The sequence below is a fragment of the Dyella sp. AtDHG13 genome (assembly GCF_003201105.1).
Taxonomy (GTDB): Bacteria; Pseudomonadota; Gammaproteobacteria; order Xanthomonadales; family Rhodanobacteraceae; genus Dyella; species Dyella jiangningensis_B.
In genome coordinates, this window is record NZ_QICJ01000008.1 from 115,344 (window position 1) to 170,572 (window position 55,229).

Below are 55,229 nucleotides of genomic sequence, written 5' to 3' on the forward strand. Positions count from 1 at the left end.
AGACGTTCTCGCTGGCCGCTTCGGCGAGGAAGCCGTATGGCGCGATCACCCGCACCTTGCCGGCCCGCACGTCGTCTTCGGAGATCACGCCTTTGACGCCGCCGAAGTGATCCCCGTGGCTATGCGTATAGATCACCGCCAGCACCGGTTTCCTCGGCCGGTGCTGGTAGTACAGCGCCATCACCGCCTCCGCGGTTTCCGACGACAGCAGCGGATCGATCAGGATCAACCCCTTGTCGCCTTCCACGATGGTCATGTTGGAAAGGTCGAAGCCGCGTACCTGATAAACGCGATCGACCACCTTGAACAAACCGTTGAACTGGTTGAGCTGCGCCTGCCGCCACAGGCTGGGATTCACCGTGGCCGGTGCGGTGTCTCCCTTGAGAAAGTCGAAGCCCTGCAGCGTCCACACCGCGCGGCCCTGGGCATTCTTCAGCTGAAGATCGGGCGTGGTCGCCACAAAGCCCCGCTGGGCGTCCTCGAAATCCTGCCGGTCGGTGAAATCGAGCTGCTGCAACACGGCGGCGTTGGATGCGCGGGTCGCGTCGGTGGCGTCGCCGGGCGCGTCCTGCGCGACCAGGACGGCGAACGGACTCAGGCTCATCGCGAGGGCGATCATCAGGCGGGGCAACGTCATGGTGCGGCTCCTTTCTCGATTGGCATCGCAGGGATGGCAAGCGAAGGATTCTGAAAGGAGGACGCGACCACCGCCCCCACCCGGAGCAGGTAGGGGCGCAGGCTATGCGATGGTTCGACTAGCTCGCCTGGGCGGCCAGGAAAGCTTCGAGTTCCCCGCTGCGTGGCATGCCGCCCTGCGCACCGAGCCGCGTGACGGAAAGCGCGGCGGCGGCGCATGCCTTGCGCACGGCAGCGGGCAGGCCTTCGTGCAGGAACACGGCGAGCGCGGCGTTGAAGGTATCGCCCGCGCCGGTGGTGTCGACCACATCGACCTTGAAGCCGGCTTGATGCTGCGGTTCGCCACCATCGCGGAACCACGCGCCGTCGCTGCCACGGGTGAGCACCACGGGCGCGGGTGCGCGTTGCATCAGCGCGCGGAAATCCTCGTTGCTGTCGGCGCCCAGCAGGATGGCCAGTTCATGCTGGTTCGGCGTGAGGTAGCGCGCGAGCTTCAGCCATTCCGCCGGCAGTTTCTGCGCGGGCGCGGGGTTGAGGATCACCGGCTTGCCCAGGCGCTGGCCGAGGCGCAGCGTGGCTTCGACCGTTTCCAGCGGGATTTCCATCTGCACGAGGATTGCGTCCGCGCTGGCCAGCGTGGATTGCGCGCGTTCGACCTGTGCGGGTGTCACGCGGGCGTTGGCGGCCGACACGATGATGATGTGGTTGTCGCCTTCGGCGACGGTGATGGAGGCGGTGCCGCTGCCGCAGTAGGCGATGCGGGTGACGTGTTCGAGCGATACGCCTTCGCGCGCGAGGCCTTCGTGCAGTTGCGCGCCGAAGGCGTCGTCGCCCACGGCGCCGACCAGGGCGACGTCGGCGCCGAGCCGCGCGGCGGCCACGGCCTGGTTGGCGCCCTTGCCGCCGTGCACGGTGAGGAAACGCTCGCCGAGGATGGTTTCGCCGGGCGCAGCGAAGCGCGGCGCCAGCGTCACCAGGTCCATGTTGATGCTGCCGACCACGACGACGCGTGCCATACCTGCTCCATCCCTTGCTGCTTGCGTGAAAGAGGGAGGATAAGCGATGGCATCCCCGCGGGATATCTCGCGGGCCTCAACAGATCATCGGTGCGCTGAGGCGGCTCAGCCGCCGTTGCTGCCCGGCGCGGCGGGCACCTGCTGGCCGTGTTTCTCCTGCGCGTGCTCCAACGCCTTCTCGCGCATGGCCTTCCACTTGTCGCTCTGTTCCTGCGTCAGCACGGCGCCGATCTGGTTCTGGCTGTCCTGCATGATCGACATGGCCTTGGCGCGGCGGTCGGCGGGCTTGAGGCTGGTGTCGCCCTGCAGCGCCTGCAGCTGCTGATCGCGTTGCTGCAGCATCGGGCCGATCTTGGCCTGCTGGTCCGGCGTCAGCTGAAGCTGCTTGGTCAGGTGCTGCAGCTGCGTCTGCGCGTCGAACTTGTGCATGTGCTGATGGCCGGCCGGCGCGGTCGCCGGGGCGTCCTGCTGGGCGAAGGCCGGGCCCGACAGGGCGGCAACCAGCGCAAAGGCGGCGAATGCGGGAAGGCGGTTCATGGCGGCACTCCTGGGATGTTCCCGCCGAAAACGCGGGGACGCAGCGGCGGTTGACGGTGGCTGCGGGCAGGCCTGGCTTGATTCCCAGCCTATCGCCCCGACCATCAACAAACCGTCCGCGCCAAGGCAATGTCATGATCGAACTGCATTACTGGCCCACGCCCAATGGGCACAAAATCACGCTGTTTCTCGAAGAAGCCGGCATCCCGTACGCCATCAAGCCAGTGAACATCGGCAAGGGCGAGCAGTTCCAGCCCTCGTTCCTGGCCATTTCGCCGAACAACCGCATGCCGGCGATTGTGGATACCTCGCCGGCGGGCGGCGGCGATCCGATCAGCGTGTTCGAGTCCGGCGCGATCCTGCAGTACCTTGCGGAGAAAACCGGCCGCTTCCTGCCCACCGACGTGCGCGGCAAATACACGGTGCTGGAATGGCTGTACTGGCAGGTGGGCGGGCTGGGGCCGATGCTCGGGCAGAACCACCACTTCAACCGCTACGCGCCGGAGAAGATCCCCTACGCCATCGACCGCTACGTCAACGAGACGCGGCGCCTGTACGGCGTGTTGAACAAACGCCTGGAAGGCCGGGCCTTCATTGCCGGCAAGGACTACACCATCGCCGACATGGCCGCGTATCCATGGATCGTGCCCCATGAAAACCAGGGCATGGCGCTGGAGGATTTCCCGCACCTGAAGGCCTGGTTCGATGCCATCCGCGAGCGGCCGGCGACCCAGCGGGCCTATGCGTTGGGTGATGAAATCAAGGGGAAATTCGACCTGACCACCGATGAAGAGGCCCGAAAAGTGCTGTTCGGCCAAGGGGCGAAAAGCCAGCAGTGAGAGGAAATGAGGTGAGTAGCGAGAGAACAACAGGCCGCCTGCTCGTCTCTCGCTACTCACTCCTCTTCACTCACTCCTGAAAAAATCCCTGGTTTCCCCGCGCGCAACGCGTTCTAATCGCCGCTTGTTCTTACGTTCGACGCGTCGCCCAAGGAAGTATTCATGCGCGCCCTCCTCTTTGCCGCCCTGACGATGGTGGCCCTGCCGACCATGGCCGAAAAACTCACGATCGAACGCATCTTCGACGGTGGCAACCTTGCCGGTGCCGCGCCGCGTGGCCTGCAGATATCGCCCGATGGCAGCCGCGTCACCTTCCTGCGCGCCAAGCCGGACGACCAGAACCAGCTGGACCTGTGGGAATACGAGCTCAAGGGCGGCAAGACCCGCCTGCTGGTGGATTCCAAGAAGCTCGAGCCCAACGGCGAGCAGCTGTCCGATGCGGAAAAGGCGCGCCGAGAGCGCGAACGCACCGCCGGCCTGCATGGCATCGTGAGCTACCAGTGGTCGCCGGACGGCAAGCAGCTGCTGATCCCGATCAACGGCAAGCTCTATGTGTACACGCTGGCCGCGCCCGATGCGGCGCCCAGGCAGCTGGACACCGGCGACAACGTGATCGATCCGCGCATCTCGCCCAAGGGCCATTACGTGTCCTACGTGCGTGACCAGAACCTGTGGGTCATCGACCTCACCAATGGCGAGGCGAAGCAGCTCACCCACGATGGCGGCGGCACCGTGCACAACGGCGAGGCCGAATTCGTCGCGCAGGAGGAAATGGACCGCAGCAGCGGCTACTGGTGGGCCCCCGACGATTCGGCCATCGCCTTCGAGCGCTACGACGAAGCCCGGGTGCCGGTGATCAAGCGCACCGAGCTCTACGCCGACCACACCGACGTGATCGACCAGCGCTATCCCGCCGCCGGCACGCCGAACGTGGCGGTGAAGCTGGGCCTGGTGTCCCCCGCCGGCGGCCAGCCGCGCTGGATCGACCTGGGCAAGGACCCGGACATCTACCTCGTCCGCGTGAACTGGCTGCCGGACGGCAAGCACGTCAGCTACCAGCGCATGCCGCGCAGCCAGCAGAAGCTGGACCTGCGCCTGGTCGACGCCAAGACGCTGGCGCAGCGCACCCTGCTTACCGAAACCAGCAACACCTGGATCAACCTCAACGACGACCTCACCTTCCTCAAGGACGGCAAGAGCTTCCTGTGGGGCAGCGAACGCAGCGGCTTCCACCACCTGTACCTGTATGGCCTGGACGGCACGCTCAAGCACGCGGTGAGCGAAGGCGAGTGGCAAATCGACGGCCTGCTGGCGGTGAACGAACACGCCGGCACGGTGTACGTCGCCTCCAACAAGGACGCCGTGCCCGAAAAGCAGGTCTACGCACTCAAGCTCGACGGCAGCAACGCCAGCGCACCGGTGCGCGTGAGCCAGGGCGCGGGCATGCATGCGGCCACCTTCGCGCCGGACGGCAGCTTCTACCTGGACAACTTCTCCAGCGTGGACACGCCGCCGCAGGTCAGCCTGCACAAGGCGGACGGCAGCCTGGTCACCTGGATCGAGCCCAACAAGCTCGACGAGAAGCACCCGTTCTGGCCCTACCGCGACAGCCTGATCAAGCCGGAATTCGGCACGCTCAAGGCGGCCGACGGGCAGACCCTGTACTACCGCCTGTACAAGCCGGCCGGCTTCGACCCCGCGAAGAAATACCCCGTCTTCGACATGTACTACGGCGGCCCGCACGCGCAGATGGTCGCCAACCAGTGGGGCGATTACTTCAACCAGTACATGGCCAATCAGGGTTTCGTGGTGTTCACCCTGGACAATCGGGGCATGGCGCGCCGCGGCCGCCAGTTCGACAGCGTGATCTACCAGCAGCTGGGCGCGGCCGAAGTGGACGACCAGCTGGTCGGCATCCACTGGCTGAAATCCCAACCCTGGGTCGACGGCAAGCGCATCGGCGTGTTCGGCTGGAGCTACGGCGGCTACATGACCACCATGATGCTGGCCAAGGCCTCCGACGAGCTGGCCGGCGGCGTGGCGGTGGCCCCGGTGACCAACTGGCGCCTGTACGACACCTTCTACACCGAGCGTTACCTCGGCCGCCCGCAGGACAACGACGCCGGCTACACCCGCAGCTCGCCGCTGGCCTGGCTGGATGGCCTGACCTCGAAGCTGTACCTCGTGCATGGCATGGCGGACGACAACGTGCTGTTCCTCAATTCCACCGAGCTGATGGCGGAGTTGCAGAAACGCGGCACGCAGTTCCAGTTCATGGCGTATCCGGGCGCCAAGCACGGCCTGAACCTGCCGGGACAGCGCAGCCACGTGTATCACCTGATCGAGAATTTCTTCCAGCAGCAGGTGAAGGGTGCGGCGGTGCCGGCGGCGTCGAAGCCGGTGGTGCAGCCGGCGGCGGCAGCCACGACGCGGTGATCTTTGCTCGTCATTCCGGCGTAGGCCGGAATCCAGCTACCGTGAGTCGGGTTTTAGCGAGGAAGCGACGGGTCTTGTCCATTGACGCGATAACCTTCCGTTTCCGCCACTGGATTCCGGCCTGCGTCGGAATGACGGGTAGGAAGGGTGGCTGGTGCTGGGAGCTGCCGGACCGGTAGCGTGAAAAAAGGCCGCCCATGGGCGGCCTTTTCAGTCGTTCGATCAATCCGTAGTTACTGCGCATGCCCCACGCCCGAATCCCCCTGTTCCAGCGGCGGCGGGTTGCCGGCCACGGCGAGCAGGGACATGGCGTAGCCGTCCTCGATGCTGACGGTGGAGACCTCGTCCCAGGAGAAGAACGACGCCTCGCGTAGCCATTCGGCGTCGGGCGAGATCTCCTGCATGTTGAAGCCGTCCTCTTCGACGTTGATCAGGCGGCCGATGTAGCAGACCTCCGACTCGTCCTCGCTGTCCACGTGCACGCCGATCACCGGCGCCTGGGCGGCAGCGGCCTGGATGACGCTGCGGATGTCGTCCAGCGGGAAGCCCCGCGGCGGGCGCGGCATCAGGTGCTTGATCGCCAGCGCCTTTTCCATGAACACGGCGTGCTTGTCCGGCGCTTCCAGTTCGGACACGTCGCGGTGACGCATCACGTACATGCCGTCATAGGTGATGCCGTCGCCGACGACCCACAGTAGAAAGAATTCGCGGCCCACACCGCCCACGTAACCGCAGAAGCTGCCGTGTTCGAGTTCGCCGCGCCACAACCGGACCAGCTGGTGCTTCTGCTGCGCCTCGCGCAGCTGCGCACGCTGGCCGGTGGTCTTCAGTTCAATCACATTTCCCATGGACAAAATTTTACCAGCCCGGGGCTTTCCCCTTGTTTACAGGATGTAACGGGATAGATCCTCGTCCTGGACGAGCGTTCCCAGGTTTTTATCGACATATTCGGCGTCGATCAGGTAGTTTTCGCCGGATTTGTCAGCAGCTTCGTAGGAAATCTTCTCCAGCAGCCGCTCCATCACCGTGTGAAGGCGGCGTGCACCGATGTTCTCGGTCCGCTCGTTCACGTGGAAGGCCACCTCGGCCAGCCGGTCGATGCCCGAATCGGTGAATTCGACCGTCACGCCCTCCGTGCCCAGCAGGGCGATGTACTGCTTGGTCAAGGCGTTATGCGGCTCGCGCAGGATGCGCTTGAAGTCCTCGACCGACAGCGCCGACAGCTCCACGCGGATCGGCAGGCGGCCCTGGAGTTCCGGAATCAGGTCCGAAGGCTTGGCCAGCGAGAACGCGCCGGAGGCGATGAACAGCATGTGGTCGGTCTTCATCGGGCCGTACTTGGTCGACACCGTGGAGCCTTCCACCAGCGGCAGCAGGTCGCGCTGCACGCCTTCGCGGCTCACGCCGGCGCCGCCGAACTCGGAGCGCTGGGCCACCTTGTCGATTTCGTCGATGAAGACGATGCCGTTCTGCTCGGCGGCCTGCATGGCCTGGGCGCGCACCTCTTCCTCGTTGAGCAGCTTGGCGGCCTCTTCCTCCACCAGCATCGGGCGGGCCGCCTTGATGGCGACCTTGCGCTGCTGGGTCTTGGCGCCGCCGATGTTCTGGAACATCGGGCGCAGCTGCTGGCCCATTTCCTCCATGCCCGGCGGCGACATGATCTCCACGCCGACGTTCATGGCGAAATCCAGCTCGATCTCGCGGTCGTCCAGCGCGCCTTCGCGCAGCTGCTTGCGCAGCTTCTGGCGGGTGTCGTTCTGCTCGGCGCTGGGCGCGGCGTCGTGGGTCCAGTCGGTGGGCGTCTGGCGGCGCGGCAGCAGGGCGTCGAGGATGCGGTCCTCGGCGCGGTCCTCGGCCTGGGTGCGCACGCGCTTCATGGCCTGCTCGCGTGTGAGCTTGTAGGCCACGTCGGCCAGGTCGCGGACGATGGATTCGACGTCCTTGCCCACGTAGCCCACCTCGGTGAACTTGGTGGCTTCCACCTTCACGAACGGCGCGTTGGCCAGCGTGGCGAGGCGACGGGCGATCTCGGTCTTGCCCACGCCGGTGGGGCCGATCATCAGGATGTTCTTGGGCGTGACTTCGTCACGCAGGGTCGGCTCCAGCTGCATGCGGCGCCAGCGGTTGCGCAGCGCGATGGCCACGGCGCGCTTGGCGTCGTGCTGGCCGATGATGTAGCGGTCGAGTTCGTTGACGATCTCGCGGGGTGTCAGTTCGCTCATGTCTTTGCCGGGAATAGGGTGTCGGGAATAGGAACGCGGGCTGCGGTGTCGTGAAAGGGAGCGGGCTGTGCCCTATTCCCCCTGCCCTATGTCCAGCTCCTCAATCGACGTGTTGTGGTTGGTGTAGATGCAGATGTCGCCGGCGATCTTCAGCGCGCGCTCCACGATGGCGCGCGAATCGAGCTCTGTGTTCTCCAGCAGCGCCAGCGCGGCCGATTGCGCGTACGGGCCACCGGAGCCGATGGCGATCAGGCCGTGTTCGGGCTCCAGCACGTCGCCGTTGCCGGAAATCAGCAGCGAGGCGTCCTTGTCGGCCACGGCGAGCATGGCTTCCAGGCGGCCCAGGCGGCGGTCGGTACGCCATTCCTTGGCCAGTTCCACGGCCGAACGGGTGAGGTTGCCGCCGTGCTTGTCCAGCTTCTGCTCGAACAGCTCGAACAGGGTGAAGGCGTCCGCGGTGGCGCCGGCGAAGCCGGCCAGCACGTTGCCCTTGCCGAGGCGGCGGATCTTGCGGGCATTGGCCTTCATCACCGTGTTGCCGAGGGTGACCTGGCCGTCGCCACCGATCACGACGCGCCCGTGGCGGCGCACCGAGACGATGGTCGTGGCGTGAAAGGATTCCATGAGGGACTCCGTAAAGAGTGAATTCGCCTGAGGTGGGGCCGGGCTGGCGGAAACCAAGGAGCGAGGAGCCAGGAGTGAGTCAAGAGGAGTGAGTAGTGAGAGAAAACCGCCTCAGTCTCGCAGCGCTCGCTCTCACTCCTCACTACTCTTCACTCACTTCTCGCTCTACTTCCGCTTGGCGCGTGGGTGCGCGGCGTCGTACACGCGCGCGAGATGCTGGAAATCCAGATGCGTGTAGATCTGCGTGGTGGCGATGTCGGCGTGGCCGAGCAGCTCCTGCACCGCACGCAGGTCGCCAGAGGATTCCAGCATGTGACTGGCGAAGGTATGGCGTAGCAGATGCGGATGGATGCGCTTGGCGATGCCTTGCTGCAGCGCCAGCGTCTTCATGCGCAATTGCACGGTGCGCGGGCTGATGGGCGCGCCGCCGCGGCCCTTGAACACGGGTTGCTCCGGCACCATGCCTTCCGCCTCGCCCAGCGCGCGCAGCGCGGCGATGGCGTGACGGCCCACCGGCACGATGCGCGTCTTGCTGCCCTTGCCCAGCACACGCACCTCGCCCTGCTGCAGATCCAGGTCGATCCAGCGCAGGCCGGTGAGTTCGGACAGGCGCAGGCCGGAGGAATAGAACAGCTCCAGCATCGCGCGGTCGCGCAGGTTCAGCGCGCCCTCGGTCTGCGTTTCCACCAGCGAGGTGGCTTCGTCCACGTCGAGCACCTGCGGCAGCTTGCGGTGCACCTTGGGCCCGCGCACGCCGGCGAGCGGATCGTGGTCCAGCAGCCCTTCGCGGGTGAGCTGGCGGAACAGGCTGCGGCAGGACGACAGCAGCCGTTGCAGGCTTTTCGGCGACAGGCCGGCGCGATGCTCCGCGGCCACGAAGCCGCGCATGCGGTTGGGCTCCAGCGCGTTGAAACCGGCGACGCCCTGCGCCTCCATCCAGCGCAGCAGCTTGGCCAGGTCGCGGCGGTAGCCGTCGACCGTATGCACCGACGCCTTCTTCTCTCCCGCAAGGCGGGCGAGCCAGGCGTCGACGTGCTCCCGCGGCGTGGTCATGGAAAGCGTCTAGAGCACTTCCTGCGAACGGAGCAGCGCGGCGGTGACGGTGCCGGCGATCATCTTGAGGAACACCGTGCCCATGCCGGGCTGGAAATGGTCCGCGTCGCCGCTGCCGATGGCGAGGATGCCGAACTCGCCCAGCGGCATGATCGCGGCCGAGCGGATCTCCGGCGCATGGTCGCCGAACAGGCGATACAGGCGCTCGGCCGAGAGGCGGCCCGCGATGGGTTCGTGGTGGGCGAGGAAATCGGCGAACTCCGGCACCTGAGAGCGGCCGCCCGGAACGTGCACCAGCCAGTCGGCCGGCGGCAGGCCGGCGGGCCCGAACAGCATCAGGCGCACCTGGTCGGTCTGGAAATCCTCCGACAGCCGCGCCACCACGCTGCGCGCCGCGACGGCCGGCGTGCCGGCGCGCAGCACGGCCAGGTTGAGCTCATGCACGCGCTGCATCAGGCGCTCGTTTTCGGCGGCGATGGCGATGAGCGAAGCGAGCTGCTTTTCCAGCTCCGCGTTCTTCTCGCGCAGGCTTTGCAACTGGTAGACCGCCAGCGAGGCGACCCGCCCCTGCTCGCGCGGCAGCGTGAGCTGCGCGGCAATGTCGGGGTAATCGCTGAGAAATTCGGGATGACGGCGCAGGTAGTCCGCGACGTCGCTGGCGGAATGCGTGTCGGCGGTGGCGGTGTCGGACATGTCTACCTCGAAGGAGTCGATGCGTCGCGGGCCCGAGTGTGCGATGCCCGGCTACCGGCTTTCAACCGATACGGACAGGAGAAGGCGTCAACCCAGCCATTCGCCTTCGAAAACGAAGGTCGCCGGCCCCGTCATCCACAAGGTCTGCCCTGGCCCGGCCCAGTCGATGGTCAGCGTGCCGCCCGGCAGGCTGACGCGAACCTGATCGTCCACCTCGTGGCGCAGGCGCAGCACCGCCATCGCCGCGCAGGCGCCGGTACCGCAGGCGCGCGTCCAGCCGCTGCCGCGCTCGTGCACGCGCAGGTTCAGCTTGCCGCGGTCGATCTTCTGCACGAAGCCCGTGTTGACCCCCTCGGGGAAGCGCTCGTGCGCGGTCAGCAGCGGGCCGAGGCGATCCAGCGCGGACGCCTGAAGGTCCGGCACCACCACCACCGCATGCGGATTGCCCATCGACAGCGCGCCGATTTCCAGCGTCTCGCCGTCCACCTCGATGGGGTAGCGGTCCGCTGCGGCGTCGGCCTGGAACGGAATGCGCGGCGGCTCCAGCACGGGCACGCCCATGTCCACCGTGACGGCGTTCGGGCCGCTCAGGCGCACCGTCACCGGGCCGGACGGGCTTTCCAGCCGCACCGTGTCGCCCACGGCGAGTTCGCCCGCGCGATGCAGCCAGGCCGCCACGCAGCGCACGCCATTGCCGCACTGGCCCGACGGCGAGCCGTCGGCGTTCCAGATGCCGTAATAGAACGCGCACGAGGCATCACGCGGCGGCTCGATGCTGATCAGCTGGTCGAAGCCCACGCCGGTGTGGCGGTCGGCGATGGCGCGAATCTGCGCGGCGTCCAGCACAAACGGACGCTGGCGGCAATCGACCATCACGAAGTCGTTGCCTATGCCGTGCATCTTGGAAAACGAAAGCTGCATTACATGAACTTGCCGCCGGTGATGCGGCCGTTGGCGTCCACATCGGCAAAGTAGCGGCTGTTGTTGCTGCGCAGCTCGCGCGTGGCGACGGTGCCGGGCAGCACCAGCAACACGTCCGGATAGGCCGCGCGGAACTGCTCCGGCGTCGGGTGCGTATCGATGAAGGCGTCGAACGCCTGCATGTCGGTCACGAAGCCATGCACCGGCACGGGCGCGGCAGCCGCCGGCGCGGTCGGTGCCGCAGGCTTGGCGACAGGCGCCGCAGGTGCGACCGGATGCACGGTGGCGGCGGGCGTCGCCTTGGGCATGTACAGCGGTCCCTTGTTGCCGCACCCGGCGAGCAGGGCAAGAGCGGAGCACAGCGGGAGCAGCAGGAGGGATCGGCGCATGTCGGGGTATCCGGCGGGAACCGCCGCAGTATAGGCAAGCCAATAAAACGTGGCGAGCGAGCCGACTCGCGCGGTTCATCCCGGCGTGCGGGACCCGTCAGCCGCTATGATGCCGCCGTCGCCGCCCTGCGCGGTTTGAATGCCCAAAGACGTACGACGATGGATTGGACCGCGCTGCTGCGCCTCCCCTCGACGATCCTGCTGATCCTGGCAGTGGTCGCGCTGATGTTCACCCTCTTCCAGCTGGTGGCGCTGCGCCATCGGCTCGACTACGGGCAGCGGCTGGCGGCGACGGGCCGCGCCGTGCTGCTGCTCGTGGCCTTCGCGATCACCCTGGCGCTGGCCGGCATGGGCCTGGCCTTGCGCGGCTACCGCCTGCTCACCGAAGAAGCCCCGGTGGTCGACATCGACGCGCGCATCCTTTCGCCGCAGCGCTGGTTGCTCGTGCTGCACTGGCCCGACGGCACCATCCGCAGCGTGCCGGTATCCGGCGATGCGTGGCGCGTGGAAGCGGTGGTGCTGAAATGGAAGACGCCCCTGCTGCCGCCGCTCTACCGCCTCGACCGCCTGTCGGGCCGCTACGACGACCCCAACGACGAAATGCATGCACCGCGCACGGCGGTCGATTTCCGCGAAGCTGGCGACGTCGACCTGCTCGACCTGCACAAGCAGTACCCGCGCTGGATTCCGGACGTCGACGTGCTGTTCGGCAGCGGCGTGTTCCTGCCGCTGGTCGACCAGGGGCATTACACGGTGAGCCTGATGCGCTCGGGCGCGCTGGTCGCGCGGCCGGACGAGGCGACGGAGCAGCGGATCGCGCAGCCGTTCTGATGGCGCATGCAGCCTACGCGCGGCTCCTGCCTTGAACAGAGGCGGGAGCCGTCAGTCCAGGACTTTCTCGTACCGCCAGGCATCCGCTCCGTCGCCGTAGTAGCGCGCATACCGCCCCATGCGGACATAGCCCAGGCGCTCGTACAGCCGGATCGCATCGGCATTGTCGGTGCGCACTTCCAGGCGCAGGGAGGTGCAGCGGCGGCGCTTCGCCAGCTTTTCCGCAGCCTCCAGCAGGGCCGAGCCCACGCCCTTGCCGCGCGCTTCCGCCTTGGTGGCGATGGAATACAGCCGCGCCACCTGCGTGCCCTTGCGGAAGAACACCACGGCGGTGCCCAGGAAATGGCGGTGATTGGCGCTGGCGACGAGCACCTGCGCGCTTTCGCTGTCCAGGTGGCGCCGGTACTGGGCACGGCTCAGGCGATCGGTGGCGAAGCTGCTCTCTTCCAGGGCAACGAGGTCGTCGAGATCGGAAAGTTCGGCACGCCGCACGCGTACGGCGGCGGTCGCGGGCATGGGGGTCATCAGGGGCGGTCCCGCTGGCGCGCAATGAAACAAGGCGCGCACTGTAGTCCCCCCAACCCACTGGGGCAACGATGACGTGTGGCGCATGTCAGAGCGTGTTCAAGCTCGGAAAGCCGCGCGTCGCAGGATGTAACGAAAAGGTGCATGGCGCGAACACGCGGGGTGACGGCGCCTGCCAACTTGAACCGCCTATGAGCCCGCCCGATGCGCCGACTTGTGCCGCGCCACGCATGTGCGCACACTGCGCCACTTGCGCCGTGCCGCCCCGTTTCCCCGCGTGACGACACTCCTCGGTTCCATCTGACAGAGGTGTCATGACCCGTCTCGTCCTTGTTGTCGAGAAGGCCTCCGACTGGAGCGTCTACTACCCGTCCGCGGACGTGGTCACGGCGATGGATTACCTGCGCGAACCGGTCGGTGTCGACGATGAGCGCACCCACGTCATCAACCTGTGCCGCAGCTACAAGTACCTGGGCACGGGCTATTACGTCTCGCTGCTGGCCGAGGCGCGCGGGCATCGCGTGATGCCGTCGGTGCGCACGGTGAACGACCTGCGCCGCCGCTCGCTGTACGGCCTGGAGATCGAGGACCTCAGCTCCAAGCTCACCCACTTCCTGCCGGCCGGCGGGCGCGACACCACCGACTTCGGCATCCTGGTCTACTTCGGCCAGACGGCACACCCGGCGCTGCAGGACCTGGCGCGCCAGGTGTTCGAAATGTTCCCCTGCCCGCTGCTGCGCATCGAGTTCGAGCGCGACCGCGTGTGGCAGATCAGCGCCATCAAGCCGGTGGGCCTGCACTCGCTGGACGATGCGCAGGAAGACGCTTTCGCCGAGGAGCTGGACCGCTTCAGCAAGAAGCTCTGGCGCAAGCCGAAGGCGCGCAGGCAGTTCCGCTACGACATCGCCATGCTGGTCGACCCGCACGAGGCGATGCCGCCGTCGAACAAGAAGGCGCAGAAGCTGTTCATCGCGGCGGGCAAGGAACTGGGCATCGAAGTCGATCCCATCGGCAAGAACGACTACCAGCGCCTGGCCGAATACGACGGCCTGTTCATCCGCGAGACCACCGCCAGCGACAACCACACCTATCGCTTCGCGCACCGCGCGGAGAAGGAAGGCATGGTGGTGATCGACGATCCCGCCTCGATCCTGCGCTGCACGAACAAGATCTTCCTCAACGACCTGATGGTGTCGCGCAAACTCGCCGTGCCGCGCACCGAGATCCTCTACCGCGATGACGCCAAGGGCTTGAAGGAGCTATCGGAGAAGCTCGGCTATCCGCTGGTGCTGAAGATTCCGGACGGCTCGTTCTCGCGTGGCGTGGTGAAGGTGGAGAACGAGGCGGCGCTGGCCAAGGCCACGGCGGAACTGTTCCAGCACAGCGCCCTGTTGCTGGCGCAGGAATTCGTCTACACCGAATTCGACTGGCGCATCGGCGTGCTCAACAACGAGCCGCTTTACGCGTGCAAATACTTCATGTCGCGCGGCCACTGGCAGATCTACAACCATGGCGCCAAGGGCGCATCCAAGTCCGGCGAATCGGAAACGCTGCCCATCGAGAAGGCGCCGGCCGACGTGGTGAAGCTGGCGCTCAAGGCCACGCAGGCCGTGGGCAATGGCCTCTACGGCGTGGACATCAAGCGCGTCGGCGACAAGCCGGTGGTGATCGAGGTGAACGACAACCCGTCCATCGATGCGGGCGTCGAAGACGAGTATCTCGGCGACGAGCTCTACAAGCGCATCATGCGGGAGTTCCTGCGGCGCATGGAGCTCAAGCGGGCGGGCGACACGGAATAATCCGCGCACGCCGCGGGGGGATTCCGGCAGTCCGTCCCTGGACTGCCGTCACGCGGGCGCGATCCATCGCGCCGCTCCGGCGAGGTGCCCACCATCGCACGGAGCCCCACGCCGCGGCGGTCCTGCCGCGGCATCCACTGCCAAGTGAATTCAGTTCCAGATGAGCCGGGCCGCCGTGCGGCGGCGCGGGCGCGCCAGCAGGCCGAGCAGCTGGCGCGGCAGCGACGGCTCCAGTGCCAGCAGCACCACCAGCGGCGCGCCCACCAGCCAGAACGCGGGCGTCCAGCCGACGGTGTCCGTGTGGGCGGGCACCAGGGTGGTCAGCAACAGCGCGGCACCGCCCAGCAGCCACAACAGGGCGGCACCAAGCAGGCGTTCGTGATGGGCGAGGCGGGTGGTCGGGCGCATGGATGTGGTCCGTCGTCGTGTTGAGGCAAAGCGTGCCCGGCGCCGATCTCAAAACCTGCGATGCCACACGCGGCGTGGCTTGCGAGGCTAAAATGGGCGGTCCGGTTCATCCGGAATCCGCCTTAGGGCGGCACCGACTTTCATCAGGAGCGCGCATGAGTGCAGGACAGTTCGCGGTATTCGGCCACCCCATCAGCCATTCGCTGTCGCCGCGCATCCACCAGGCGTTCGCGCGCCAGTTCGGGATCGAGCTGGAGTACCGCACCATCGACGCGGCGCCGGCCGATTTCGAAGCGGCGGTGCGCGATTTCTTCGCCAGCGGCGGCGGCGGCGCCAACGTGACGCTGCCGCACAAGGCGAGCGCCTTCGCCCTGGCCGACGAACGCAGCCAGGCCGCCAGCCGCGCCGGCACCGCCAACGTGCTCACTCCGCTGGCGGGCGGCCGACTCGCCGCGCACAACACCGATGGCGACGGCATGGTGCGCGACATCACCGAACGACACAGCGTGGACTTGCGCGGCCACACCGCCCTGCTGCTGGGCGCGGGCGGCGCGGCGCACGGCGTGGCGTGGTCGCTGCTGGATGCCGGCGTGGACACGCTGACCATCGTCAACCGCACGCCCGAGGCCGCCGACGTATTGGCTGACGCCATCGGCGAACCGGCGCGCGCGCATACGCGCTACTGGGAAGACCTGGCCGACCTGGGCGCGTTCGACCTGATCATCAACGCGACCTCGGCCGGCGTGCTGGGCAAGTCGCTCGACCTGCCATTCGCCATCGTCGGCAACCGCGCGCTTTGCTATGACCTGTCCTACGGCGCGGCGGCCACGGGCTTCCTCGCATGGGCACGCACGGCCGGCGCGCGCTACGCGTTCGACGGCCTGGGCATGCTCATCGAAACCGCGGCCGATACCTTCGAGCTGTGGCATGGCAAGCGGCCGGACACCGATCCGGTGTATGCCGCACTGCGCGGTGAGTTCGGTTGAGCGCTCACAGATGCAGCGTGGCCGATAGCAGCATGGGTTGATCGGTGTGGCCGTTGGGCGCGCGGAACTCGTGGATCCAGCGGTATTGCACGTCCACGCCGCTGCCCATCCAGCGCGTGCTCCAGTTCAATTGCGGCCCCACGCCCAGCGCATAGCCACCGCCATTCGTGCTGTTGGGCAGCCGGCCGGCTATGGGTGTGGTTATCGTGTTGTACGGCTGGATGGCGGCGGCGACGCCACCGAAGCCCCAGCCGTCCGCGTTGCGCCGCATGACCAGCGCTTCGATGCGGCCCACCGCGCCGTTCTGGTAGTTCGCCACGGCCTGGCGCGAGAACGTGCCTACCGCCACGATGGTGGACGAGTCGACGCTTTCCGCTGACAACTCCCGCGTGTAAGCCACGCGGGGTTTCATGCTCCACACGCCCGCTGCACGGCCGTCCGCATGGAGCGAATGCGAGACGATGCCCCAGGAAAGGGCGATGCGGTACGACGAGCCCAGTCGATAACTCGCCACCACCGGAACGATGGTTGTTTCCGTGATCGGGGACGGCACCGGAGCGGCCCAGTCCGCGGCGTACGACTGATCGACCAGCGACGCGAAATGCCAGCGTCCCTGCAACGTGCTCCACGGTCGAACAACTTCCGTGGTGGCCAGGCCCGGCCAGCCGACGTGCGCAACGGTGATGGATGGCCAACTGGCTTGCGCGTCTTGTGCCGGTACTGCGGCGAATCCCATGGAAGCGTCGCCGCGCGATACGTCCGTCGGCCAACGGTTGCCTTCCTGCTGCGCGCAGAGCAGGCCCGGCCACGCCAACGTGACCGCCGCCATCGCGGCAACACGCCACCACGCGCACATAACGGTGTCCCCGGGCAAAAGCCGCTGTTCACCCCATGCGTCCGTGCGCAACGCGCATGCATCATCGGCGACGCAAACGAACAGCACGTCGAAGAATGACGCACCACGGTCCGTGACCCGCGATTAGGGCACAGCCCTCGTCAACCCCTTGTGCAATCGGCGGCTTGACGACGTCGATGCCGCCACCCGCCTGTGCGTTTGTGTGCAGGCGCACCCTTGGGCTGACGATTCCTTCACGTCAGGAACTTGCGGTCGCGCCGTGCGGACGTATGGACGTCCACGCGGCCCTTGGATCGTGTTAGCTTGCGCGGCGCAGGGGGCACATCGCGGGGAGAGAACGTCATGTTGCCTGGGGCTTTCATCCGTCATTCGGCGGCAGCCGTGTTGTTGGCGTCGCTGGCCGGTGGCTTTGTCACGCAAGCGGTGGCCGATCCGGTCGTCGGTTCCACCAATGTCGCGACGGCCGACCCGACCGTACCGCGTCCGCCGGGCCAGCCCTGCGTGGTGACCTTGTTCACCGACGTGACCTTCGACGACTTCAACACCCGGCCGTACAGCTACACGCCGCCCACCGCATGCAAGGGCGCGTGGGCCAAGGTGGTGCTGGAAGCCGATTTCTCGGTGACGGCCGGCCGCCAGTACGACCGCACCGCCACCTTGTGGTTGGGCGGCGTCAACCTGTATTTCGGCACCACGCAGGAGCCTTCGGCGGCGGTCTCGCCGGCCTGGCATGTCGAGCGCGACCTCACGGACTACTCGGCCCTGCTGCGCAACGCGGGCCAAGGCCAGGCCATCATCGGCAACGTGGTCAACAGCACCTACACCGGCGTGATCCATGGCACTGCACGCCTGTTGTTCTATCCGGCCTCGGTGGGCGCCCGCGCGGCGGCCGTGCCCGATGCGGTGTATCCGCTCGGCAGCGATGCGGTGGGCAGCACGGTGTCGCTCAACACCTCCGCCGACAAGCTGGCCCGCACGCTGACCTTGCCCACCAACGTGGAGCGCGCCTATCTGGACGTGTTCACCCAGAGCCAGAGCAGCGATGAGTTCTGGTACACCTGCGTGCCCGACGCGTATGCCTCGCAAACCAACGAGTGCGGCGGCGGCAATTTCCGCGAGGCGGAAATCAGCATCGACGGCACGCCGGCCGGCGTCGCGCCGGTGTATCCGTGGGTCTATACCGGCGGCATCGACCCCTACATGTGGCGGCCGACGCCGGGCGTGCAGACGCTGAACTTCCTGCCCTACCGCGTGGACTTGACGCCATTCGCTGGGCAGCTCAGCGATGGCAACCCGCATGAAGTCGCCGTGCAGGTGGCGGGCGCCAACAGCTATTTCTCCGCGACCGCCGCGTTGCTGGTGTATCGCGATGCGCATGCCAAGCAGGTGACCGGCAAGATCACGCGCAACACGCTGGTGGGCCAGGCGCCGACGCCGACCATCGGCAGCACGCTGGCGACGGCGAGCAACGGCGACGTGTCGGGCGCCGTCACCACCAAGCTCGATCGCCGCTTCGTCATCGAGGGCTACGCCAATACCTCGCACGGCCGCATCACCAGCACGGTGACGCAGAACACCGGCTTCGACGACAAGCAGACCTTCACCATCAACAGCAGCACCTATCGCCAGCAGACCTGGCAGCGCACGTGGTCGGAGAGCACCAGCCAGAGCCGCCTGGGCAACTTCCTGACGGCGGAGCGGCATGAGCATTTCAACTATCCGTTCTCGCTCGACTACAACCAGCAGGTGGCGAGCGACGGCAGTTCCACCGCTGCGTCCACCGTGCACCAGGGCTATCGCCAGCGCGACGAGCTGCGTCTGCTGGGCCTGACCGTGTACGGCGCCGATGTCGACAACACGGTCGACACGCAGGACACCCTGGCCTTCGACGCCAGCGGCAACCTCACGGGCCATAGCGGGCAGCAGAGCGCGCAGGCGTTCGCCTTCCACGACACGCTGGGCAGCTGCTACCGCGCCTCGCTCACCACGCAGAGCGGCGCGGTGACCGGCTACGTGGCGGGCAAGGGCTGCCCGGATGGAGTGAACCGCGTGTCCTGGTTCGCTCATCCCGATGGATCGCCGGACAGCAGCCTGCTGCCGGGACGCTGACGGACTATCGCCCGGCCCACGCCAGGCGCGTGGGCCGGGCGGCACGTTGTGACGCGGGGCAACATCTCCGCAATATGCGACCTCTAAGCTTGCGCGCCCTGCCGGCGCGCCGGCTTTCATCGCTTATGTGTGGCCCATGTCCCCCGCTTCGTCGCGCCGTCATGCTCAAGGTGTCATCCGCTACAGCCTGCCCATCCTCATCGCGCTGATCGCCGTCGCCGGCGGCTTGATCTTCTGGCAGATCAGGCACGGCAACGCGGCCGATCAGCCGGCGAATGAAGTCGCTGCGGCGTCCGGCCCGGTCGCGCACACCACGCTGGGCACCGACGAACTGCTGCAGCACGCGCGCGATGCGATGACCGCCCAGCGCCTGCTCGCCCCCGCCGGCAACAATGCGTTCGAGTTCTATCTGGCCGTGTTGCAGCGCCAGCCGGGCAACCGCGTGGCGCAGGACGCCTTGCGCGAGATCTTCCCGTTTGCCGCCAACGCCGCCGAGCAGGTCATCGATGCGGGTGACGACGCAGAAGCGCAGCGCGAGATCGAGCTGTTGGCGCGCGCCGATCCGCACAACTACACGCTGACCCTGTTGCAGTCCAAGTTGCAGGCACAGCGCGCGATGGCGCAGCAGCAGGCGCAACAGGCACAGCAGGCGAGCCGCCATGAGTCGGCAACGGCCCAGGCCAAGGCACCCGCACCGGCCGCCACACCCGCGCCCGTTCCCGCGGCGCCAGCGATGGTGACCGCGCAGGCGAAGCCGGCCAATGTCCCGGCGCCCTCTACGCCATCGGCCTTGCCGCTGCATGTTCCCTCCACGCCCGTGGAAGCTGCGCCCGCGTCCGCGGTGCATGCACGTCCGGTCGCAGCGGCGGACGCCACCGGCGCAGCGGTGCCGGTGCTGACGCATCGCGTGGAACCGGCGTATCCGCCCGAAGCCAAGCGCACGCGTCGCCAGGGCTGGGTGGACGTGACCTTCACCGTGCAGCCCGATGGCAGCGTGTCCGGCGCCAGCGTGGCGGATGCGGAGCCCAAGTATGTGTTCGATCGCGCGGCGCTCGCGGCAGTGTCGCGCTGGCAGTTCTCGCCGGGCATGCAGGACGGCAAACCCGTGGCGGCCCAGGTGCGCCAGCGCATCGAATTCCGCCTGTGATGCCATAATCGACCGTGGCCCATCAAGGAGTCACGCCATGCAGCGCTTCGTTGCCCCCGCCCTTCTCGCCGTCGCCATGGTCCTGGGTGGATGCCAGACCACGACGGCCGCCATGCCCGCGCCCGTGCATGGCTTCGTCACCGACATGAAGGCGTTCGACGCGTTCATCGCGACGCATCCGACGCCGGAGCAGTTCCGCGCCGCGTATCCCGATGTGCAGCTGATGCTGCCGGGCATGGTGAGCACGATGGAATACCGCAGCAACAACAGCCGCTACTACGCAGAGCTGGACGCGAGCGGCCGCATCACCGGCGGGCACTTCAGCTGATCCGCGCGCACGCGCGGCCATGCGTGGGTGAGATGCAAGTCACATCGCTGACATGATGTATCACTAATGTGACAGGCTTCCGCCGGGACGCCTGAGGGGCAGGTTCGCCTGAGCGCGGGTACATCATGCAGCGCCGCCATGTCTCGTTTCGCTTTGCCCGCACGCCAGCGCGTGCTCGTCGTCGTTTCCCTGCTCGTCCTCATCGCCATCGGTGGCGGCGTGTGGTTCTGGTCGACGGGATCGGCATCGGGCGTCGCAAGCAGCGCGGGCGTGGCCAGCGCATCGTCCTCGGGCGGCAAGGACGACAACGGCGTGGGCATCCTGCTGGACCTGGCCTCGACCGCCGTGACCGAGAAGCGCCTCGTCGCGCCGGCCGGCAGCAATGCCTACGAGTTCTACCTCAGCGTGCTGCAGCTGGACCCGCAGAACAAGGTGGCGCAGGACGCCTTGCATGAAACCTTCCCGTCCGCCTCCGCCGACGTGGAACGCGCCATCAACGACAACAACCTGGACGAAGCCCAGCGCGAACTGTCGCTGCTGCGCGAGTTCGACAGCACCAACTACATCCTCTCGCTGCTCGGCGGCAAGCTGGACGCCCAGCGCCAGATCCAGATCCGCCAGGACGAGGCGCGTGCCGCGGCCATGCAGGCGAAGCAGCAGTCGGCTGGCAACGGGTCGATGCTTTGAGCCTTTCGATGCTTTGAATCTGCTTGAACCCCGCGCGAGCGCCCAGCGCCTTCACCGTCATTCCGGCGTAGGCCGGAATCCAGTGACGGAAGTGATCGGTTATCGCGAGACGCAGCAAAGCATTCGACTCTTCGGCGAAAACCACGCCATGACGCCACTGGATTCCGGCCTGCGCCGGAATGACGGTGAGGGATAACCTGCGCTTAGGCGAGCTCGTGAGCAAACGCGATGACGTACAACCGCCTCGCATCATTGCGCCGCGAGGTAATCGTCTTTGATTCGCACGTAGTGATCCGCCGAGTAGTGCAACTGCTCGATCTGCTTGTCGCTGAGCACGCGCACGAGTTTCGCCGGGTTGCCCAGCCACAGCTCGGCCTCGCCCACCACCTTGCCCGGTGGAATCACGCTGCCCGCGCCGACGAAGCCGTGCTTCTTCACCACCGCGCCATCGAGCACGGTGGCGTGCATGCCGATCAGGCAGTAGTCCTCGATGGTGCAGGCGTGGATCACCGCGCCGTGGCCGATGGTGACGCCCTCGCCGACGATGGTCGGCTGGCCGCCGGGCGTGTACGGGCCATCGTGCGTCACATGCACCACCGCGCCGTCCTGCACGTTGGTGCGCGCGCCGATGCGGATGAAGTGCACGTCGCCGCGCAACACCGCGCCCGGCCAGATCGACACATCGTCGAACAGCTCGACCGCGCCGATGACGGTGGACGCAGGGTCGACGTAGACGCGCTGGTGCAGCGTGGGCCAGATGCCCTTGTATTTGCGTAGAGGATCCATGGACCTATGGTACGGCCAAGAGCGAGGAGTGAGGGAAGAGAAGTGAGAAAATAGAGTAAAGCCTGGGCTCGCTGCCCTCTCTCGCTACTTACTCCTCTTCACTCACTTCTCGCCCTTTTCCAGCACGGCTCGGGTGTACAGGTATCCTGCTTCCATCGCCCGTTCCCAGTCTTTCCAGTCGAGCATGCCAATGTGTTCCAGCGGCGGCGTCAGCAGCAGGTCGGCGCGTTCGCGGCGGTGCTCGCTCGGTCCCTCGCTGTTGACCATGGCGGCGCGCACCAGTGTGGAGACGAGGCCGGGGCGCTGGATGTCCTGGCGTCCCATCAGCAGCTGCCACCACGGCGGCGTGGCGAATTCCTCGGCCGTCGTGAGCAGGGAAATTTCCGCGCGGATGTCGATGGCGGTGATGTGCGACAGGCCATCGTCGGCCATCACGTCGGTGGGCAGGTTGTCGACCAGGGCGCCGTCCACGAACACGCGGCCGTGGTGCAGCACCGGCGGCAGTACGCCGGGAATCGCGCTCGACGCACGAAGCCACTGCCATAGCGGACCTTCGCGATGCACGCTCATGCCCTCGCCCGACAGGCAGGTGGACACGCAGAAGAACGGCAGCGTCAGGTCCTCGATGTCGAGCACGCCGAAGGCGCGGCGCAGCATCAGGGCGGCGCGACGGCCGCGCGTCAACGCGACGATGGGCAGCGTCCAGTCCGATAGCGGGCGGCCTTGCACGAAGGCGCGGCGGAACGTCTCCACGGTGGCGTCCAGTTCCCATCCGGCCGCCACGCTGGCGCCGATGATCGCGCCGATGCTGGTGCCGCCCACGGCGTCGAAGGTATGGCCCGCTTCGTACAACGCCCGCAGCGCGCCCAGGTGCGCCACGCCGCGCGCGCCGCCGCCGGCCAGCACCAGCCCGCGCGCGTTGCCGCTGATCACGCGCGCCAGCCGCGCGATATCGGTGCGGCCGCCGATGTGGTGGTGCTGCAGCTCGCCCTTGAACTCGCCGCGCCACCGCTTCGCCGCGCCGAGCGCGGGCTGCCGTCCCGGGTGCAGCAGGATCAGGTGGCGCGGACGATGGCCGGTGCGCGCAGGGTCCATCGGCATCGCCTCCGGCCAGGGGCGCGACGGCTGCGCCGCCAGCGTCGGCAGCAGCAGCACGTCAGCCTGCCGCAGGCAGCGTTCGCGCCACAGGCTGTCGCCCATGCTGTCCAGGTAGATGACGAAGCGGGCCTGCGCTTCGCGTTCGGCGAACCAGTCGCTGCCGCGGCCCGCGCCGTGTTCGGCATCGATCACCACGCAGCTGCCCCAGTGCTCCAGTTCCATCGCCAGCTGCATGGCCAGCGAACGGGCGGGCACGTCGGCGCTGGCGGGCAGCAGGGCGAAGGTGCGCGCGATGCCGGGGCTCTCGTCGCCCCGCATGCGCTCCTGCAGCCGGCCGATGGCCACCCGCGCCACGCCCAGCATGGCCTGCGGATGGCGCTGGATCAGCGCCTCATAGGCGGCCAGGTCCAGCCGTAGCAGTTCGCTGTCGCGCAGCGCCCTTGCCGTGTGGTGGCGGGGCTCGCCGGTGATCAGCCCGATCTCGCCGATGCTGTCGCCCGCAGCCACCAGGCGTACCCATTCGGTGGGCCCGGCAAAGACGCCCAGGCTGCCGCTGACCACGAAGTAAAGCGCGTCCGCCGGATCGCCCTGCTTGAACAGCGTGCGACCCCCGGGCAGGGAAAACCATTGCAGTTCAGGAACCAGTGCGGCCAGCGCCTCGTCCCCGAGGTGCCCGAACACGTCGCTTCGACGCAGCAGGGCGGAAAAATCGGGCTTGGACATGGCGCGGAATGGTAGGGGCGGGTTGTGACAAATCCTGCGGGAGCCGATGTGACGGCGGCTTGATTTCGCCCCATCGGGTCGCCACGCTGGCGGGGCATTCAGGAGACACCATGGAACCGAACAATCCGCTGTTGGCCGACGACGCACTGCCGGCGTTTTCGCAGATCCGCCCCGAGCACGTCACCCCCGCCATCGACGCCCTGCTGGCCGACTACCGCGCCGGCATCGAGGCGCTGACCCGGCCCGGCGCGCCGCGCGATTTCGCCAGCGTCATGCTCACCCAGGAACGCCTGGAGCAACGCCTGGCGCGCGCCTGGGCGCCGGTGGGCCACCTGCACGCGGTGGCGGACAGCGAGGCATTGCGCGAGGTCTACGGCCCCGCCGAGGAAAAGCTCACCGACCACGCCATCGAAGTGGGCCAGAACCGCGAGCTGTATCAGGCCGTGCAGGCGCTGGCCGACGCGCCGGAGTTCGCCAGCCTGCCGCGTCCCGAGCGCGCGCTGGTGGAACATGCGCTGCGCGATTTCCGCCTGTCCGGCGTGGCGCTGGAAGAGCCTGCGCGTTCGCGCTATCGCGAGATCGGCGTGGAGCTGAGCCGCCTGTCCACCGAGTTCTCCAACGCCGTGCTCGACGCCACCGATGCGTGGCACGAGCACATCACCGATGAGCGCGACCTGGTGGGCATTCCCGAATCCGGCCGCGCGGTGCTGCGCCAGTACGCCAAGGAGCAGAACCTGGACGGCTACCTCGTCACGCTCAAGCAACCCAGCGTGCAGGCCGTGCTCACCTACGCCGACAACCGCGGCCTGCGCGAGCGCGTGTACTGGGCCTACCAGACGCGGGCCTCCGACCAGGGTCCGCAGGCCGGCAAGTTCGACAACAGCGAGCGCATCGAACGCATCATGGCCTTGCGCCACGAAGCGGCCCGCCTGCTCGGCTTCAACAATGCGGCGGAAGAATCGCTGGCCACCAAGATGGCCGGTTCGCCCGCCGAAGTGATGGAATTCCTGCGCGACCTCGCCAACCGCGCCAAGCCGGTGGCGCGCAAGGAGCTCAACGAACTGCGCGAGTTCGCCACCACCGTGCTGAAGCTCGACAACCTCGAGTCGTGGGACGTCGGCTACGCGTCCGAAAAACTGCGCCAGCGCGAGTACGACCTCGACGAGGAACAGCTCAAGCCTTATTTCCCGCTGCCGGCCGTGATCGAGGGCCTGTTCGGCCTCACCCAGCGCCTCTACGGCATCACGCTCAGCGTGCGCGACGATGTGGATACCTGGCATCCGGACGTGCGCTACTACGACGTGCGCGATGCCGACGGCCGCGTGTTCGCTGGTGCCTATGTCGATCTCTATGCGCGCACCGGCAAGCGCGGCGGCGCGTGGATGGACGTATGCCGCGCCCGCTTCCGCGATGGCGATCATGAGCAATTGCCGGTCGCTTTCCTCACCTGCAACTTTGCGCCGCCCACCGAAGGCCGCCCCGCGCTGCTCACGCACGACGACGTGCTCACCCTCTTCCACGAATTCGGCCACGGCCTGCATCACCTGCTGACCGAGATCAGGCTGCCTTCCATCGGCGGCATCGACGGCGTGGAATGGGACGCGGTGGAACTGCCCAGCCAGTTCATGGAGAACTTCGGCTGGAACCGCGAAGCACTCGACCTGTTCGCGCGCCACTACGAAACCGGCGAACGCCTGCCCGACGAACTGTTCCAGCGCATGCTCGCCGCGCGTCATTTTCACGCCGGCCTGTTCCTGGTGCGCCAGCTGGAATTCGGCATGTTCGATTTCCTGCTGCACCTGGAATACGACCCGGCCAAGGGCGCGCGCACCATGCAGGTGCTGGAGGAAGTGCGCCACGACGTGGCCGTGCTGCATCCGCCGGCCTGGCAGCGCTTCCCGCATGCGTTCTCGCACATCTTCGCGGGCGGCTACGCGGCCGGCTACTACAGCTACCTATGGGCCGAACTGCTCAGCGCCGACGCCTTCGGCGAGTTCGAGGCACACGGCGTGATCGACCGCGCCACCGGCGACCGCTTCCGCAAGGAAGTCCTCTCCGTCGGCGCCAGCCGCCCCGCCCTCGAAAGCTTCATCGCCTTCCGCGGCCGCGCGCCGGAACCGGAGGCGCTGTTGAAGAGCCACGGCCTGATCTGACTGCCCGCGCCGGCTGTCACGGCCGGCGCGCCCTTTCTCTCGCACAAGGATGTCCGCATGAAAACGGCCGTTGCAGGCGTGTTGTGGCTGGTGTTTGGAATCGTGTTCGCAGCACCCGCGCGTGCTGCCGCTGCGGACTGCGTGGCCATCGACGTGAGCGTGGATGACGCGCATCGCGCCATCGATGTCACTTTCCGGCCACCGGCGTCGGTCACGCGCATTGCATTGCTGCCGCTGGCACCGTACAGCCGCAAGGCGCTTTGGCAGTCGCCCGATGGTTCGGCGCAGATCGAGGACGAGGCGATAGTCGCCGTGCCCGGTCATCGCGTTATGCATGTGCGCATGGACGCCTCGCGCACGCCCGAACGGCAGGATCGGGCGTACGCGCCCTTCCTGCGTTTCGCCGACGGTACCGTGGCCATCGATACGCAGCAGTTCCTGCGGCCCAAGGACAGCACGCAGAAGCTCTGCCAGCGCTACGTACCGGCGCACGGGCAGCAGGTCATCGGGTTTGGCCAAGCAGGCTCGGAGCCGCTCGATCTCGGCGATACGTCGCCGGTGGGGTACGTAGCCTTCGGCACGTCCTACGTGGAGCGGCATGGCGATCTGCTGTTCGCCATCGACAAGGGCACGCCGCCCGCCATCCGCGAAGGCGTGGCGAGAGACGTGCCGCGCCTAGTGGATTTCTACGTCCGTCGCCTGGGCCCGGCAAAGACACCCACGCTATTCCTCTTCATGCAGCCGGACGAACAGGGCGAGCGCAGCTTCCACGGCGATCACCTGCCGTCCTCCATCACCCTCGGATTGATGGGCTCCGGCTGGGACGCGCTGAAGGAGGCGGACTGGCAGCAGCTCACCGGCTTCGTTGCCCACGAGCTTTTCCATACCTGGAACAGCGCGCCTGCGCTTGGCTCGCCCGAAGGCGAGGCCCTGCTGGTGAAGGAGGGCGGTGCGGAGCTCGCACGCGTGATGGCGACGGCGTCGCTGTCGAACCAGGCGCCGTCGCCATGGTTGCCGCGCGTGGGCAGCATGTACAACGCCTGCCTGTTCGATCTTCCGCCGGGACAATCCATCGCCAAGGCGCTGGACCAGCGCGCTCCCGGCGGACTGCCCTACGACTGTGGCGCTCCGCTAATGCTCGCACTGGCACTGGCCGCCAACCCGCATGATCCGGTCGCCGGCTATTTCGGGCTGTGGAAAACGCTCACCGAACAGCGTCGCGGCAAATCCCTGCCCGACTTTGCCTGGACGGACCTGATTCCGCCGGGCACGAAGCCCGCCGTGCGCGACGCGCTCTTGCATGCCATCCAGGCGCCTGATGCCTACGCCGAGGGCATGCAGGCGGCCTTTCGACAGCTGGGCGTGAAGGTCGAGCCGGCCCCGAAGCTCGATGCGGAAACCAGCCGCCGCTACGCGAGCACGCTCATGGCGCATCTCATGCGACTGGATTGCGGTGGCAGCGTCAGCATGTGGACGCTGCCGGACGGCTTCCTGCTCGACAAGTCCCTGTCCACCTGCCATGTGCTGAAGGTCGGCAATACGGTCGACGCATTGCTCGGCCAGCCCTTCGCCACGGCCGACCTGCGTGCGCTTTCCAGCCAAATGGCCGAACGTTGCGCACACGGCGAGCCCATCGAGGTGGGCTACCAGGGAGCCCCGGGCACGGTGCCGCCGGATGGCAGCGTTCCGTGCACGCAGCCGCTTCCCGCACTGCCGCAACCGGTGGTTTTTTTCAGCGGATTGGAAGATACGTCGGCGGCAGCGGAAGCCTCCGGTCCTTCATCGCCTACAATAGCCCGATGAAAATCGCCTCATGGAACGTGAACTCGCTGAAGGTGCGCATCCCGCACCTGACCCAGTGGCTGGCCGATGCAAAGCCGGACGTGGTCGCGCTGCAGGAAACCAAGCTGGAGGACGCCAAGTTTCCGGTGGATGAGCTGGCGGCGGCGGGTTATCGCGCGGTGTTCTCCGGCCAGAAGACGTACAACGGCGTGGCGCTGCTGGCGCGCGCCGACGTGCACGGCGAATTCGAGGATGTGGTCACCGACATTCCGAACCTGGACGATCCGCAGCGGCGCATCCTTGCCGCCACCATCGGCGGCGTGCGCGTGGTGGATCTGTACGTGGTCAACGGCAAGGCCGTGGGCGATGAAAAATACGCCTACAAGCTCGACTGGCTGGCGAAGATGCGCGAGTTCCTGGCGCGCGAGATCGAGCGCCATCCCCACCTGGTGGTGCTGGGCGATTTCAACATCGCGCCGGACGACCGCGACGTCTACGACCCGGTGGCCTGGGGCGAGGACATCCTGTGCTCGCCGCCGGAGCGCGAGGCGCTCAAGCGCATCACGGATCTGGGCCTGCACGACAGCTTCCGCCTGTTCGAACCGGACGGTGAACACTACAGCTGGTGGGACTATCGTCAGGCGGCGTTCCGGCGCAACATGGGTCTGCGCATCGACCTGATCCTGGTCGGCGACGCCCTCAAGTCCGCGGCCACCGCGGCCGCCATCGACCGCACCCCGCGGACCTGGGAACGCCCCTCCGATCACACGCCGGTAACGGTTGATCTGGATATCTAAGAAGACGGCAACACCGCACAACAGGCAGCTGATGAATACACCCAAGACCGAATGGCCCAGTTCGCTAGGCGACGACGAACTCGAGGAACTGGACCAATACCTGCGCGGCCACGTTGGCGAGGGCGATCTGCTGCTCGACGGCGTGCACGGGCTGCTCTCCGCGCTGGCGGTGGGCCCCACGCAGGTGCTGCCGGAAGAGTGGCTGCCTGAAGTGCTGCACGAACCCTTCAGCGACGAAACCGAAGGCAACCGCGTGCTGGCGCTGCTGGCCAAGCTCAACGATTCCATCGGCGCCGAACTCGACGTCGATGCCTACGAGCCGATTCTCGGCGAAGTGGAGACCGAGACCGGCCCGGTGCTTTCGGCGGCCGGCTGGTGCGAAGGCTTCAGCCGCGGCATCGACCTGCGCGCGGGCCTGTGGGAGAAGCGCCTGGCGGACGATCCGCAGCTGATGGAAATGCTGGGGCCGGTGATGGCGCTGGCAGTGGACGAAGGCATCCTCAGCGCGGACGCCGACTTCGAGAAGCTGAGCGACGAGGAATACGACGAGTGCCTGACCCAGGTGCCCGGCGTGCTCAACGCGGTGAACCAGTACTGGCACGAACACCCGGTGACCGACGCGGAGATCGAAGCCGCCGTGCGTCCCGCGGAAGACAAGAACCCGCAGACCGCGCCGCCGCGGCAGCGCAGCGGTCATTGGGTGCATTGAGAGCAGCAGTGAGTGGAGAGAAGTGAGAAAAGTAGAGAAAGCTTTGGCTCGCTGCTCTCTCACTACTCACTCCTCTTCACTCACTTCTCGCTTTAAACGAACAATCCGTTCCGTTGGCGCCTCTTGGGCGCGGCGTGGCGCAGCGCCATCATGATGGGCAGTCCAAACTCTTGGAGACCAACATGACCGAACGCAGCATTGTCCGCCGCATGCGCGGCGTCGATACGTCCGATGGCGCGGGCGTGCGGCTCAAGCGTGTCATCGGCCAGCCTGGCCTGGACATGCTCGATCCGTTCCTGTTGCTGGACGAGTTCCGTTCCGACCAGGCAGGCGATTACATCGCCGGCTTTCCCGAGCATCCGCATCGTGGTTTCGAAACCGTGACCTACATGCTCGCGGGCCACATGAAGCATCGCGACAACCACGGCAACAGCGGCGACCTGGTGCCGGGCAGCGTGCAGTGGATGACCGCCGGCCGCGGCATCCTGCATTCGGAAATGCCCGAGCAGGAAGACGGCCTGATGTGGGGCTTCCAGCTGTGGGTGAACCTGCCGTCCAAGGACAAGATGATCGCGCCGCGCTACCAGGACATCGGTCCGGAGCGCATCCCCGTCGCGCGTCCCGCCGAAGGCGTGGAGGTGAAGGTGATCGCCGGTGAGTTCGGCGGCGTGACCGGCCCGGTGGCCGAGATCGTCACACAGCCGATCTACCTGGATATCGCCGTGCAGCCCGGTGCGTCGGTGACCATTCCGCTGCCCGAAGGGCACGCCGGCTTTGCCTACGTGTTCGACGGCAAGGATGCGGACGTGGCCGGCGAGCCGCTGGCCCGCAGCGAACTGGCGGTGCTGACGCGCAGCGGCGACCTGCGCATCGCCGGTCGCGACACGGCGGCGCGCGTGCTGCTGGTGGCCGGCCATCCGCTCAACGAGCCGGTGACCCGCTACGGACCGTTCGTGATGAATACGCCGGAAGAGATCCATCAGGCGATCGCCGACTTCCGCGCCGGCAAGTTTTAAGTTCAGAAACGAGGGAAGAGGAGCGAGAAACGAGAGGGGCCGGTCGCCCTGGCTCACCGCTCCTCTTCCCGCTTGTCGTTCACCAGCCCATCGCTGTGATGGCGAGGCGGAACGTCGACGAGGCCTGGCCCTGGCTCTCGCTTTTCTCTCACTCCTCACTTCTCTTCACTCACTCCTGCTCTCAAGCCTTCGCCATGGCCGCCGTTAACCCTTCCGTAGAGGGGGAATCCGGCGGTGGCGGCACGGATGGCAAGATCGATGCATCTCCATCCGTGCCTGCCGCCGGGTTCACAAAATCAGCGGCTTAGGCCAGATGACGGGTTGTAAAACCATCTTAGCCTGTCGTTAAATTGGCATTAATCCAAAGGGGTGCAACCGGCTGTATTATCTACTTACAGCTATTTGCGAAGAAAACACCTATAACTCGTTGTATTCATTAATATGAATGCCCTGATTACTCTCGTTGTCCTGGCCCTGATCGCGACGTTCGTCACCGCGATCAAGCGCGTGCCGGCCGACCAGGTGCATAGCCTCTATCGCCGGGGCAAGCCGTTCCGCCTGTTGCAGCCGGGCACCCATATGACTCTCCCGCTGATCGACCGCGTGGAGCACCGCATCAACCTCAGCGGCCAGGTGCTGCGTTTCGAGGAGCTGCTGCCCAATGCCCACGACGTGCGCGGTACCGTGTACTGGCAGGTGCTGGAGCCCGAGCGCGCCGACGCGGTGATCGACCAGGCCGACCAGCTGATCCGTGGCGGCGCCCTGGCCGCGCTGCGCGACGAGCCGGAGGCGTTCCGCGCCGACCGCCGCGACCTCGGCTCGCGCCTCAAGCAGAGCATGAATGGCGCGCTGCGCGAGCGCGGCATGATGGTTACGCGCGTGGAGCTGGAATTCGCCTGATCCGGAGTGCTGCCGGATCAGGTCCGGGCCAAGGTGGCCTAAGAGCACCCGCCCCAGGGGAGACCCTTGAAGCCCGCCTCGGCGGGCTTTTTTCTTTGGTTTTCCGCGGCACGAAGGCCGCTCAACTGGCGTCCGGGGCGGCACACCCGGATACTTGCGGCCCCGTTTGATCAAGGCGTTTCCCTCGATGACCTCCCGCACCGACCTGCAAACCCGGCTGGAACGCGGCATCGCCGCGCTTGGCGTGTCGTTGCCGGCCGGCGCGGCGGATCGGCTGCTGGATTACCAGGCGCTGCTGGCGCGCTGGAATGCCACCTACAACCTCACCGCCATCCGCGACCCGGGCGAGATGGTGAGCCGCCATCTGGTCGATTCGCTGGCCATCCTGCCCTACGTGCAGGGCCAGACGCTGGCGGACCTGGGCACCGGACCGGGCCTGCCGGGCATTCCGCTGGCCATCGCCGCGCCGGAGCGGCAGGTGCTGCTGGTCGACTCCAACGGCAAGAAGGTCCGCTTCCTGCGCGAAGCCATCCGCTCACTCAAGCTTGAGAACGTGCGTGCCGTGCAATCGCGCGTGGAAGAGGTGGAAGGCCAGTTCGACTGCATCACCGCCCGCGCCTTCGCCAGCCTTGAGGACATGCTGGCCTGGGGTGGTCACCTTTTGACCCAGGACGGCATCTGGCTCGCCATGAAGGGCAAGCATCCGGATGACGAGCTGCCCGGCGTGCCGGCCGGATTCGAGGTGCGCGCCATCCACACGCTCGACGTGCCTGACGTGGGTGGCGAGCGCCATCTCGTGGTGTTGGGCCGCACAGCCGGTTGATCAGGCTGCTAATCTAGCCCCCTTTCACTCGTTCACGGTCTCGACGACACATGGCCCGCATCATCGCTGTCGCCAACCAGAAGGGCGGCGTCGGCAAAACCACCACCGCCGTCAATCTCGCCGCCGCGCTGGCCGCCGCCAAGCGCAAGGTGCTGCTGGTCGATCTCGACCCGCAGGGCAATGCGACCATGGCCTCGGGCGTGGACAAGCACGAAGCCAAGCCCAACGGCTGCGAAGTGCTGCTGGACGAGGCGCCCATCGACAAGGCCATCGTCAAGACCGAGGCGAACTACGACCTGCTGCCCGGCAACGGCGACCTCACCGCCGCCGAGCTGAAGCTGATGGACGCGATTGCCCGCGAAGGCCGCCTCAAGGAACAGCTGGCCAAGGTCGCCGACCGCTACGACACCATCCTCATCGACTGTCCGCCTACGCTGCATTTGCTCACGCTCAATGCGTTGACCGCGGCCGATGGCCTGCTGGTGCCGGTGCAGTGCGAATACTTCGCGCTGGAAGGTCTTTCCAGCCTGCTCGACACGGTGAAGGCGGTGCGCCATCGCCTCAATCCGAACCTGGAGATCGAGGGCCTGCTGCGCACCATGTACGACGTGCGCAACAACCTCGGCAACGAAGTGTCGGCGCAGCTCACCGCGCACTTCGGCGACAAGGTGCTGCGCTCGATCATTCCACGCAACGTGCGCCTCGCCGAGGCGCCCAGTCACGGCCAGCCGATTCACCTGTACGACCGCAGTTCGCGCGGCGCCATCGCCTATATCGGGCTGGCCGGCGAGATGATCCGGCGCGAGCGCGGCCTCAACGCCGCCGCGCAGGATCAGGCCCAGGACGTGGTGACGCCGGTGCTGCACGCCGAATCAGACGAGACGCTCGACGACGTCGTCGACATCCATCAGGAGTAAGCATGTCCGCTGCGAAAAAACGGGGCCTGGGACGTGGGCTCGATGTGCTGCTGGGCGGCCACGACGAACCCGGCAAGCCCTCGGTACTGGAGCAGGAAGGCGAACTGCGCACCCTGCCCATCCAGCACATCCAGCCCGGCAAGTACCAGCCGCGACGCCACTGGAACGACGAGGCGCTGGACGAACTGGCCGCCTCCATCCGCGCGCAGGGGCTTATCCAGCCGGTGGTGGTGCGCGAGATCGGCAAGAACCAGTTCGAGCTGATCGCCGGCGAACGCCGCTGGCGCGCCGCGCAGCGCGCGCAGCTGTCCGAACTGCCGGTGCTGGTGAAGGACGTGCCCGAAGTGGCCGTGCCGGCCATGGCGCTGATCGAGAACATCCAGCGCCAGGACCTGACCCCGCTGGAAGAAGCCGATGCGCTCAAGCGCCTGATCGACGATTTCGACCTCACCCACCAGCAGGCCGCCGACGCCGTGGGCCGCTCGCGCGCCGCCGTGTCCAACCTGCTGCGCCTTACCGAACTTCCCGCTTCCATCAAGCGCCTGCTCGACGAAGGCAAGCTGGAGATGGGCCACGCCCGCTGCCTGATCACCCTGCCCGAGAGCATGGCCGAAGGCCTGGCGCTGGAAGCATCCCGCCACGGCTGGAGCGTGCGCGAGCTGGAAGAGCACGCGCGCCGCGCGCAGACCGCGCCCAAGGGCAAGGCCAAGCACGCGCCGGCCCGCGACCCGAACATCGATGCGCTGGAGCGCGAACTGGGCGAGCGCTTCGCCACGCGCGTGGAGCTGGCGCATGGGCGCGGCGGCAAGGGCAAGCTGGTGATCCACTATCACAGCAATGACGAGCTGGATGGGATCCTGGGGAAGATTCGCTGAGGCGCTATGACGTGCCGCGCACCTGCTCCCTCTCCCTTCCGGGGAGAGGGCTGGGGTGAGGGGTCAATCTCGCGAAGCCGCTCCGATGGGGCGGCTTTTTTGTTGCCCGCTAGACGCTTGGTGCTTGCCTGGATGACGGCAAAGTTGAAGCCCTGAGGCGAGCACCCGCCCCTCACCCCAACCCTCTCCCCGGAGGGGGGAGGGAGCTATGGGCACGGTTATCCACAGCGGCCATCCCTTCCGCGACATCCTCGCCACCCCTCTTGCCCCTGACGCCAAGCGCTCCACCCACTAGAATGGCGCCCTGGCGCCCCGCGCCTCCCGTTCAAGACAAGGCCCTCCCCATGCCCCAGCTGTCCGTCGTCGTGCCGGTATTCAACGAGCGCGACAATATCCCGCCGCTGCTCGCCGAGATCGCCGCCGCCCTGCGTGGCAAGGTGGATTTCGAGGTCGTGTACGTGGACGACGATTCCAGCGACGACAGTGTGGCCGTGCTGGCGGCGGAGAAGCCGAAGTATCCGGAGCTGCGCATCGTGCGGCACCTGACGCGCAGCGGGCAGAGCACGGCGGTGTGGAATGGCGTGCGCGCGGCGCGTTCGCCGTGGATCGCCACGCTGGACGGCGATGGCCAGAACGATCCCGCCGACATTCCCAAGCTGCTCGCCCAGCGCGACAAGAGCACGCCGGACGTGCGCCTGTTCGCCGGCTGGCGCACCATGCGCCGCGACAGCTTCAACAAGCGCATTTCCTCCAAGATCGCCAACGCGGTGCGTTCGCGCATGCTCAAGGACTCCACGCCCGATACCGGCTGCGGCCTGAAGCTGTTCGATCGCGAAGTGTTCCTGCGCCTGCCCTACTTCGACCACATGCACCGCTATCTGCCGGCGCTGGTGAAACGCGCGGGCTTCCAGAGCACCAGCGTGCCGGTGGGCCATCGCCCGCGCACGGCGGGCACGTCCAAGTACGGCATGCTCGATCGCCTGTGGGTGGGCATTGCCGATCTGCGCGGCGTGGCGTGGCTCATGCGCCGTGGCAAGGTGACCCAGGTCGAAGAGATCTGAGTCGCCGCGCTTTGCGCTGGCGCGCTTGCGGGTAACCGGGCTTCGACACGCTCTTCATCGGCGTATGCTGATGATCCCTGCTTTGGGAGACCGCCCGCCCATGAGCATTGCCGTCAAGCGCGTCTATGACCCGCCGGCCAAAAGCGATGGCTATCGCGTGCTGGTGGATCGCCTCTGGCCGCGCGGGCTGAAAAAGGACGATGCGGCGCTGGACGCGTGGAGCAAGGAGCTGGCGCCGTCCACCGCGCTGCGCAAATGGTTCGGCCACGATCCCGCGCGCTGGGAAGCGTTCCGGCATCGCTACGCATCGGAGCTCGATGCCGTCGCCGAGTATTGGCGGCCCTTGCTCACGCAGGCCGCGCGCCATCGCGTCACCTTGCTGTTCGGCGCGCACGACGAAGAGCACAACAACGCGGTGGCCTTGAAGTGCTACCTCGACGCCTTGCTGAAGGAACACGCGCGCTGACGCGTCACGGCCGCCCGGTGAACTGCCCTGCATGCGCGGGCTGCCAGTTGGCCAACGCCTCGCGCGCCTGCCGACGTCCCATCTCGATCAGTTCGGTCGCGCGATAGAACTCGTAGACCGTCGCGACGTTGCGCGGCATGCGGATCAACAGGTCCGGTTCGTAGGCCGCCAGGCGCAACCGCGACAGATTCGCCTGCATCAGGTCCATCGATTGCATGAGCAGTTCCAGCATGCCTGGTTCGCGCGGCTTGTCGCTGCCATGCGGCATCAGCTTGCCGATGAATTCGCCGATGCGCGAGCGATAGCTGTCGCTGCCCGCCGTGGGCGTGGCGGAGACTTCGTCTGGAGACCCCGACTCCGGCGGGCCATCCATGCTCACCGCGAACAGGTAATCCGCCGGCTCGCGGATCAGCGGCGTCACCGGCACGGGGTTGAGCAGGCCGCCGTCGATCAGGCGCCGCTCGGACAGTGTCTGTGGCCGGAAAATGGTGGGAATGGCGATGGACGCGCGGATGGCGTCGAACAGCGAGCCGCGCGTGAGCCAGACTTCGCGTTCGCGATCCAGGTCGGTCGCCACGGCGGTATAGGCCAGCGGCAGGTCCTCGATGGCGGCGTCGCCGATCAGGCCGCGCATGGTCTCGATGATGCGCTCGCCCTTGATCAGCCCGCCGCCGGACAGCGTCCAGTCGACCAGTTTGAGCACGTCCATCTTCGCCAGCGAGCAAACCCAGTCGCGATACACGTCCAGCTTGCCCATGGCGTAGATGCCGCCGATGAGCGCGCCCATGGAGGTGCCCGCGATGGCGACGATCTCGTAGCCGTGCGCCTCGATTTCCTCGATGGCGCCGATGTGCGCCAGACCCTTTGCGCCCCCGGAACCAAGCGCGAGCGCGATGGTCGGTTTCCTGGTGGCGGCAGCATCCGCGGGAAGCGTCGAGGGATCGGCGATATCGGTGGCGCTCATGAATACACGGCTGAGAAGTGAAGAGAGAGAAGTGAGAAACCAGAGAAGAGCGCACCGTCACGCGCTTCTCTCGTTTCTCACTCCTCTTTACCCGTTCCTCTCACTTATAGCTACCCAGCGCGAGCTGCAGCTGGATCTTCATCTCCTCGCGCAGCGACAGCGGCGCGACCACTTCCGCATCCGGACCGTACTTGAGCACGTCCATCAGCAGTTCCTTGGAGTTGGAATAGGGCACCTGCAGTTCGTAGCGGCCGTCCGGCAGCCACTCGCCCTTCTGCTGCGAATGCCAGTGCTCGTCGGCCACCCAGCGCGCCGCGTGCTGCGAGAAGCGCAGCGTGGCCCAGGCCTTGGGTTTGCCGGCGAAGATGCCGTAGCTGGATGCCAGCGCGTCGTTGAGCTCCTGCTCGGGCACGTCGCGGGCGGCTTCCTCCAGCGCCTGCGGCTCGGCGATGCGGTCCACCGCAAAGCTGCGCAGCGCCTCGCGGTCGTGGTCCCACACGTCGAGGTACCAGTTGTCGCGATAGTGGGTCAGGCGCTGCGGCGACACGCGGCGGTGGCTGTCGGCATTGGTAGTGCGCGCGCGATAGCGGAAGCGCAGCTGCTTGCGCTCGAGCACGGCGCCGGCCACCACGCGGAACACCTGCTGGTCGAGCTTGCGCTCTCCCCAGGCGATCACGCGGATGCGTTCGATGGGCAGCGTCTTGCCGGTGCCCTGGTCGGACAGCAGGTGTTCGATGCGTGCCTTGAACGGCGCGAGCGCACCGGCCAGGACGCCGGGTCCGCTGCGGCCGATCAGTTCGTTGAGGGCAAGCAGCGCGGCCAGTTCGTCGGAGGTGAGCCACAGCCCCGGCAATTCGAAACGCTCGCCTTCGCCCACCGCGTAGCGGAACGCCGCATGCTCGCCGCCGGCGCTCTCGATCGGCGCGCCCAGCGCATCGCGCAGGAGCGCCACGTCGCGGTACAGCGTCGCTCGCGAGCACTCCAGCTCGTCCATCAGACGAGGCAGAGGCACGGGATAGTGCGCCGACTTGAGCAGTCGGTGCAGGGTCAGAATGCGCTCGTAACGATCCATGAAATGTTTTTCGACGGCTGCCTCCGCGTAGCATGCGCACCGTTGGCGGCAGCCGCAAGTCCAACCGACGGTGAAATTCATCAACACCACGCCGCGGTCACATGCGCGTGATCTACTCTTCACGTACAAAAGACACCACGCTCATGAAGCCGCGCCATTCCGCTCAAAGGACTGACACCACGGGCTACGGACAGGCCCCCGTCCGGGCGCGGCCGCGACCGCTGGCGGCGACGCTGCTGCACGTCGGCGGCTATGCCGGCTTCGGCCTGTGGATGGTGCTGGGGCTCGCGCTGGCGGTGGGGGTCTATCCCGATGGCCGCGGCGACGTGCTGGTGCCGATCGCGCTGGGCGCACTGCTGATCGCTGTGGGCGTGTTCGCGGCGTGCGTGCATTCGCGCTGGATGCCGCACTGGCACGGCTGGGTCATCGGCAAGGGTTCGCGGCCCACGCGCGATGCGCTGATCGCGCTCGGCTGCTGTCTTCCCGTGCTGGCGGTGGCCGGCCTGGCGCGCGGGGACAACACGTTCTGGGCCACGCGCCTCTCCGGCGCGGCCATGGCGCTCTGCAGCCTGTGCAGCCTGATCGTCACCGCCTACGCGGATGCCCGCCGGCAGGCGCCGGGCATCGATCATCACCTCGCCACGCAGTTGCCGCTGAGCCGCGTGGTGTCCGCCACTTATGGCGGCGGCTTGTGGCTGTGGCTGTGCGCGGCCGGCCAGGACAACGATGGTGCCGGTCTGCATGGCTTGGCCTGGATCGTCGGCCTGCTGGCGCTGGCGCTGCTGCGCGGCCTGGTGGAAAGCCTGCGCTGGCAGGCGGCGCTGCAGCGGGCGCAGATGCCACGGGGGCGGCTGGAGCTGCAGCCGGGGCGTTTCCTCGCCGCCCTGCTGGTTTACGCGGTGCCCAGCGTCGCACTGCTGCTGATGAGCTTCGGCACCGGCTGGCTCAGCCTGGCCCTGCTGGCCGCCGTCAGCTGCACCGTGGGTATGGCGACCGAGCTTAGTTTGTATGATGAAGCCCTGGCAGCCTTGCCAGACGGCCCCGAGGGGCCCGTCGCGCGCCAGCGATGAACACCCACGTCCCCGGTTCACAGGCAGTTCAATCCGCCCCGCTAAGGTGGCGTGCTGCCGTTTTAACGAAAAAGGAACAACTGCACATGAACAAGACCCTGATGGCGGGCGCCCTGCTCGCGGCGCTGGTCAGTTTTGGCGCTCAGGCCGACGACACGTCATCCCCCAATCCGGCCAACAACGGCGGGTGGACGGGTTCGGGCGAATTCGGTTTCGCATCCTCCTATGGCAATTCCCGCTCGGAAAACGTCAACGCCAAGCTCGGCCTGAACCAGGAAAACGACCTGTGGAAGAACAACTTCTTCCTCAACGGCCTGCGCTCCAAGGGCGAAGTGCAGGTGCAGGACGCGCAGGGCAACACGGTCGACCGCCTCACCACCACGGCCAACCGCTATGACACCGGCGCCTCGGTGGGCTACAAGCTCGACCCGCGCAGCTACGTGGTGACCGCGCTGCGTTACGAGCACGACGACTTCGGCGCCAACCTGTGGCAGGGCATCGTGTCGGTGGGCTACGGCTATGTGGCGCTCAAGACCGACCGCACCGAGCTGTCGTTCGAAGTCGGTCCCGGTTACAAGCGTTATCGCCCGGCCGACGTCGACCAGTCGGTGACGGTGACCCAGCCCGACGGCACCACCGCCACCCAGACGGTGAAGGTGCGCCAGGACACCGTGAGCGAAGCGGTCGGCCGTGGCCTGATCAACTACAAGTACCGTCTCACCGACAACACGGCCGTGGAAGACACGCTGCTGATCGAAGCGGGCTCGGACAACAAGTACTACCAGAACGACATCGGCCTGTCGGTCAGCATGACGCGCAAGATGGCGCTCAAGCTCGGCTACCAGGTGCGCTACAACAGCGACGTCCAGCCGGGCACGCAGAGCACCGATTCGCTGGTGACGACCAACCTGGTCTACAACTTCTGAGTCACGCGAGTGCGGGGACGAGCGGCCATTGCCGCTCTTCCCGCTGTCTTTTCAGCGGCCCAGCAGCGGGCCGGCGCCCAGATCGAACAAGGCCTGCGCCACGCGCTTGCCCAGCGCGTCGGCCTGGTCGCCCTCCGCTTCGGCCTGGGCCTGCAGCAGGCGGCCGCTGCTGACGTCGCCGACCATGCCCTGCAGATGCAGGCCGCGCTCGGTGACGGTGCACCACGCGCCCACGGGCACGGTGCAGCTGCCGCCCAGGGCCTGGTTCATGGCGCGCTCGGCGGTCACCGCCAGCCGCGTCTGGGCATCGTCCAGCGCGCGCAGCAGGTCCAGCACCTCGGGTTGATCGGAGCGGGCTTCGATGGCGATGGCCGCCTGCCCCGGCGCGGGCAGCCAATCCGGCGCGGAAAGGCGGCCGCGGATGCGGGAGGCAAGCCCGAGCCGCTCGAGCCCCGCGCAGGCGAGCAGGATCGCGTCGTAGTGGCCGGCGTCGAGCTTGGACAGCCGCGTGCCGACATTGCCGCGCAGGTCGAGCAGGGTCAGGTCGGGACGCACGCCGCGCAGCTGCGCCTGCCGCCGTAGCGACGAGGTACCCACGCGCGCGCCCAGCGGCAACGCGGCGAGATCGGCGTAGTCGTTGCTCACGAACGCATCGGCGGCATCGGCGCGGGGAAGGATGGCCGGCAAGCTGAAGCCCGGTTCCAGGTCGGCGGGCACGTCCTTCAGCGAATGCACCGCGAGGTCCGCGCGGCCTTCCAGCATGGCCACTTCCAGTTCCTTGAGGAACAGCCCCTTGCCGCCGATGGTGGCCAGCGGCTTGTCGAGGATCTCGTCACCGCGCGTCGACAGCGGCACCAGCTCCACCACCAGCCCCGGATGCGCGATGCGCAATTCCGCGGCGACGTGTTCGGCCTGCCAAAGGGCGAGCGCGCTCTTGCGGGTGGCGATACGCAGCAGGGTGGGCGTCATGGGGATCTCGTGCGAGGCGTTGCGCGCGGCTTCGTTGGGGACGGCATTGTGGCGTAATTATTGTCGCGGCTGCATTAGGTACGCAGTCGCAGCTAGGACTATGCTGATATCGGGATGGGGACAGCAAGGAGTGTTGTCATGAAGATCCGCAGGATGGTTTGCACCCTGGTTTTCGCCATCGCGGGCGGCGTGGCGCTCGCGGCTCACGCGAGCACGATGCTGCCGGTGCTGATGCCGGACGGCCGCCCCTACACCGACCCGGATGTCACCGCGCGCGGGCTGCCTGAAGCCTCGCCCTTTCACCAGGGAAGCTATCCCGGCGCGTTTCCCGATATCTCGCCCGTGCGCAAGCTCACCGACGAAGGCTGGCTGGCGGCGAGCACGCATCGCGCGAGCGCGGCGCAGATCAACTTCCACCGCGCCCTGCGCATCAAGCCGAACGATCGCCGGCTGCTGTGGGCCTATGGCTGGAGCATGATCAACCTGGGCGATCCGGCCTGCGCGCTGGAAGCCTTCCAGCGCAATCTCTCCCTGCGTCCGGAACAGCGGCCGCAATGGGTGCCGATGGCGATGGCGCTGACCTATACCGCGTCGGGCCAGCGCGACGCGGCGCTGGCCTGGTATCGCGCGGCGGCCAAGAGCGATCCGGTGCGCTTCGGCACCGACAACGCCACCTTGCGCACCACCCTGCACTGGACCCCGAGCGAGCGTGTGCTGATCCGACAGCTGATCGGCTATGCGACGCAGGGCGATGACGCGGCGATGAGGGAGCTGGCTTCGCGCTGAAGGCGCTCTCTTCCCATCAACGCACATGTCCCCTCACCATCATTCCGGCGCAGGCCGGAATCCAGTGGCGTCACGGCACGGCTTTCGCGAAAGAGCCAAACGCTTTGAGGTCACGCGATAACCGACCACTTTCGTGACTGGATTCCGGCCTGCGCCGGAATGACGGTGAGGGGTAGCTCGCTTGCGCGAGATGGTGGACAGGCGTCAGCGTGCGCAAGACGCGGTGACACACCACTGCCGCATCACCCCATGCGCAACAGCTTGCGCAACGCCGGCAGATTGCGCCGGCTCACTTCCGGCATCAGTTCCGTGCCGCCCAGCCGCGCGAGCACGCGGCCGTCGTTGAGCGTCTTCAGGCCGATCAGACGCTGCGCGGGCACCAGGCAGTTGCGGTGCAGGCGGATCAGGGTCTCGGGATAGGCCTCTTCCAGCTGGCGCAGCGAATCCTCCAGCAGCAGCTGGCCGCCGCGATGCTGCACCACCACGTATTTCTCTTCCGCCAGCAGGCAGACGACGTCGTCCAGCGCCACGCGCACCTGCTCGCCACGCAGGCGGCCGTGCAGGTAGCCGCCGGTGTCGCGCGGCGCCTGCTGCAGGCGCAGGCGCGCGCGCTGCAGGGCTTCGTTGAGCCGTTCCAGGCGCACGGGCTTCAGCAGGTAGTCCACCGCGCCCAGTTCGAACGCCTGCAGCGCGTGGCCTTCATAGGCGGTGCAGAACACCACCAGCGGGCGCTTGCGCGCGGCCAGGCGCTGGGCGAGCGCGGTGCCGCTGATGCCGGGCATGTTGATGTCCAGCAGCAATACATCCGGTTGCAGGTCGCCCAGTGCTTCGAGCGCGGCTTCGCCGTCGGCCACGCTGCCCACGACTTCCACGTCGGCGCAGTCGCCGAGCAGCGCGGCCAGGCGGGTTCGTGCGAGGGGTTCGTCGTCAACGATGAGTACGCGCATCGGTTCAGGGTGTAGGCAGTTCAAGCCGCACGACGAAACGGTCGCCGCGCGGACCGGAGATCACGCCGGCGCGTGGGCCGAAACGATAGGCCACGCGACGGCGCACGTTGTCCAGGCCATGGCCGTGGCCGCCGGGGGCGGGCGTGCCGGCCAGCGGGTTGTCGATTTCGATGACGAGGCCGTCGCGCTCGCGCCGGCCGCGCAGGATCACCTCGCCACCTTCGCGCAGCGGCTGGATGCCGTGGCGCACGGCATTCTCCACCAGGGGCTGCAGCAGCAGGCGCGGCAAGGGAAAGTCGTCGGGAACATCGTCCAGCTCGCGCCGCACGCGCAGGCGTTCGCCCAGGCGCAGCTGTTCGATGTCGAGGTAGCGATCGACCAGGCCGAGCTCCTCGCGCAGCGTGCCGTCGCGCGTGCCGTGTTCGCCCAGCGCGGCGCGGAAGAGTTCGGAGAGGTCTTCCACGCAGCGTTCCGCCGCTGCCGGGTCGACCCGCACCAGCGCGGCGACGGTGTTCATGCTGTTGAACAGGAAGTGCGGGCGGATGCGCGCCTGCAACGCGGCGACCTGCGCCTGCGAAACGGCCTCCAGCCGGGTCTGCCACTGCGCGAGCAGGTAGAAGTAGCGCAGCATCGCCGCGCCGAGCAGCGCGGCGATCACCGTGTTGTTGAGGACGAAGTCGCCGGCGGTATCGCGCAGCAGCTCCATCTGCATGGCGCCGTCCATCCAGTACACCACGGCGCTGCCGGCGGCGACGATCAGCACCATCGCCAGCCACACGCCCGCGTACGACGCATGGCCGGGCAGCCGCTCGAACAGCGGTCGCAGCTTGCACAGGGCCACGCCGATCACCACCGCCAGCCAGTCGGCGAACAGCATGCCGATGGAATAGCCGCGCCAGCCGTGGCTGTTGTTGGGCGCCAGCCACATCACGGTCACGGTGATGGACGCCGTGATCAGCAGCGCGAAGATCACCGGCCCGCTGCAGAAATCAGGCAGCGGACGATGATCGCCGCGGGCAGGCGCCGGTGTGGCGGTGGTGGACTCCCTCATGGGCGGAAGTATGCCGCATGCGTATCAGAGCTTTCTTGAGCGTAGTCGCGTCCGCTCAGGCTTCCAGCCGCGTGGTCATCCACTGGCGCAGGTCGGCCACTTCCTCGCCGCATACCGAATGCGGCATGGGATAGGTATGCCAGCTCACCAGGTAACCCAGCGACTGCAGCAGGTCGCGCGAATTCACGCCGCGCGTGAGCGGAACGATGGGGTCGGCCGTGCCGTGGCCCCAGAACACGGGCGTCTGCGCGTTGGCGAGGCTGCGTTCGGTGACGAACGCCTCCTGCAGGGGCAGGTAGGTGGACAGGGCGATCACGCCCGCGAGCTTTTCCGCATGGCGCAGCCCGGCCGACAGCGCGATGGCGCCGCCCTGCGAGAAGCCGGCCAGCAGGATCTGCGCGGTCGGCACGCCGCGTTCGTTCTCGCGCGCGATCAGCGCCTCCACGCTGGCGATGGACGCGCGCATGCCTGTCTCGTCCTGCCGGGAAATCAGGTCCACGCCGACGATGTCGTACCAGGCGCGCATCGGCATGCCGCCGTTCACCGTCACCGGCCGCACCGGCGCATGCGGGAACACGAAGCGCAGCGCGGGCCACGAGGGCGATACCAGCTCCGGCACGATGGGCGCGAAGTCGTTGCCGTCGGCACCCAGGCCGTGCAGCCAGATCACGCTGTGGCTGGGGTTGGGGGCGGTTTCGATCTCGACGGTGGGCAGGGGCATGAGGGTTCGCCGGGCGTGGGGCTGCGGGAAGCATGCCTCGAAGACATGCGCGGGAACCTCACGAAACGCACGTTCCGCCGTCAGGGACGACAGGGCATGGATGCACGGTACGCGGAGTGGGCTCCCAGGGTAACCGCCAAGATTAGCTGCCTAGGCGATCAGTTTGAACCGGGACCATCGGCGCTTGTGCGCTTTCGGAGCTTGGCTATGCTGCCCCGTTTTGACTGTGGAGCCCTCCATGCGCCGAACGCTGTTCGCCGGCCTTGCCGCCCTCGCCGCGCTGCCCGCGGCGGCCCTGTCGCCCCCGTCGTCCGGCGGAGCGCTGGACCTGGAAACCATCATGGCCAGCCCCGACTGGATCGGCGCCGCGGTGGAACAGCCCTACTGGAGCGCGGACGGCCACAGCCTGTACTACGCGCTCAAGCGCGACGGCAGCAAGGTGCGCGACCTGTACCGCGTGGACCCGGTCAGCGGCCAGAGCGTGAAGCTCGACCCCGCCGCCATGGCGCAGGCGGAAGGCCCGTCGGTCTACGACCGCGCGCATCGCCATGCCGCCTACGTGATGCACGGTGACATCTTCATGGTCGACCTTTTCAGCGGCCGCCGCGTGCAGGTCACCCGCTCGACCGAGGCGGAATCCTCGCCGCGCTTCTCCAGCGACGGCCGCAGCCTGCAATACCGCCAGGGCAACAACTGGTTCGTCTACGACCTCGCCTCCGGCGTGAGCGGCCCGGCCGCCGTGCTGCGCTTCGTCGACGATCCGCAGGAAAAGAAGCCCGACCAGCTCAAGGACATGCAGCTGGAACTGTTCAAGTCGCTGCGCGAGAACAAGTCGGACAAGGACGCCGCACGCGCGAACGACGAGGCCATGCTGGCCGCCGACCCGGGCCGCGCGCCCAAGCCCATCTACCTGGGCGAAGGCGGCGAGCCGGCCGACACCGAGCTGTCGCCCGATGGCCGCTGGATGGTGGTGGTGACCAAGCCCAAGGGCGCGAAGGAAGGCAAGCACCCCGAAGTCACCCACTACGTCACCGAGTCCGGCTACGCCGAGCAGCAGGAAACGCGCGTCTACGTGGGGCACGACGATCCCGCGCCGCAGTCGCTGGTGCTGGTGGACCTGAAGTCGGCCAAGTTCTATCCGCTCAAGACCGATGCCCTGCCTGGCATCAAGGACGATCCGCTCAAGGACATCCGCGCCAAGACCATCGCCGCCCTGCAGAAGGACGGCAAGGCCGACGAGGCCAAAGCGCTGAAGGCGCCCGACGTGCGCGCGGTGCGCATCGTCTCCAACGCCGACGACGGCGGCGGTGGCGGCGTCGTGTGGAGCGACGACGGCCAGAACGTCGCCATCCAGCTGCGCGCCATCGACAACAAGGACCGCTGGATCGCCAGCGTCGACTTCGACAAGCATGCGCTGGTCAACCAGCACCGCCTCACCGACAACGCCTGGATCAACTGGAACTTCAACGATTTCGGCTGGCTCAAGGACGGCCGCACGCTGTGGTATCTCAGCGAGGAAACCGGCTACTCGCAGCTCTACACCAAGCCGCTCGGCGGCAAGGCCAAGGCGCTGACCAGCGGCACGTTCGAAGTGAGCCATCCGGCGCTGAGCGAAGACGGCCAATGGTTCTACGTGCGCACCAACCAGGTCGCGCCGTACAGCTACGACGTCTATCGCGTGCCCAGCGCGGGCGGCGAACTCGCGCGCCTCACGCAGTACCAGGGCATGGACGACTTCGCGCTGTCGCCGGACGGCCGCCAGCTGGCGGTGCTGCATTCCTCGCCGTACACGCTGGCGCAGTTGGCGGTGCAGGGCGTCGATGGCGGCACGCCGCGCGAACTCACCAACACCATGAAGCCGGCCTTCACCGCGCACGCGTGGATCCAGCCGAAGATCGTCGGCGTGCCGTCCTCGCACGGCGCGGGCACCATCTGGGCGAAGTACTACGGCCCGGCCGATGAAGCCGCCGCGGCGTCGCGTCCGGCGGTGATCTTCGTGCATGGCGCGGGCTACCTGCAGAACGTCACGCTGTCGTACTCCAACTACTTCCGCGAACAGATGTTCCACAACCTGCTGGTGCAGCAGGGCTACGTGGTGCTGGACATGGACTACCGCGCCTCCGAAGGCTACGGCCGCGCATGGCGCACGGCGATCTACCGCCAGATGGGCCATCCGGAACTGGAAGACCTGCTCGACGGCAAGGCGTGGCTGGTGAAGAACCACGGCGTGGACCCCAAGCGCGTGGGCATGTACGGCGGCAGCTACGGCGGCTTCATGACGCTGATGTCGCTGCTGCGCGCGCCGGGTGAGTTCGCCGCCGGCTCCGCGCTGCGGCCGGTCACTGACTGGACCAGCTACAACCACGAGTACACGTCCAACATCCTCAACGATCCCCAGCTCGACCCGGAGTCGTACCGGATCAGCTCGCCGATCAACTACGCCGACCAGCTGCAGGATCCGCTGCTGATGCAGCACGGCCTGATCGACGACAACGTGCTGACCAGCGACACCATTCGCCTGTACCAGCGCTTCATCGAGCTGCACAAGAACAACTTCTGGATGTCGCTGTATCCGATGGAACGCCACGGCTTCCAGCATCCGGATTCGTGGTACGACGAATACCGTCGTATCGACGAGCTGTTCAATACGTACGTGAAGCCGGCGAAGCCGTAAGGTGCTCGCACCCTCTCCCCGCGACGGGGAGAGGGTGCGCAACAGTGTTACCGCAAGCCGAGCAAGCGCTCGTAAGCGGCTTCGGTGCGCCCCACGAACAACGGCAGGCCGAACTCCCGCTCGGCGTGTTCCCGCGCCACCGCGCCCATCGCCGGCAGCGCATCGCGCTGTTCCACCAGCCGCGTCACCGCGGCAGCGATGGCATCCGGATCGCGCACCGGCACCAGCCAGCCATCGGTTCCCTCGCGGATGTTTTCCGGCAGCCCCGCGTAGTCCGTCAGCAACACCGGCTTGCCCATCGCCATCATCTCGCGGCACGCGAACGAAATGGTCTCCACGTCGTAGGAGAGCACGAAGCCCGCGTCGAGCGCCGCGACCATGCCGCGCGCATCGGTCAGCACGCCGGGAAACACCACTTGCCCGGCCAGCCCGAGCTGCGCGACGCGCTCGAGCTCGTCTGCCTTCGGCGGCACGCCGGCGACAAGCACGCGCAGCCGGCTGCGCACGTCGGCAGATAGCCGGGGCAGCGCTTCCATCAGGTCCATCCAGCCCTTGTAGCTGGCGGTGCCGGCATTGCTTCCGAGCAGAAACAGATGGTCGTCACCGCCGTTCCAGCGGGCGCGCTCCGCCTTCGCTGCGTCGGCGGGCCACGGCGACCAGCGCTCGACGTCGACGCCGTTGTAGACGGTTTCGATGCGGCAACGGCGATAGGCGGTGCGCAGCAGTTCCCTGCGCGTGCATTCGCATACCGCGATCACCAGATCGGTGCGCCGCGCGCGCAAGGCGTTGCCGATACCGCGCACGGGCTTGGAGTTGTGCTTGGTCCATACCAGCGCGGGCCGCTTCGGCGGCATCGCCGACAGCACCAGGCGATGGTCGGCCGAGCCGTTGACGTGGACGATGTCGAAGGCCTGCCGGTGCAGATAGTCGGCCAGCTGCGCGCGCGCGCGTCGCCGTGCCTTCCATCGGTTCAGGCCGTTGGGAAACGGCTGGTCCAGCACGAACACGCCGGGCAAGGCACGCGCCTCGCGGTTGAGCCGGCTGCCGGGCGGAGCGGCCACGTGCACCTCGTGGCGTGACGCCAGCGCCGCCGCCAGCTCGCGGATATAGGTGGTGTGGCCGCCGCCATCGCCCGCATGGAAGTTCGTGTAGAGCAGCTTCATGCGGCGTGCGCGTCGTCGTCGAGCAGATCGACGTGCTGGTTCACGCCGCGCTCGCACCAGGTGATGCCCTCGGTGCGCGTGGCATGGAACAGGCGATTGTTCGGCAGGTCCATGTCGTCGACGTCCGGCGGCGAACGCGAGTTGTGCCACAGGTGCACGGCGAGCGCGGCCCATTTGAGCGCGCGCCGTTTCAGGCCGGCGTTTTCCAGCCGCGCGGCCAGCTCGCGGTCTTCGGCGCCGTAGCCTTCCATGCGCTCGTCGAAGCCGTTCACGCGCAGCAGGTCGTCGCGCCAGAAGCTCATGTTGCAGCTCATCACGCGGCCGCCGTTGCGCGAACGCGCCTTCCAGCGCGCGAGCAGGGGCGCGCGGAATGCGTACAGCCGGCGCGTGCCGTCGAATTCGTCGAAGTTGGCCGTGGACCACGGCGCGAACACCGGCGCCTTGCCGGCGAGCAGGCGCTGCGATTCCTCGGGCGTGGCCTTGATGCGCCCGCCCTGCAGGAAGTAGCCGCGCTCGGCCAGCATCAGGTGGTCGGCGACGAAGTGCGGATGCACCAGCATGTCGCCGTCGAGCAGGATCACGTAGTCGCCACGGCTCGCCGCGATGCCGCGATTGCGCGCACGCGCGGCGCGGAAGCCCTTGTCTTCATGCCATATGTGGCGGAGCGGCACGGGGAAATCCCGCTGCAGGCGATCGATCAACGCGGCGGTTTCCGCGCCGGAGCCGTCATCCGCCACCAGCACTTCGTCGGGCAGGCAGGTCTGGGCAGCCACGCTGCGCAGCAAGGCCTCGAGGGCGCCTGGCCAGTTGTAGGTGATGACGATCAGCGAGACTTTCATGCCGCGTTCGCGCCGCTCCTGTCGGCAGGCCGGTCCAGCGACAGACTAAGCGCCAGCGGCAGCCAGGTGATCAGCCAGACCGGGCGAGGGCTGTCGATCAGGTGGGGCAGGTCGAACTGCACCAGCACCGTGCCGAACACCCACAGGCCCAGGATGATCGTGCCCAGCGCTTCGCGCCGGTGGCGCCAGCCCGCCCAGCCCACGGCCAGCCAGATGCCCGTCCACAGCACGAGGCCGGGAATGCCCAGCTCGATCGCCAGCTGGCTGTACATGTTGTGCGCGTGGGTCAGCACCTCGCCGCCCGCCGAGAACGTGAACGGCGTGCCTTCGCCGAGGCCTCGCCAGGGATGCTCGAGGAACAGGTGCATGGACTGCGCGAAGATCTCCGGCCGCAGCGACCACCCGCGCGCCATCAGCATCTGCGCGCCGACCAGGGCGCTGATCACGCCCAGCCCGACTAGCAGCCCGGCATAGAGCCAGGCGCGGCGGCCACCCTGGCACAGCACCATCACCACCAGCGCCAGGAACAAGGCAGCCAGGGCGCTGCGCCCGAGCGTGAGCAGCACGAACAGGGCGAGCGTGGCGATCGCCAGCCATTTGGCCGCCAGCCACAGCTTGCCGTCCAAGCGCCACGGCCACAGCCACAGCAGGGCCGCGCCCATGCCGCCGGCAGCGAGGTTGGAATTGCCCATCACGCCGAAACCAATCAGCCGTCCATCCGGCTGGGGTGCGAGCAGGCTCTGCACGATGGCCACGCCGGCCACCAGCGCCATCGCCAGGCCGCAGCCCACGAACAGGCGCCGGGTGAGGTCCTCATCCCGACCCAAGGCCTGCTGCCACGCGAACAGGAACAACAGGATGCTGACGTTGTGCCCGGCTTCGTCCGCCCGGCGGACGGTATGTCCCCAGGCCAGCGTGAGCAGTCCCCAGGCCAGCAGCAGCACGACCCAGGGCACCAGCGGACGGCGCCAGAAATCCAGCCCGCGCGACGGCCGCGCGATGAACAGCACCAGCGCCGGCAGATACAAGATCAGCACCAGCACGCGCTGGTAGATCTTGCCTGGGTTGTACGAGGCGCCCGCCGGCATGACGGCCATGCCCAGGATCAGCCACACCATGCCCAGCACCAGCAGGCGCAGCAGCCAGCGCGTGGCGGGGCCTTGCGTGGCGAGGGAGCCGATAGCGGACACGTCCGCCTTGAACTGCACGTCGTTCATCGAGCAGCCGCCTCGTCCCGCAGGTCCGCCGGGGGCTGGACGAAATCGGCCAGATGGCCGTCCAGTCCGTGCTCGGCGCGAATCAGCCCCGCGTCGCGGGCGGCATACAGCAGCACGTTGTTGGGCAGGCTGGGGTCGGCCGGGTCCGGCGGCGCCACGCTGCGGTGTTCCAGGTGCAGCGCCAGCGCGGCGAACTTGATCTGGCTGCGGCGCAGGCCGGCGTGCCGCAGGCGCAGGTCGATCTCCAGGTCTTCGCTGCCGTAGCCATGCATGCGTTCGTCATAGCCGTTGACCCGTATCAGGTCCTCGCGCCAGAAACTCACGTTGCAGCCCATTGGGTGGCCGCTGGAGCGCGACTTGAGCCGCGCCAGCCAGGGCAGCCGCAGCGTGTGGTGCCGGCGGCCGAAGTGGTAGGTGCTGCGGTCCTTGTCGTCGCGGAAATAGGCGTCGGTGAACCAGCCGAAGCGCGGCTTGCCACCGGCGATCAGCCGCGCGGTTTCCTCGACGGTGGTGCGGATGCGCGTGCCCTGCAGGAAGCGCCCCGGCCGCGCCAGGGCCAGATGGTCGGCCACGAAATGGCGGTGGATCACCATGTCGCCGTCGACCTGGATGATGTAGTCGCCCCGCGAGGCGGCAATGCCGCGGTTGAGGATGCGCGCCTTGCGGAACCCTTCGTCGGGCTGCCACACATGGCGCAGCGGCACCGGAAAGTCGCGGGCGATGGTGCGCAGCAGCTCGGCGGTGTCCTCGCGCGAGCCGTCGTCGACGATGATCACCTCGTCGGGCAGCCGGCTCTGCGCGGCCACGGCACGCAAGACCAGCGCGAGCGCCTCCTTCCAGTTATAGGTGGAGATGATCATGGAGACGCTGTTCGCGGACTTGGGCATGGGCTTGGCTGGTCTTTCTGGTCTCACCCGCGACAACCCCGCGGCCGGCAACGCCCAAGGCTACCCGCGGGCGCAGTAATGCCGCATAAAGCCGCGGCGGGCGCGAACGGCTAGGTCAGGATCCTCGCCATGAACGCATCCACCAGCAACGGATGACGGTCGTACTGGTGCACGATGGGCGCCACCTGGCGATCCTCGTTGAGCAGCAGGCCGTCCGGCGAAAGCGAAAAATCGGCCGGCTGCATGCAGCCGACCGTGGCGATGCGCGAGCTTAGCGGCTGGCACAGCCGGGGCATACTCAGCTCATCGCAATACAACAATTTGTTGTGGTGGGCCTGGTCGTAGTTGGCCGTCTTGGTGATGCGGAACGGCAGGCGCATGATCTCCGCCAGCATCTTGTCGATGTATTCGCGCATGGAGCGCGCATCGCCGATCACCACGCCGGCGCAGGAAATCTGCCGGGCGCCGATGCGCTGGAGCATGTCCTCGCCATACGCGCCCAGGATCCACTTGCGGTTGTACGACTCGCCGGCGAGCGTGAGCGACTCGATCTCCATGCCCACGCTCAGGCCGCCCTCGTACCGCTCGAACGGCTCGGCCTGGAACACGACGTCGCGCACGTCGGTCAGCATCACGTGGTCGAAGCCCGGATGCGTGCGCAGGTAATCGTCGTAATGGAAATGGCGGGTGATGTGCGGCATGCCCTGGAAGCGCAGCATCCTGCGCTTGAGCGCGGGCGAGGCTTCGGCCGGCATCATCGCGAACAGGCGCTTGAAGCAGGAACGCCAGAACTTGGCATAGCGGCGGATGCCGTCGACCACCACCAGGTCCAGCTCCAGCGAAGGGGCATGGGTCTGCGCCATGGCGCGGATAGGCTCGCACTGGTCCTTGTATACGAACAGCGCCAGCCGGCCCTGAAAACCGGTCATCGCCAGGCTTTGCACGAAAGGACGCAAGTCCTTGGCGGCATAGCCGGTGGCCATGCCGAGTACCAGATTGCCTTGCCCAGCCATTCCTACCCTCCAGCAGATCGCCGGTGCGTCACATACGACCGACTGGTCCACGATCCAGCCCTGCGGGCGTTCCCGCCAAGGCCTCGCGCGCGGCCCCGTGCCGTGTGCGAGGGCCGCATATTAGCGAAACGAGGCCTCATTTAGCGTTACCGCCGTCGCTGCCCGCGCAGTGCCGCAGGCCCTAGAATGGCCAGATGCAAACCTTCCCGCTGACCCTCGTGGTCATTACCTACAACGAGGCCAGCTGCATTGGGCGTTGCCTGGACAGCGTGCCGTTCGCGGCCGAGAAGCTGGTCATCGACAGCGGCAGCACCGACGACACGGTCGCCATCGCCCAGGCGCACGGCGCCCGCGTGGTGCACCAGGACTGGCTGGGCTTCGGCCCGCAGCGCAATTTCGCTACCACGCAGTGCAGTAACGACTGGATCCTGGCGCTGGACGCCGACGAATACCTCTCGCCCGAGCTGGCCGACGAGCTGATGCAGCGACTGCCCGCCCTGATGGCCAGCGACGCCTGCGCGGCCTACCTGCGGCGCGCCACCATCTTCATGGGCGCACCGATGCGCTGGTACCTGCCGGCGATGGGCGAGAAGATGGCCCGCCTGTTCCATCGCGACCGTGCCCGCTGGGCGGACGTGCGCGTGCACGAATCGCTGCGTTTCGATGGCCCGTCGGTCACGCTCAAGGCCAGCTTCAACCACGAGAACAACCCCAGCCTGCCGCAGAAGCAGATCAAGGTGCTGCGCTATGCGGAACTCAAATGCCGCGACTGGCTGGAGAAGGGCAAGCCGGTGCGCATGTGGCAGACGCCATTCGTATACCTGCTGGCCTTCATCAAGGATTATGTCCTGCGGCTGGGTTTTCTCGACGGCTGGCGCGGCTTCGTGATCGCCCAGACCGCCGCCTCCTACGCCGCCTACAAGCGCATGCGCTACTACGAAATGCGCCGCAACCCCGCTTCTGTGCAATACGGTGCGGACGCCCTTCTCCGCCACGGCATCGATCGATGAGCAAGCAGCCCGCTCCCAAACAGCATTACCTTCTCTACGGCTCCGAGCGCTACGCGCTGGCCATTCTCCGTCCCGTGCAGGACGCCATCCGCGCGCGCGGCGACGAAGCCGCCTGGTTCTTCGACGGCCCCGGCGCCGAAGACCTGGTGGAAGGCGAGCGCCTGCTCACGGTGGAGGAAGTGCGCGCGTGGAAGCCGCGCGCGGTCATCACCTCCAGCAATGCGGTGCCGCATTTCTTCCCCGGCGTGAAGGTGGAAACTTTCCACGGCTTCGACGCGGGCAAGCCGCGCCACATCTACGTGCGCGGTTTCTTCGACCTCTACTGCACCACCGGCCCGCGCGACACGGCGCAGTTCAAGGCCATCGCCGATCGCGTGGGGCATTTTTCCGTGGTCGAAACGGGCTTCCCCAAGATCGACCCCTTCATGCGGGAAATCACCGGGCCGATCCCGCCGGTGCGCCAGCCGCCCGTCATCCTCTACCACTCCACCTTCTCTCCCTCGTGGAGCGCGGCGGAAACCCTGTACGAGGAAGTGAAGCGCCTCTCGCGCGACGGTCGCTGGCGCTGGATCGTCACCTTCCATCCGAAGATGAACCCGGACACGGTGGCCAAGTACAAGGCGCTGCAGAACGAGTACCTGACGTTCGCCGAAAACGACAACATCCTCGAGCTGTTCCCGCAGGTGGACATGATGTGCTCGGATACGTCCTCCGCGCTCAACGAGTTCCTGCTCACCGGCAAGCCCGTGGTGACGTTCAAGAACCGCCGGCCCGGACCGCAGCTGATCGACATCGACGATGCCGCCCAGTTCGAGCCGGCCATCGAGCGGGCGCTGTCGCGGCCGCCCGAACTGATGCAGGCCATCCGCGAATACGGCGACGCCATCCATCCCTACCGCGACGGCCATTCGAGCGAGCGCATCCTGCAGGCCATCGACGACTTCATCGCGGCGGGCGGGCGCAATCGTCGCCGTAAGCCGTGGAATCTGTGGCGAAAACTCAAGATCCGGCGCCGTATCGGCTATTGGGGGCCGGCGGGCTGGTAAGGCTGCACGGCGCGGTCGGATGGCCGGGTCAGCGTGGAGCAGGCTTGGCTCGCGATAGAATCCGTCTCAATCCCATCAAGAAGACTGCCCGTGGCATCCAGCAGCTATAGCCGCTCCGAACACCTGCGCTCCCTCTGGCCCTGGCTGCCGTTGTGGACGCTGGTCGCCCTGCTGGCGATCTTCTCGCACGGCCCCATGCCGCTGTACTCCACGCGCACCCTCGCGGTGGCGTGGGAAATGTTCAACCAGCACCATTGGCTGGTGCCGCACATCAATGGCGCGCCGTACAGCGAAAAGGTGCCGCTGCTGTTCTGGCTGATCCACGCCGGCTGGTTCGTGTTTGGCGTGAACGACGTGTGGCCACGCGTGCTCGAGGTGATCTTCGGCGGCACGCAGCTGGTGCTGGTGTCCGTGCTGGCGCAGCGGCTGTTTCCAAACCGCCCGTGGGTGGCCAAGGGCGCGCCGTGGATGCTGCTGGCGCTGGGCTACGCGTTCCTGTTCGGTCTGCAGATCATGTACGAGGTGCTGCTGGCCGTGTGGGTGCTGGCGGCCCTGCTGTGCCTGACGCCCAAGCCGCGGCGCGCCGAGCCGCGCTGGGTGCTGTTCGGCCTGTGCGTGGGCGCGGGCCTGCTCACCAAGGGCCCGGTGATGTTCCTGCACGTGGCCTTTCCGTTCCTGCTTGGCCCGCTGTGGAACGACTGGGCGCGCGACAACCGCGCGCGCTGGTATGCGCGCGGCGTGCTGGCGCTGCTGCTGGGCGGCGCGATGCTGCTGGCCTGGGCGTTGCCGGCCGGCTTCAGCGGCGGCGAGGCGTACCGCCAGCGCCTGTTCTTCACGCAGACGGCCGGACGCGTGGTCAACGCGTTCGACCACGCGCGCCCGTTCTGGTGGTATCTGCCGATGATCCCGGCGCTGCTGTTCCCCTTCAGCGGCTGGCCGCGCGCCTGGGCCGCGCTGATCACGCTGCGCCGCCCGCTCGACGCCGGCCTGCGCTTCGCGTTGTGCTGGCTGGTGCCGGTGATGGTGGTGTTCTCCTTCATCAGCGGCAAGCAGCTGTATTACCCGCTGCCCGAATACGCCGGCGCCGCCCTGCTGATCGCGGGAGCCATCGCGGCGCTGCGCGACCAGCGGCCCGCGCTGGCCAACAACCCGTGGCTGGGCACCTGGCCGCTGGGCGTGGGCGGCATCCTGTTCGGCGTGTTCCTGTTCGTGCTGCCGGTGCTGGTGTCGCACAACGACCTGCACGGCGAATGGTTCGACACCACCCAGCGCTACAGCCGTTTCTTCAGCGTGGTGTTCGTGCTGCTGGGCGCGCTGCTGCTGCTGCGCGGCCGCGGTGAAATGCGCCGCCTCGCCTTCGCCGGCCTGGTCGGCACGCTGGCGCTCAACACGCTATTCACCCTGACCATGTGGCAGAACTTCGACCTGCGGCCGTCGTCCCAGCTGCTGGGCGCGGCGGACGCGGAAAACCGCGCCATCGGCATGCTCGGCAACTACGAGGGGCAGTTCCATTTCGCCGGTCGCCTCACTCACTCCATCGAGCGCCTGTACGAAGGCGAATCGCTGCAGCAGTTCGCGCAGGCGCATCCCGATGGGCTGATCGTGGAGCATCCGGAAAAGCTCACCAACGACTCGCTGCGCTACGCCCTGCTGGTGCAGCCGTTCCGCTCGACCTGGGTGGTGATCTGGCCGGCGAAGTCGCTGGCCGAGCTGCGCGCCGGACGCG

General features: G+C 67.3%; 53 protein-coding genes (2 of these 53 cut by a window edge). 27 read left to right on the forward strand and 26 right to left on the reverse strand.

Translation table 11 applies throughout. The features are described from left to right. From BDW41_RS14365 to BDW41_RS14375, 3 genes are all read right to left on the reverse strand, one after another. Nucleotides 1-637, reverse strand: partial view of an alkyl sulfatase dimerization domain-containing protein gene (locus tag BDW41_RS14365; protein ID WP_083337688.1) — the 5' end (the start) only. Its footprint begins 1,328 nt before the window's first position; 637 of the gene's 1,965 nt are visible here — the first part of the coding sequence; its start codon is at nucleotides 635-637; its stop codon lies off the left edge, out of view. Nucleotides 638-755: 118 nt separating this feature from the next. Next, on the reverse strand, nucleotides 756-1,652 hold the full coding sequence (gene rbsK, locus BDW41_RS14370) for a ribokinase (protein WP_074549551.1): 897 nt from the start codon (nucleotides 1,650-1,652) through the stop codon (nucleotides 756-758). A 105-nt stretch (nucleotides 1,653-1,757) separates the two neighbouring features. Then, a complete protein-coding gene (locus BDW41_RS14375) occupies nucleotides 1,758-2,189 on the reverse strand; it encodes a hypothetical protein (RefSeq protein WP_074549553.1) in 432 nt (143 codons plus the stop codon). A 134-nt stretch (nucleotides 2,190-2,323) separates the two neighbouring features. On the opposite strand from BDW41_RS14375, the gene BDW41_RS14380 reads away from it, so the two are divergent. Next, nucleotides 2,324-3,028: a glutathione binding-like protein gene (locus tag BDW41_RS14380; protein ID WP_074549555.1), complete on the forward strand. Its 705-nt coding sequence runs from the start codon at nucleotides 2,324-2,326 to the stop codon at nucleotides 3,026-3,028. A 162-nt stretch (nucleotides 3,029-3,190) separates the two neighbouring features. Then, entirely contained in the window at nucleotides 3,191-5,464 is a 2,274-nt protein-coding gene (locus BDW41_RS14385; protein ID WP_074549557.1) for a S9 family peptidase, read from the forward strand. A gap of 233 nt (nucleotides 5,465-5,697) precedes the next feature. Here the strand turns inward: BDW41_RS14385 and BDW41_RS14390 are convergent, their stop codons facing one another. The 7 genes from BDW41_RS14390 to BDW41_RS23735 form a co-directional block, all read right to left on the reverse strand. Continuing rightward, nucleotides 5,698-6,312, reverse strand: coding sequence for a hypothetical protein (locus BDW41_RS14390; RefSeq protein WP_074549559.1), 615 nt, complete (start codon nucleotides 6,310-6,312; stop codon nucleotides 5,698-5,700). Between the two features lie 36 nt (nucleotides 6,313-6,348). Continuing rightward, complete coding sequence (hslU, locus tag BDW41_RS14395) at nucleotides 6,349-7,686, reverse strand: ATP-dependent protease ATPase subunit HslU (protein ID WP_074549561.1); 1,338 nt, start codon at nucleotides 7,684-7,686, stop codon at nucleotides 6,349-6,351. A 72-nt stretch (nucleotides 7,687-7,758) separates the two neighbouring features. After that, the gene (gene hslV, locus BDW41_RS14400; RefSeq protein ID WP_074549563.1) at nucleotides 7,759-8,310 is read right to left on the reverse strand and encodes an ATP-dependent protease subunit HslV; all 552 of its coding nucleotides are present in this window, start codon (nucleotides 8,308-8,310) and stop codon (nucleotides 7,759-7,761) included. A 165-nt stretch (nucleotides 8,311-8,475) separates the two neighbouring features. Then, nucleotides 8,476-9,363 (reverse strand): tyrosine recombinase XerC, encoded by an 888-nt coding sequence (gene xerC, locus BDW41_RS14405; protein WP_074549565.1) that lies wholly within the window; start codon nucleotides 9,361-9,363, stop codon nucleotides 8,476-8,478. A gap of 9 nt (nucleotides 9,364-9,372) precedes the next feature. Further along, the gene (locus tag BDW41_RS14410; protein WP_074549567.1) at nucleotides 9,373-10,056 is read right to left on the reverse strand and encodes a DUF484 family protein; all 684 of its coding nucleotides are present in this window, start codon (nucleotides 10,054-10,056) and stop codon (nucleotides 9,373-9,375) included. Nucleotides 10,057-10,143: 87 nt separating this feature from the next. Beyond that, complete coding sequence (gene dapF, locus BDW41_RS14415; protein ID WP_074549569.1) at nucleotides 10,144-10,977, reverse strand: diaminopimelate epimerase; 834 nt, start codon at nucleotides 10,975-10,977, stop codon at nucleotides 10,144-10,146. Beyond that, nucleotides 10,977-11,366 (reverse strand): lipoprotein, encoded by a 390-nt coding sequence (locus BDW41_RS23735; protein WP_083337689.1) that lies wholly within the window; start codon nucleotides 11,364-11,366, stop codon nucleotides 10,977-10,979. Before BDW41_RS23735 ends, dapF begins: the two co-directional genes overlap by 1 nt. A gap of 159 nt (nucleotides 11,367-11,525) precedes the next feature. Between BDW41_RS23735 and BDW41_RS14425 the strand changes: the two genes are divergently transcribed. Then, on the forward strand, nucleotides 11,526-12,197 hold the full coding sequence (locus BDW41_RS14425; RefSeq protein WP_074549571.1) for a hypothetical protein: 672 nt from the start codon (nucleotides 11,526-11,528) through the stop codon (nucleotides 12,195-12,197). A gap of 51 nt (nucleotides 12,198-12,248) precedes the next feature. On the opposite strand, the gene BDW41_RS14430 is transcribed toward BDW41_RS14425, so the two are convergent. After that, nucleotides 12,249-12,722 (reverse strand): GNAT family N-acetyltransferase, encoded by a 474-nt coding sequence (locus BDW41_RS14430; RefSeq protein ID WP_074549573.1) that lies wholly within the window; start codon nucleotides 12,720-12,722, stop codon nucleotides 12,249-12,251. A gap of 314 nt (nucleotides 12,723-13,036) precedes the next feature. Between BDW41_RS14430 and BDW41_RS14435 the strand changes: the two genes are divergently transcribed. Beyond that, nucleotides 13,037-14,521, forward strand: a complete 1,485-nt coding sequence (locus BDW41_RS14435; protein ID WP_074549575.1) for a RimK family protein — start codon at nucleotides 13,037-13,039, stop codon at nucleotides 14,519-14,521. Between the two features lie 150 nt (nucleotides 14,522-14,671). Here BDW41_RS14435 and BDW41_RS14440 read toward each other — a convergent pair whose 3' ends face one another. Next, a complete protein-coding gene (locus BDW41_RS14440; RefSeq protein WP_074549577.1) occupies nucleotides 14,672-14,929 on the reverse strand; it encodes a hypothetical protein in 258 nt (85 codons plus the stop codon). A gap of 155 nt (nucleotides 14,930-15,084) precedes the next feature. On the opposite strand from BDW41_RS14440, the gene aroE reads away from it, so the two are divergent. Next, a complete protein-coding gene (gene aroE / locus BDW41_RS14445; RefSeq protein ID WP_074549579.1) occupies nucleotides 15,085-15,915 on the forward strand; it encodes a shikimate dehydrogenase in 831 nt (276 codons plus the stop codon). Between the two features lie 4 nt (nucleotides 15,916-15,919). On the opposite strand, the gene BDW41_RS14450 is transcribed toward aroE, so the two are convergent. Then, nucleotides 15,920-16,771, reverse strand: coding sequence for a hypothetical protein (locus BDW41_RS14450; RefSeq protein WP_146217360.1), 852 nt, complete (start codon nucleotides 16,769-16,771; stop codon nucleotides 15,920-15,922). A 342-nt stretch (nucleotides 16,772-17,113) separates the two neighbouring features. Between BDW41_RS14450 and BDW41_RS14455 the strand changes: the two genes are divergently transcribed. From BDW41_RS14455 to BDW41_RS14470, 4 genes are all read left to right on the forward strand, one after another. Continuing rightward, nucleotides 17,114-18,880 carry a peptide-N4-asparagine amidase gene (locus BDW41_RS14455; protein WP_074549583.1) on the forward strand — a complete coding sequence of 589 codons (1,767 nt, stop codon included), beginning with the start codon at nucleotides 17,114-17,116 and terminating at the stop codon, nucleotides 18,878-18,880. 136 nt (nucleotides 18,881-19,016) lie between these two features. After that, nucleotides 19,017-20,027, forward strand: coding sequence for an energy transducer TonB (locus BDW41_RS14460; RefSeq protein WP_074549585.1), 1,011 nt, complete (start codon nucleotides 19,017-19,019; stop codon nucleotides 20,025-20,027). Nucleotides 20,028-20,064: 37 nt separating this feature from the next. Next, nucleotides 20,065-20,355 (forward strand): hypothetical protein, encoded by a 291-nt coding sequence (locus BDW41_RS14465; RefSeq protein ID WP_074549587.1) that lies wholly within the window; start codon nucleotides 20,065-20,067, stop codon nucleotides 20,353-20,355. Nucleotides 20,356-20,493: 138 nt separating this feature from the next. Next, entirely contained in the window at nucleotides 20,494-21,042 is a 549-nt protein-coding gene (locus tag BDW41_RS14470) for a hypothetical protein (RefSeq protein WP_074549589.1), read from the forward strand. 249 nt (nucleotides 21,043-21,291) lie between these two features. Here BDW41_RS14470 and BDW41_RS14475 read toward each other — a convergent pair whose 3' ends face one another. Then, a complete protein-coding gene (locus BDW41_RS14475) occupies nucleotides 21,292-21,828 on the reverse strand; it encodes a gamma carbonic anhydrase family protein (protein ID WP_074549591.1) in 537 nt (178 codons plus the stop codon). Nucleotides 21,829-21,930: 102 nt separating this feature from the next. Then, entirely contained in the window at nucleotides 21,931-23,649 is a 1,719-nt protein-coding gene (locus BDW41_RS14480) for a patatin-like phospholipase family protein (RefSeq protein ID WP_074549593.1), read from the reverse strand. A 110-nt stretch (nucleotides 23,650-23,759) separates the two neighbouring features. On the opposite strand from BDW41_RS14480, the gene BDW41_RS14485 reads away from it, so the two are divergent. The 11 genes from BDW41_RS14485 to BDW41_RS14535 all read left to right on the forward strand — a co-directional run bounded on the left by BDW41_RS14485 (nucleotide 23,760) and on the right by BDW41_RS14535 (nucleotide 35,148). Next, nucleotides 23,760-25,802, forward strand: coding sequence for a M3 family metallopeptidase (locus BDW41_RS14485; RefSeq protein WP_074549595.1), 2,043 nt, complete (start codon nucleotides 23,760-23,762; stop codon nucleotides 25,800-25,802). 57 nt (nucleotides 25,803-25,859) lie between these two features. Continuing rightward, nucleotides 25,860-27,605, forward strand: coding sequence for a hypothetical protein (locus BDW41_RS14490; protein WP_074549597.1), 1,746 nt, complete (start codon nucleotides 25,860-25,862; stop codon nucleotides 27,603-27,605). Beyond that, on the forward strand, nucleotides 27,602-28,381 hold the full coding sequence (gene xth / locus BDW41_RS14495) for an exodeoxyribonuclease III (protein WP_074549599.1): 780 nt from the start codon (nucleotides 27,602-27,604) through the stop codon (nucleotides 28,379-28,381). Before BDW41_RS14490 ends, xth begins: the two co-directional genes overlap by 4 nt. A gap of 31 nt (nucleotides 28,382-28,412) precedes the next feature. Further along, nucleotides 28,413-29,090 carry a YecA family protein gene (locus BDW41_RS14500; RefSeq protein ID WP_074549601.1) on the forward strand — a complete coding sequence of 226 codons (678 nt, stop codon included), beginning with the start codon at nucleotides 28,413-28,415 and terminating at the stop codon, nucleotides 29,088-29,090. Between the two features lie 182 nt (nucleotides 29,091-29,272). After that, complete coding sequence (locus BDW41_RS14505) at nucleotides 29,273-30,106, forward strand: pirin family protein (RefSeq protein WP_074549726.1); 834 nt, start codon at nucleotides 29,273-29,275, stop codon at nucleotides 30,104-30,106. A gap of 441 nt (nucleotides 30,107-30,547) precedes the next feature. Then, entirely contained in the window at nucleotides 30,548-31,006 is a 459-nt protein-coding gene (locus tag BDW41_RS14510; protein ID WP_074549603.1) for an SPFH domain-containing protein, read from the forward strand. A 187-nt stretch (nucleotides 31,007-31,193) separates the two neighbouring features. Further along, on the forward strand, nucleotides 31,194-31,829 hold the full coding sequence (gene rsmG / locus BDW41_RS14515; protein WP_074549605.1) for a 16S rRNA (guanine(527)-N(7))-methyltransferase RsmG: 636 nt from the start codon (nucleotides 31,194-31,196) through the stop codon (nucleotides 31,827-31,829). A 50-nt stretch (nucleotides 31,830-31,879) separates the two neighbouring features. After that, nucleotides 31,880-32,746 (forward strand): AAA family ATPase, encoded by an 867-nt coding sequence (locus tag BDW41_RS14520; RefSeq protein ID WP_074549607.1) that lies wholly within the window; start codon nucleotides 31,880-31,882, stop codon nucleotides 32,744-32,746. Between the two features lie 2 nt (nucleotides 32,747-32,748). Continuing rightward, nucleotides 32,749-33,621, forward strand: coding sequence for a ParB/RepB/Spo0J family partition protein (locus tag BDW41_RS14525; RefSeq protein ID WP_074549609.1), 873 nt, complete (start codon nucleotides 32,749-32,751; stop codon nucleotides 33,619-33,621). Between the two features lie 344 nt (nucleotides 33,622-33,965). Beyond that, complete coding sequence (locus BDW41_RS14530) at nucleotides 33,966-34,682, forward strand: glycosyltransferase (protein WP_074549611.1); 717 nt, start codon at nucleotides 33,966-33,968, stop codon at nucleotides 34,680-34,682. Between the two features lie 100 nt (nucleotides 34,683-34,782). Next, a complete protein-coding gene (locus tag BDW41_RS14535) occupies nucleotides 34,783-35,148 on the forward strand; it encodes a DUF488 family protein (RefSeq protein WP_074549613.1) in 366 nt (121 codons plus the stop codon). 4 nt (nucleotides 35,149-35,152) lie between these two features. On the opposite strand, the gene BDW41_RS14540 is transcribed toward BDW41_RS14535, so the two are convergent. Both BDW41_RS14540 and BDW41_RS14545 read right to left on the reverse strand, forming a co-directional pair. Further along, nucleotides 35,153-36,112: a patatin-like phospholipase family protein gene (locus tag BDW41_RS14540; protein WP_074549615.1), complete on the reverse strand. Its 960-nt coding sequence runs from the start codon at nucleotides 36,110-36,112 to the stop codon at nucleotides 35,153-35,155. 100 nt (nucleotides 36,113-36,212) lie between these two features. After that, entirely contained in the window at nucleotides 36,213-37,184 is a 972-nt protein-coding gene (locus tag BDW41_RS14545) for a YafY family protein (protein WP_110301613.1), read from the reverse strand. Nucleotides 37,185-37,327: 143 nt separating this feature from the next. Here BDW41_RS14545 and BDW41_RS14550 point away from each other — a divergent pair, with 143 nt between their 5' ends. Both BDW41_RS14550 and BDW41_RS14555 read left to right on the forward strand, forming a co-directional pair. Next, nucleotides 37,328-38,254 carry a hypothetical protein gene (locus tag BDW41_RS14550; RefSeq protein WP_074549619.1) on the forward strand — a complete coding sequence of 309 codons (927 nt, stop codon included), beginning with the start codon at nucleotides 37,328-37,330 and terminating at the stop codon, nucleotides 38,252-38,254. Nucleotides 38,255-38,340: 86 nt separating this feature from the next. Further along, complete coding sequence (locus BDW41_RS14555; protein WP_074549621.1) at nucleotides 38,341-39,180, forward strand: DUF481 domain-containing protein; 840 nt, start codon at nucleotides 38,341-38,343, stop codon at nucleotides 39,178-39,180. A gap of 51 nt (nucleotides 39,181-39,231) precedes the next feature. Here BDW41_RS14555 and hemC read toward each other — a convergent pair whose 3' ends face one another. After that, entirely contained in the window at nucleotides 39,232-40,149 is a 918-nt protein-coding gene (gene hemC / locus BDW41_RS14560) for a hydroxymethylbilane synthase (RefSeq protein ID WP_074549623.1), read from the reverse strand. A 138-nt stretch (nucleotides 40,150-40,287) separates the two neighbouring features. On the opposite strand from hemC, the gene BDW41_RS14565 reads away from it, so the two are divergent. After that, nucleotides 40,288-40,935, forward strand: coding sequence for a hypothetical protein (locus BDW41_RS14565; protein ID WP_074549625.1), 648 nt, complete (start codon nucleotides 40,288-40,290; stop codon nucleotides 40,933-40,935). Nucleotides 40,936-41,177: 242 nt separating this feature from the next. Here the strand turns inward: BDW41_RS14565 and BDW41_RS14570 are convergent, their stop codons facing one another. From BDW41_RS14570 to BDW41_RS14580, 3 genes are read right to left on the reverse strand one after another with little or no spacing between them, the layout of a single operon-like run. Beyond that, the gene (locus tag BDW41_RS14570) at nucleotides 41,178-41,882 is read right to left on the reverse strand and encodes a LytTR family DNA-binding domain-containing protein (protein ID WP_074549627.1); all 705 of its coding nucleotides are present in this window, start codon (nucleotides 41,880-41,882) and stop codon (nucleotides 41,178-41,180) included. Nucleotides 41,883-41,886: 4 nt separating this feature from the next. Further along, nucleotides 41,887-42,933 (reverse strand): histidine kinase, encoded by a 1,047-nt coding sequence (locus BDW41_RS14575; RefSeq protein ID WP_074549629.1) that lies wholly within the window; start codon nucleotides 42,931-42,933, stop codon nucleotides 41,887-41,889. A gap of 55 nt (nucleotides 42,934-42,988) precedes the next feature. Beyond that, nucleotides 42,989-43,654 (reverse strand): alpha/beta hydrolase, encoded by a 666-nt coding sequence (locus BDW41_RS14580; protein ID WP_074549631.1) that lies wholly within the window; start codon nucleotides 43,652-43,654, stop codon nucleotides 42,989-42,991. Between the two features lie 238 nt (nucleotides 43,655-43,892). Between BDW41_RS14580 and BDW41_RS14585 the strand changes: the two genes are divergently transcribed. Then, the gene (locus BDW41_RS14585; protein WP_074549633.1) at nucleotides 43,893-46,328 is read left to right on the forward strand and encodes a prolyl oligopeptidase family serine peptidase; all 2,436 of its coding nucleotides are present in this window, start codon (nucleotides 43,893-43,895) and stop codon (nucleotides 46,326-46,328) included. A gap of 47 nt (nucleotides 46,329-46,375) precedes the next feature. Here the strand turns inward: BDW41_RS14585 and BDW41_RS14590 are convergent, their stop codons facing one another. From BDW41_RS14590 to BDW41_RS14610, 5 genes are all read right to left on the reverse strand, one after another. Then, nucleotides 46,376-47,491, reverse strand: a complete 1,116-nt coding sequence (locus tag BDW41_RS14590; protein ID WP_074549635.1) for a glycosyltransferase family 4 protein — start codon at nucleotides 47,489-47,491, stop codon at nucleotides 46,376-46,378. After that, the gene (locus BDW41_RS14595; RefSeq protein ID WP_074549637.1) at nucleotides 47,488-48,330 is read right to left on the reverse strand and encodes a glycosyltransferase family 2 protein; all 843 of its coding nucleotides are present in this window, start codon (nucleotides 48,328-48,330) and stop codon (nucleotides 47,488-47,490) included. Before BDW41_RS14595 ends, BDW41_RS14590 begins: the two co-directional genes overlap by 4 nt. After that, entirely contained in the window at nucleotides 48,327-49,547 is a 1,221-nt protein-coding gene (locus BDW41_RS14600) for an O-antigen ligase family protein (RefSeq protein ID WP_074549639.1), read from the reverse strand. The genes BDW41_RS14595 and BDW41_RS14600 overlap by 4 nt, the downstream gene beginning before the upstream one ends. Beyond that, entirely contained in the window at nucleotides 49,544-50,407 is an 864-nt protein-coding gene (locus tag BDW41_RS14605) for a glycosyltransferase family 2 protein (RefSeq protein ID WP_233496879.1), read from the reverse strand. The genes BDW41_RS14600 and BDW41_RS14605 overlap by 4 nt, the downstream gene beginning before the upstream one ends. 137 nt (nucleotides 50,408-50,544) lie before the next feature. Then, nucleotides 50,545-51,447: a hypothetical protein gene (locus BDW41_RS14610; protein ID WP_074549643.1), complete on the reverse strand. Its 903-nt coding sequence runs from the start codon at nucleotides 51,445-51,447 to the stop codon at nucleotides 50,545-50,547. Nucleotides 51,448-51,641: 194 nt separating this feature from the next. Here BDW41_RS14610 and BDW41_RS14615 point away from each other — a divergent pair, with 194 nt between their 5' ends. The 3 genes from BDW41_RS14615 to BDW41_RS14625 all read left to right on the forward strand — a co-directional run. Then, the gene (locus BDW41_RS14615) at nucleotides 51,642-52,457 is read left to right on the forward strand and encodes a glycosyltransferase family 2 protein (RefSeq protein WP_074549645.1); all 816 of its coding nucleotides are present in this window, start codon (nucleotides 51,642-51,644) and stop codon (nucleotides 52,455-52,457) included. Further along, nucleotides 52,454-53,503 carry a CDP-glycerol glycerophosphotransferase family protein gene (locus BDW41_RS14620; RefSeq protein ID WP_074549647.1) on the forward strand — a complete coding sequence of 350 codons (1,050 nt, stop codon included), beginning with the start codon at nucleotides 52,454-52,456 and terminating at the stop codon, nucleotides 53,501-53,503. The genes BDW41_RS14615 and BDW41_RS14620 overlap by 4 nt, the downstream gene beginning before the upstream one ends. 90 nt (nucleotides 53,504-53,593) lie before the next feature. After that, nucleotides 53,594-55,229 carry the 5' portion of a glycosyltransferase family 39 protein gene (locus BDW41_RS14625; RefSeq protein WP_074549649.1) on the forward strand. Its footprint extends 71 nt past the window's final position, so only the first 1,636 of its 1,707 coding nucleotides appear in the window; its start codon is at nucleotides 53,594-53,596; its stop codon lies beyond the right edge, outside the window.

What these genes read in the sequence shown, in the direction of transcription:
- rbsK (WP_074549551.1), bottom strand. Translation starts at nt 1,652, where the DNA reads ATGGCACGCGTCGTCGTGGTCGGCAGCATCAACATGGACCTGGTGACG.
- BDW41_RS14375 (WP_074549553.1), bottom strand. Translation starts at nt 2,189, where the DNA reads ATGAACCGCCTTCCCGCATTCGCCGCCTTTGCGCTGGTTGCCGCCCTG.
- BDW41_RS14380 (WP_074549555.1), top strand. Translation starts at nt 2,324, where the DNA reads ATGATCGAACTGCATTACTGGCCCACGCCCAATGGGCACAAAATCACG.
- BDW41_RS14385 (WP_074549557.1), top strand. Translation starts at nt 3,191, where the DNA reads ATGCGCGCCCTCCTCTTTGCCGCCCTGACGATGGTGGCCCTGCCGACC.
- BDW41_RS14390 (WP_074549559.1), bottom strand. Translation starts at nt 6,312, where the DNA reads ATGGGAAATGTGATTGAACTGAAGACCACCGGCCAGCGTGCGCAGCTG.
- hslU (WP_074549561.1), bottom strand. Translation starts at nt 7,686, where the DNA reads ATGAGCGAACTGACACCCCGCGAGATCGTCAACGAACTCGACCGCTAC.
- hslV (WP_074549563.1), bottom strand. Translation starts at nt 8,310, where the DNA reads ATGGAATCCTTTCACGCCACGACCATCGTCTCGGTGCGCCGCCACGGG.
- xerC (WP_074549565.1), bottom strand. Translation starts at nt 9,363, where the DNA reads ATGACCACGCCGCGGGAGCACGTCGACGCCTGGCTCGCCCGCCTTGCG.
- BDW41_RS14410 (WP_074549567.1), bottom strand. Translation starts at nt 10,056, where the DNA reads ATGTCCGACACCGCCACCGCCGACACGCATTCCGCCAGCGACGTCGCG.
- dapF (WP_074549569.1), bottom strand. Translation starts at nt 10,977, where the DNA reads ATGCAGCTTTCGTTTTCCAAGATGCACGGCATAGGCAACGACTTCGTG.
- BDW41_RS23735 (WP_083337689.1), bottom strand. Translation starts at nt 11,366, where the DNA reads ATGCGCCGATCCCTCCTGCTGCTCCCGCTGTGCTCCGCTCTTGCCCTG.
- BDW41_RS14425 (WP_074549571.1), top strand. Translation starts at nt 11,526, where the DNA reads ATGGATTGGACCGCGCTGCTGCGCCTCCCCTCGACGATCCTGCTGATC.
- BDW41_RS14430 (WP_074549573.1), bottom strand. Translation starts at nt 12,722, where the DNA reads ATGACCCCCATGCCCGCGACCGCCGCCGTACGCGTGCGGCGTGCCGAA.
- BDW41_RS14435 (WP_074549575.1), top strand. Translation starts at nt 13,037, where the DNA reads ATGACCCGTCTCGTCCTTGTTGTCGAGAAGGCCTCCGACTGGAGCGTC.
- BDW41_RS14440 (WP_074549577.1), bottom strand. Translation starts at nt 14,929, where the DNA reads ATGCGCCCGACCACCCGCCTCGCCCATCACGAACGCCTGCTTGGTGCC.
- aroE (WP_074549579.1), top strand. Translation starts at nt 15,085, where the DNA reads ATGAGTGCAGGACAGTTCGCGGTATTCGGCCACCCCATCAGCCATTCG.
- BDW41_RS14450 (WP_146217360.1), bottom strand. Translation starts at nt 16,771, where the DNA reads ATGTGCGCGTGGTGGCGTGTTGCCGCGATGGCGGCGGTCACGTTGGCG.
- BDW41_RS14455 (WP_074549583.1), top strand. Translation starts at nt 17,114, where the DNA reads ATGTTGCCTGGGGCTTTCATCCGTCATTCGGCGGCAGCCGTGTTGTTG.
- BDW41_RS14460 (WP_074549585.1), top strand. Translation starts at nt 19,017, where the DNA reads ATGTCCCCCGCTTCGTCGCGCCGTCATGCTCAAGGTGTCATCCGCTAC.
- BDW41_RS14465 (WP_074549587.1), top strand. Translation starts at nt 20,065, where the DNA reads ATGCAGCGCTTCGTTGCCCCCGCCCTTCTCGCCGTCGCCATGGTCCTG.
- BDW41_RS14470 (WP_074549589.1), top strand. Translation starts at nt 20,494, where the DNA reads ATGTCTCGTTTCGCTTTGCCCGCACGCCAGCGCGTGCTCGTCGTCGTT.
- BDW41_RS14475 (WP_074549591.1), bottom strand. Translation starts at nt 21,828, where the DNA reads ATGGATCCTCTACGCAAATACAAGGGCATCTGGCCCACGCTGCACCAG.
- BDW41_RS14480 (WP_074549593.1), bottom strand. Translation starts at nt 23,649, where the DNA reads ATGTCCAAGCCCGATTTTTCCGCCCTGCTGCGTCGAAGCGACGTGTTC.
- BDW41_RS14485 (WP_074549595.1), top strand. Translation starts at nt 23,760, where the DNA reads ATGGAACCGAACAATCCGCTGTTGGCCGACGACGCACTGCCGGCGTTT.
- BDW41_RS14490 (WP_074549597.1), top strand. Translation starts at nt 25,860, where the DNA reads ATGAAAACGGCCGTTGCAGGCGTGTTGTGGCTGGTGTTTGGAATCGTG.
- xth (WP_074549599.1), top strand. Translation starts at nt 27,602, where the DNA reads ATGAAAATCGCCTCATGGAACGTGAACTCGCTGAAGGTGCGCATCCCG.
- BDW41_RS14500 (WP_074549601.1), top strand. Translation starts at nt 28,413, where the DNA reads ATGAATACACCCAAGACCGAATGGCCCAGTTCGCTAGGCGACGACGAA.
- BDW41_RS14505 (WP_074549726.1), top strand. Translation starts at nt 29,273, where the DNA reads ATGACCGAACGCAGCATTGTCCGCCGCATGCGCGGCGTCGATACGTCC.
- BDW41_RS14510 (WP_074549603.1), top strand. Translation starts at nt 30,548, where the DNA reads ATGAATGCCCTGATTACTCTCGTTGTCCTGGCCCTGATCGCGACGTTC.
- rsmG (WP_074549605.1), top strand. Translation starts at nt 31,194, where the DNA reads ATGACCTCCCGCACCGACCTGCAAACCCGGCTGGAACGCGGCATCGCC.
- BDW41_RS14520 (WP_074549607.1), top strand. Translation starts at nt 31,880, where the DNA reads ATGGCCCGCATCATCGCTGTCGCCAACCAGAAGGGCGGCGTCGGCAAA.
- BDW41_RS14525 (WP_074549609.1), top strand. Translation starts at nt 32,749, where the DNA reads ATGTCCGCTGCGAAAAAACGGGGCCTGGGACGTGGGCTCGATGTGCTG.
- BDW41_RS14530 (WP_074549611.1), top strand. Translation starts at nt 33,966, where the DNA reads ATGCCCCAGCTGTCCGTCGTCGTGCCGGTATTCAACGAGCGCGACAAT.
- BDW41_RS14535 (WP_074549613.1), top strand. Translation starts at nt 34,783, where the DNA reads ATGAGCATTGCCGTCAAGCGCGTCTATGACCCGCCGGCCAAAAGCGAT.
- BDW41_RS14540 (WP_074549615.1), bottom strand. Translation starts at nt 36,112, where the DNA reads ATGAGCGCCACCGATATCGCCGATCCCTCGACGCTTCCCGCGGATGCT.
- BDW41_RS14545 (WP_110301613.1), bottom strand. Translation starts at nt 37,184, where the DNA reads ATGGATCGTTACGAGCGCATTCTGACCCTGCACCGACTGCTCAAGTCG.
- BDW41_RS14550 (WP_074549619.1), top strand. Translation starts at nt 37,328, where the DNA reads ATGAAGCCGCGCCATTCCGCTCAAAGGACTGACACCACGGGCTACGGA.
- BDW41_RS14555 (WP_074549621.1), top strand. Translation starts at nt 38,341, where the DNA reads ATGAACAAGACCCTGATGGCGGGCGCCCTGCTCGCGGCGCTGGTCAGT.
- hemC (WP_074549623.1), bottom strand. Translation starts at nt 40,149, where the DNA reads ATGACGCCCACCCTGCTGCGTATCGCCACCCGCAAGAGCGCGCTCGCC.
- BDW41_RS14565 (WP_074549625.1), top strand. Translation starts at nt 40,288, where the DNA reads ATGAAGATCCGCAGGATGGTTTGCACCCTGGTTTTCGCCATCGCGGGC.
- BDW41_RS14570 (WP_074549627.1), bottom strand. Translation starts at nt 41,882, where the DNA reads ATGCGCGTACTCATCGTTGACGACGAACCCCTCGCACGAACCCGCCTG.
- BDW41_RS14575 (WP_074549629.1), bottom strand. Translation starts at nt 42,933, where the DNA reads ATGAGGGAGTCCACCACCGCCACACCGGCGCCTGCCCGCGGCGATCAT.
- BDW41_RS14580 (WP_074549631.1), bottom strand. Translation starts at nt 43,654, where the DNA reads ATGCCCCTGCCCACCGTCGAGATCGAAACCGCCCCCAACCCCAGCCAC.
- BDW41_RS14585 (WP_074549633.1), top strand. Translation starts at nt 43,893, where the DNA reads ATGCGCCGAACGCTGTTCGCCGGCCTTGCCGCCCTCGCCGCGCTGCCC.
- BDW41_RS14590 (WP_074549635.1), bottom strand. Translation starts at nt 47,491, where the DNA reads ATGAAGCTGCTCTACACGAACTTCCATGCGGGCGATGGCGGCGGCCAC.
- BDW41_RS14595 (WP_074549637.1), bottom strand. Translation starts at nt 48,330, where the DNA reads ATGAAAGTCTCGCTGATCGTCATCACCTACAACTGGCCAGGCGCCCTC.
- BDW41_RS14600 (WP_074549639.1), bottom strand. Translation starts at nt 49,547, where the DNA reads ATGAACGACGTGCAGTTCAAGGCGGACGTGTCCGCTATCGGCTCCCTC.
- BDW41_RS14605 (WP_233496879.1), bottom strand. Translation starts at nt 50,407, where the DNA reads ATGATCATCTCCACCTATAACTGGAAGGAGGCGCTCGCGCTGGTCTTG.
- BDW41_RS14610 (WP_074549643.1), bottom strand. Translation starts at nt 51,447, where the DNA reads ATGGCTGGGCAAGGCAATCTGGTACTCGGCATGGCCACCGGCTATGCC.
- BDW41_RS14615 (WP_074549645.1), top strand. Translation starts at nt 51,642, where the DNA reads ATGCAAACCTTCCCGCTGACCCTCGTGGTCATTACCTACAACGAGGCC.
- BDW41_RS14620 (WP_074549647.1), top strand. Translation starts at nt 52,454, where the DNA reads ATGAGCAAGCAGCCCGCTCCCAAACAGCATTACCTTCTCTACGGCTCC.